General features: G+C 65.9%; 54 protein-coding genes and 1 pseudogene. 33 read left to right on the top strand and 22 right to left on the bottom strand.

Features of this window, described 5'->3' with window-relative positions; all coding sequences use genetic code 11:
- Positions 1–15 precede the first annotated feature (15 nt).
- Entirely contained in the window at positions 16–762 is a 747-nt protein-coding gene (truA, locus tag L286_RS30475) for a tRNA pseudouridine(38-40) synthase TruA (protein WP_020817867.1), read from the bottom strand.
- A 4-nt stretch (positions 763–766) separates the two neighbouring features.
- A complete protein-coding gene (fmt, locus tag L286_RS30470) occupies positions 767–1,675 on the bottom strand; it encodes a methionyl-tRNA formyltransferase (protein ID WP_020817868.1) in 909 nt (302 codons plus the stop codon).
- A gap of 187 nt (positions 1,676–1,862) precedes the next feature.
- Here fmt and recR point away from each other — a divergent pair, with 187 nt between their 5' ends.
- Together recR and def are read left to right on the top strand one after the other, a co-directional pair.
- Positions 1,863–2,459: a recombination mediator RecR gene (gene recR, locus L286_RS30465; RefSeq protein ID WP_020817869.1), complete on the top strand. Its 597-nt coding sequence runs from the start codon at positions 1,863–1,865 to the stop codon at positions 2,457–2,459.
- Positions 2,460–2,507: 48 nt separating this feature from the next.
- Positions 2,508–3,038, top strand: coding sequence for a peptide deformylase (gene def / locus L286_RS30460; RefSeq protein ID WP_007684250.1), 531 nt, complete (start codon positions 2,508–2,510; stop codon positions 3,036–3,038).
- 199 nt (positions 3,039–3,237) lie between these two features.
- Here def and L286_RS30455 read toward each other — a convergent pair whose 3' ends face one another.
- From L286_RS30455 to L286_RS30420, 8 genes are all read right to left on the bottom strand, one after another.
- A complete protein-coding gene (locus L286_RS30455; RefSeq protein WP_020817870.1) occupies positions 3,238–3,669 on the bottom strand; it encodes a DUF2147 domain-containing protein in 432 nt (143 codons plus the stop codon).
- Between the two features lie 135 nt (positions 3,670–3,804).
- The gene (locus tag L286_RS30450; RefSeq protein WP_007684254.1) at positions 3,805–4,797 is read right to left on the bottom strand and encodes a type II secretion system F family protein; all 993 of its coding nucleotides are present in this window, start codon (positions 4,795–4,797) and stop codon (positions 3,805–3,807) included.
- Between the two features lie 13 nt (positions 4,798–4,810).
- Positions 4,811–5,809, bottom strand: a complete 999-nt coding sequence (locus tag L286_RS30445) for a type II secretion system F family protein (RefSeq protein WP_020817871.1) — start codon at positions 5,807–5,809, stop codon at positions 4,811–4,813.
- Positions 5,810–5,880: 71 nt separating this feature from the next.
- Positions 5,881–7,167: a pilus assembly protein CpaE gene (locus tag L286_RS30440; RefSeq protein ID WP_007684258.1), complete on the bottom strand. Its 1,287-nt coding sequence runs from the start codon at positions 7,165–7,167 to the stop codon at positions 5,881–5,883.
- Between the two features lies 1 nt (position 7,168).
- Positions 7,169–7,837, bottom strand: a complete 669-nt coding sequence (locus tag L286_RS30435; protein WP_020817872.1) for a CpaD family pilus assembly protein — start codon at positions 7,835–7,837, stop codon at positions 7,169–7,171.
- A gap of 17 nt (positions 7,838–7,854) precedes the next feature.
- Positions 7,855–9,354, bottom strand: a complete 1,500-nt coding sequence (locus L286_RS30430; protein ID WP_020817873.1) for a type II and III secretion system protein family protein — start codon at positions 9,352–9,354, stop codon at positions 7,855–7,857.
- A gap of 1 nt (position 9,355) precedes the next feature.
- A complete protein-coding gene (gene cpaB / locus L286_RS30425; RefSeq protein ID WP_013040657.1) occupies positions 9,356–10,372 on the bottom strand; it encodes a Flp pilus assembly protein CpaB in 1,017 nt (338 codons plus the stop codon).
- A 51-nt stretch (positions 10,373–10,423) separates the two neighbouring features.
- Entirely contained in the window at positions 10,424–10,897 is a 474-nt protein-coding gene (locus tag L286_RS30420; protein ID WP_013040656.1) for an A24 family peptidase, read from the bottom strand.
- A 42-nt stretch (positions 10,898–10,939) separates the two neighbouring features.
- On the opposite strand from L286_RS30420, the gene L286_RS30415 reads away from it, so the two are divergent.
- Complete coding sequence (locus L286_RS30415) at positions 10,940–11,920, top strand: alpha/beta hydrolase (RefSeq protein WP_020817875.1); 981 nt, start codon at positions 10,940–10,942, stop codon at positions 11,918–11,920.
- Positions 11,917–13,020 (top strand): NAD(P)/FAD-dependent oxidoreductase, encoded by a 1,104-nt coding sequence (locus L286_RS30410; protein WP_020817876.1) that lies wholly within the window; start codon positions 11,917–11,919, stop codon positions 13,018–13,020. The genes L286_RS30415 and L286_RS30410 overlap by 4 nt, the downstream gene beginning before the upstream one ends.
- Before the next feature lie 3 nt (positions 13,021–13,023).
- On the opposite strand, the gene L286_RS30405 is transcribed toward L286_RS30410, so the two are convergent.
- Positions 13,024–14,355, bottom strand: a complete 1,332-nt coding sequence (locus tag L286_RS30405; protein ID WP_020817877.1) for a lipopolysaccharide biosynthesis protein — start codon at positions 14,353–14,355, stop codon at positions 13,024–13,026.
- 119 nt (positions 14,356–14,474) lie between these two features.
- On the opposite strand from L286_RS30405, the gene L286_RS30400 reads away from it, so the two are divergent.
- Complete coding sequence (locus L286_RS30400) at positions 14,475–15,242, top strand: phosphocholine cytidylyltransferase family protein (RefSeq protein ID WP_013040652.1); 768 nt, start codon at positions 14,475–14,477, stop codon at positions 15,240–15,242.
- On the opposite strand, the gene L286_RS30395 is transcribed toward L286_RS30400, so the two are convergent.
- Genes L286_RS30395 through L286_RS30385 form a run of 3 tightly spaced genes read right to left on the bottom strand, consistent with a single transcriptional unit; the run spans position 15,230 to position 17,837 of the window.
- Complete coding sequence (locus L286_RS30395; protein ID WP_020817878.1) at positions 15,230–15,658, bottom strand: HIT family protein; 429 nt, start codon at positions 15,656–15,658, stop codon at positions 15,230–15,232. The genes L286_RS30400 and L286_RS30395 overlap by 13 nt on opposite strands.
- Positions 15,655–16,749 carry a CDP-alcohol phosphatidyltransferase family protein gene (locus L286_RS30390; RefSeq protein WP_020817879.1) on the bottom strand — a complete coding sequence of 365 codons (1,095 nt, stop codon included), beginning with the start codon at positions 16,747–16,749 and terminating at the stop codon, positions 15,655–15,657. Before L286_RS30390 ends, L286_RS30395 begins: the two co-directional genes overlap by 4 nt.
- Positions 16,746–17,837, bottom strand: coding sequence for a hypothetical protein (locus L286_RS30385; protein ID WP_025160538.1), 1,092 nt, complete (start codon positions 17,835–17,837; stop codon positions 16,746–16,748). Before L286_RS30385 ends, L286_RS30390 begins: the two co-directional genes overlap by 4 nt.
- Positions 17,838–17,991: 154 nt before the next feature.
- Here L286_RS30385 and L286_RS30380 point away from each other — a divergent pair, with 154 nt between their 5' ends.
- The 9 genes and pseudogenes from L286_RS30380 (at position 17,992) to lpdA (ending at position 28,557) form a co-directional block, all read left to right on the top strand.
- Positions 17,992–18,780 (top strand): succinate dehydrogenase iron-sulfur subunit, encoded by a 789-nt coding sequence (locus L286_RS30380; RefSeq protein WP_007684273.1) that lies wholly within the window; start codon positions 17,992–17,994, stop codon positions 18,778–18,780.
- Between the two features lie 34 nt (positions 18,781–18,814).
- On the top strand, positions 18,815–19,261 hold the full coding sequence (locus L286_RS30375; RefSeq protein ID WP_025160537.1) for a PaaI family thioesterase: 447 nt from the start codon (positions 18,815–18,817) through the stop codon (positions 19,259–19,261).
- Positions 19,258–20,370, top strand: coding sequence for a cell division protein ZapE (gene zapE / locus L286_RS30370; protein WP_020817882.1), 1,113 nt, complete (start codon positions 19,258–19,260; stop codon positions 20,368–20,370). Before L286_RS30375 ends, zapE begins: the two co-directional genes overlap by 4 nt.
- A 305-nt stretch (positions 20,371–20,675) precedes the next feature.
- Positions 20,676–21,638, top strand: coding sequence for a malate dehydrogenase (gene mdh, locus L286_RS30365; RefSeq protein WP_007684279.1), 963 nt, complete (start codon positions 20,676–20,678; stop codon positions 21,636–21,638).
- Positions 21,639–21,740: 102 nt separating this feature from the next.
- Positions 21,741–22,625, top strand: coding sequence for a succinate--CoA ligase subunit alpha (gene sucD, locus L286_RS30360; protein ID WP_007684281.1), 885 nt, complete (start codon positions 21,741–21,743; stop codon positions 22,623–22,625).
- An 85-nt stretch (positions 22,626–22,710) separates the two neighbouring features.
- The gene (locus L286_RS30355; protein ID WP_020817883.1) at positions 22,711–25,521 is read left to right on the top strand and encodes a 2-oxoglutarate dehydrogenase E1 component; all 2,811 of its coding nucleotides are present in this window, start codon (positions 22,711–22,713) and stop codon (positions 25,519–25,521) included.
- A gap of 8 nt (positions 25,522–25,529) precedes the next feature.
- Positions 25,530–26,768 carry a 2-oxoglutarate dehydrogenase complex dihydrolipoyllysine-residue succinyltransferase gene (gene odhB, locus L286_RS30350; protein WP_021223178.1) on the top strand — a complete coding sequence of 413 codons (1,239 nt, stop codon included), beginning with the start codon at positions 25,530–25,532 and terminating at the stop codon, positions 26,766–26,768.
- A 66-nt stretch (positions 26,769–26,834) separates the two neighbouring features.
- Positions 26,835–27,107, top strand: a pseudogene (locus L286_RS30345) (GIY-YIG nuclease family protein); the annotation flags it as partial.
- Positions 27,108–27,156: 49 nt separating this feature from the next.
- Complete coding sequence (gene lpdA, locus L286_RS30340; protein WP_020821019.1) at positions 27,157–28,557, top strand: dihydrolipoyl dehydrogenase; 1,401 nt, start codon at positions 27,157–27,159, stop codon at positions 28,555–28,557.
- Positions 28,558–28,776: 219 nt separating this feature from the next.
- Here the strand turns inward: lpdA and L286_RS30335 are convergent, their stop codons facing one another.
- From L286_RS30335 to L286_RS30325, 3 genes are all read right to left on the bottom strand, one after another.
- Positions 28,777–29,949, bottom strand: coding sequence for a GGDEF domain-containing protein (locus L286_RS30335; RefSeq protein ID WP_020821020.1), 1,173 nt, complete (start codon positions 29,947–29,949; stop codon positions 28,777–28,779).
- A 140-nt stretch (positions 29,950–30,089) separates the two neighbouring features.
- Entirely contained in the window at positions 30,090–30,851 is a 762-nt protein-coding gene (locus tag L286_RS30330) for an enoyl-CoA hydratase/isomerase family protein (protein WP_025160680.1), read from the bottom strand.
- Positions 30,848–31,516 carry an HAD family hydrolase gene (locus tag L286_RS30325; RefSeq protein WP_020821022.1) on the bottom strand — a complete coding sequence of 223 codons (669 nt, stop codon included), beginning with the start codon at positions 31,514–31,516 and terminating at the stop codon, positions 30,848–30,850. Before L286_RS30325 ends, L286_RS30330 begins: the two co-directional genes overlap by 4 nt.
- Positions 31,517–31,676: 160 nt before the next feature.
- On the opposite strand from L286_RS30325, the gene glmU reads away from it, so the two are divergent.
- The 3 genes from glmU to glmS all read left to right on the top strand — a co-directional run bounded on the left by glmU (position 31,677) and on the right by glmS (position 35,731).
- The gene (gene glmU / locus L286_RS30320) at positions 31,677–32,969 is read left to right on the top strand and encodes a bifunctional UDP-N-acetylglucosamine diphosphorylase/glucosamine-1-phosphate N-acetyltransferase GlmU (RefSeq protein WP_235181664.1); all 1,293 of its coding nucleotides are present in this window, start codon (positions 31,677–31,679) and stop codon (positions 32,967–32,969) included.
- 56 nt (positions 32,970–33,025) lie between these two features.
- Complete coding sequence (locus L286_RS30315) at positions 33,026–33,823, top strand: metallophosphoesterase (protein WP_051146837.1); 798 nt, start codon at positions 33,026–33,028, stop codon at positions 33,821–33,823.
- An 84-nt stretch (positions 33,824–33,907) separates the two neighbouring features.
- A complete protein-coding gene (glmS, locus tag L286_RS30310; protein ID WP_020821025.1) occupies positions 33,908–35,731 on the top strand; it encodes a glutamine--fructose-6-phosphate transaminase (isomerizing) in 1,824 nt (607 codons plus the stop codon).
- A 182-nt stretch (positions 35,732–35,913) separates the two neighbouring features.
- On the opposite strand, the gene L286_RS30305 is transcribed toward glmS, so the two are convergent.
- Complete coding sequence (locus L286_RS30305) at positions 35,914–37,527, bottom strand: carbon-nitrogen hydrolase family protein (protein WP_020821026.1); 1,614 nt, start codon at positions 37,525–37,527, stop codon at positions 35,914–35,916.
- Between the two features lie 214 nt (positions 37,528–37,741).
- Positions 37,742–38,962: an NADP-dependent isocitrate dehydrogenase gene (locus L286_RS30300; RefSeq protein ID WP_020821027.1), complete on the bottom strand. Its 1,221-nt coding sequence runs from the start codon at positions 38,960–38,962 to the stop codon at positions 37,742–37,744.
- A 253-nt stretch (positions 38,963–39,215) separates the two neighbouring features.
- Here L286_RS30300 and L286_RS30295 point away from each other — a divergent pair, with 253 nt between their 5' ends.
- Positions 39,216–39,950 (top strand): phosphatidylserine decarboxylase, encoded by a 735-nt coding sequence (locus tag L286_RS30295; protein WP_020821028.1) that lies wholly within the window; start codon positions 39,216–39,218, stop codon positions 39,948–39,950.
- Positions 39,950–40,729: a CDP-alcohol phosphatidyltransferase family protein gene (locus tag L286_RS30290; protein ID WP_013040632.1), complete on the top strand. Its 780-nt coding sequence runs from the start codon at positions 39,950–39,952 to the stop codon at positions 40,727–40,729. The genes L286_RS30295 and L286_RS30290 overlap by 1 nt, the downstream gene beginning before the upstream one ends.
- A 3-nt stretch (positions 40,730–40,732) precedes the next feature.
- On the opposite strand, the gene L286_RS30285 is transcribed toward L286_RS30290, so the two are convergent.
- The gene (locus L286_RS30285; RefSeq protein ID WP_021223177.1) at positions 40,733–40,957 is read right to left on the bottom strand and encodes a hypothetical protein; all 225 of its coding nucleotides are present in this window, start codon (positions 40,955–40,957) and stop codon (positions 40,733–40,735) included.
- A 248-nt stretch (positions 40,958–41,205) separates the two neighbouring features.
- Between L286_RS30285 and rpsB the strand changes: the two genes are divergently transcribed.
- The 12 genes from rpsB (at position 41,206) to rpmE (ending at position 52,669) form a co-directional block, all read left to right on the top strand.
- Positions 41,206–41,964 carry a 30S ribosomal protein S2 gene (rpsB, locus tag L286_RS30280; protein ID WP_007684303.1) on the top strand — a complete coding sequence of 253 codons (759 nt, stop codon included), beginning with the start codon at positions 41,206–41,208 and terminating at the stop codon, positions 41,962–41,964.
- Positions 41,965–42,152: 188 nt separating this feature from the next.
- Positions 42,153–43,079 carry a translation elongation factor Ts gene (gene tsf, locus L286_RS30275; RefSeq protein ID WP_020821030.1) on the top strand — a complete coding sequence of 309 codons (927 nt, stop codon included), beginning with the start codon at positions 42,153–42,155 and terminating at the stop codon, positions 43,077–43,079.
- A 169-nt stretch (positions 43,080–43,248) separates the two neighbouring features.
- Positions 43,249–43,974 (top strand): UMP kinase, encoded by a 726-nt coding sequence (gene pyrH / locus L286_RS30270; protein ID WP_020821031.1) that lies wholly within the window; start codon positions 43,249–43,251, stop codon positions 43,972–43,974.
- 6 nt (positions 43,975–43,980) lie between these two features.
- Positions 43,981–44,538, top strand: a complete 558-nt coding sequence (gene frr, locus L286_RS30265) for a ribosome recycling factor (RefSeq protein ID WP_007684308.1) — start codon at positions 43,981–43,983, stop codon at positions 44,536–44,538.
- Positions 44,539–44,581: 43 nt separating this feature from the next.
- Entirely contained in the window at positions 44,582–45,322 is a 741-nt protein-coding gene (locus L286_RS30260) for an isoprenyl transferase (RefSeq protein WP_020821032.1), read from the top strand.
- Positions 45,323–45,327: 5 nt separating this feature from the next.
- Positions 45,328–46,107 (top strand): phosphatidate cytidylyltransferase, encoded by a 780-nt coding sequence (locus L286_RS30255; RefSeq protein WP_025160635.1) that lies wholly within the window; start codon positions 45,328–45,330, stop codon positions 46,105–46,107.
- Complete coding sequence (locus tag L286_RS30250) at positions 46,104–47,261, top strand: 1-deoxy-D-xylulose-5-phosphate reductoisomerase (protein WP_021223176.1); 1,158 nt, start codon at positions 46,104–46,106, stop codon at positions 47,259–47,261. The genes L286_RS30255 and L286_RS30250 overlap by 4 nt, the downstream gene beginning before the upstream one ends.
- A complete protein-coding gene (gene rseP / locus L286_RS30245) occupies positions 47,258–48,391 on the top strand; it encodes an RIP metalloprotease RseP (RefSeq protein ID WP_020821035.1) in 1,134 nt (377 codons plus the stop codon). Before L286_RS30250 ends, rseP begins: the two co-directional genes overlap by 4 nt.
- Positions 48,392–48,483: 92 nt before the next feature.
- Complete coding sequence (gene bamA / locus L286_RS30240; protein WP_020821036.1) at positions 48,484–51,120, top strand: outer membrane protein assembly factor BamA; 2,637 nt, start codon at positions 48,484–48,486, stop codon at positions 51,118–51,120.
- Positions 51,120–51,779, top strand: coding sequence for an OmpH family outer membrane protein (locus L286_RS30235; RefSeq protein WP_020821037.1), 660 nt, complete (start codon positions 51,120–51,122; stop codon positions 51,777–51,779). The genes bamA and L286_RS30235 overlap by 1 nt, the downstream gene beginning before the upstream one ends.
- A gap of 7 nt (positions 51,780–51,786) precedes the next feature.
- Positions 51,787–52,266: a 3-hydroxyacyl-ACP dehydratase FabZ gene (gene fabZ, locus L286_RS30230; protein WP_007687042.1), complete on the top strand. Its 480-nt coding sequence runs from the start codon at positions 51,787–51,789 to the stop codon at positions 52,264–52,266.
- Between the two features lie 178 nt (positions 52,267–52,444).
- Positions 52,445–52,669: a 50S ribosomal protein L31 gene (rpmE, locus tag L286_RS30225; RefSeq protein ID WP_007687040.1), complete on the top strand. Its 225-nt coding sequence runs from the start codon at positions 52,445–52,447 to the stop codon at positions 52,667–52,669.
- A gap of 233 nt (positions 52,670–52,902) precedes the next feature.
- Here rpmE and aroB read toward each other — a convergent pair whose 3' ends face one another.
- Together aroB and L286_RS30215 are read right to left on the bottom strand one after the other, a co-directional pair.
- Positions 52,903–54,012, bottom strand: a complete 1,110-nt coding sequence (gene aroB, locus L286_RS30220; RefSeq protein WP_020821038.1) for a 3-dehydroquinate synthase — start codon at positions 54,010–54,012, stop codon at positions 52,903–52,905.
- Positions 54,003–54,551, bottom strand: coding sequence for a shikimate kinase (locus L286_RS30215; protein WP_007687035.1), 549 nt, complete (start codon positions 54,549–54,551; stop codon positions 54,003–54,005). The genes aroB and L286_RS30215 overlap by 10 nt, the downstream gene beginning before the upstream one ends.
- Before the next feature lie 80 nt (positions 54,552–54,631).
- Between L286_RS30215 and L286_RS30210 the strand changes: the two genes are divergently transcribed.
- Positions 54,632–54,820, top strand: a complete 189-nt coding sequence (locus L286_RS30210) for a hypothetical protein (RefSeq protein WP_020821039.1) — start codon at positions 54,632–54,634, stop codon at positions 54,818–54,820.
- 5 nt (positions 54,821–54,825) lie between these two features.
- The coding region (locus L286_RS30205; protein WP_021223175.1) for a hypothetical protein at positions 54,826–56,431 on the top strand (1,606 nt) is incomplete at its 3' end.

Here is a 56,431-nt window from a genome sequence, read left to right as displayed (position 1 = left end):
GCCCGCGCGCGCGTTTCACGCGTTGCGATAATGCGCGCTCACGAAATACAGCCCGTCCGGCGGCGCGTTCAGCCCCAGGGCCGCCCGATCCTTCGCATCCCGCGCCGCTTCCAGATCGCCGACGGACCAGCGCCCCATGCCCACCATGACGAGGCATCCCACCATCGACCGCACCTGATGGTGCAGGAAGGACCGCGCCTCCGCATGGATGGCCAGGCGGTCGCCCGCACGCTCCACGTCCAGCCGGTCGAGCGTCTTCACCGGGCTTTCCGCCTGGCAATGGACCGAGCGGAAGGTCGTGAAGTCGTGCCGACCGACCAGCAGTTGCGCGGCCCGCTGCATCGCCTCCGCATCCAGCGGCTGGATCACCCGCCAGGCCAGTCCGCTTTCCCAGGTCAGCGGGGCGCGGCGGTTGACGATGCGATAGACATAGGAGCGGCCGGTGCAGGAGAAGCGCGCATGCCAGTCGTCCGGCGCGGTCTCGCAAGCGAGGATCGCGACCGGCGCCGGCCGAAGGCGCGCATTCAGCGCCTCCATCAGGCGGAACGGGATCATGTCCTTCGCAATGTCGGCATGGGCGCGCATGCCAAGGCCGTGGACGCCGGCATCGGTGCGGCCCGCCGCATGCACGGCGACCCGTTCGCCGGTGACGGAGAAGATGGCGTCCTCCATCGCCTGCTGCACGCTCGGCCCATGGGCCTGCCGCTGCCAGCCCATGAAGGGGCGGCCATCGAATTCGACGGTGAAGGCGAAACGGGCCATGGGTTCAGGCGTCGACCCGGCTGCCCGCCGGCATCTCATAGCCGCGCAGCAATTCGCCCGCCGACATGGCGCCCTTGCCGGCGCGCTGGATCAGCGTCGGGCGGATGCTGCCATGGCCGCAGCCGATCAGCAGGCTGCTGTCGAGCAATTCGCCCGCCGGGCCTTCATCCCCCTCGACATGGGCGGCAAGGATGCGGAAGCGCTCGCCGCGATATTCGAAGAAGGCGCCGGGCACCGGGTTGAAGGCGCGCACCTGCCGTTCGACCTGATGCGCGTCGCGGCCGAAATCGATCCGCGATTCCGCCTTTTCGATCTTGGAGGCGTAGGTGACGCCTTCCTCCGGCTGGGCGACGGGGGGATGGAGGGCGATGTCGTCCAGCACCTCGACCATCAGTTCCGCGCCCGCATCGGCCAGTTCCCGCGTCAATGCCCCGGCGGTCTTGTCCTCTATGGGCGTCACATGCTTGGCGCGCATCGGGCCGGTGTCCAGCCCTGCCTCCATGTCCATGATGGTGACGCCCGTGACATTGTCGCCGGCGAGGATGGCGCGCTGGATCGGCGCAGCGCCGCGCCAGCGGGGCAGGAGGGAGGCGTGGATGTTCATGCAGCCCAGGCGCGGCGCATCCAGGATCGGGCGGGGCAGGATCAGCCCATAGGCGGCGACCACCGCGACATCGGCGTTCAGCGCGGCGAAGGCGGCCTGCACGTCCGCATCCTTCAGCGAAACCGGCGTGCGCACCTCTATGCCCATCTCTTCCGCCTTCGCATGCACGGGGGAGGGGCGCAGCGCCTTGCCGCGTCCGGCGGGGCGAGGCGGCTGGCTGTAGGCGGCGACGATCCCATGCCCCGCCTTGGCCAGCGCGACCAGGGCCGGAACGGCGAAATCGGGGGTTCCCATATAGACGATACGCATGGCGGGCCTTTTGTTGGGTCTCGGCGCCGGCCCGCTCCCCCACCCGGCCACCCAAATGATATTGCCGTTGGGTGGCCGGGTGGGGGAGCGGGCCCGCGCCGCCTCCGAAAAGCGCTGAGAGGCGCATTTTCAAAGACGCACCTCAAACCCCTTGTGTACACGACTTGCAAGCCCTTATTCCGGTTCCATGGCTTCTCCAGAGATCGAAGCGCTGACGCAGGCGCTCTCCCGCCTGCCCGGCCTTGGCCCGCGTTCGGCGCGGCGCGCCGTGCTGCACCTGCTCAAGAAGCGGGAATCCGCGCTGGAGCCGCTGCTGCGCGCCCTGGACGCGGTGAACGAGCGGCTGGTGACGTGCAGCCTGTGCGGCAATGTCGACACCGTCGATCCCTGCGGCATCTGCGCCGATCCGCGCCGGGATGCGCGGGCGCTCTGCGTCGTGGAGGATGTGGCGGACCTCTGGGCGCTCGACAAGTCGCGGCTGTTTCCGGGCCGCTTCCATGTGCTGGGCGGCCGGCTGTCGGCGCTGGAGGGCGTGCGGCCGGAGGATCTGTCCATCGATGCGCTGGTGGCGCGGGTGGAGGCGGGCGGCATCGACGAGGTGGTGCTGGCGATGAACGCGACGCTGGAGGGACAGACCACCGCCCATTATCTGGCCGAACGGCTGGAGCGCTTTCCCGTGCGCCTGACGCAACTGGCGCATGGCGTGCCCGTGGGCGGCGAACTGGACTATCTGGACGAGGGCACGTTGGCGCAGGCGCTTCGGGCGCGGCGGCCGCTGGGGTGACTGTGGCGGTCGCTTGAAATTTTCCGGCCGCCCGATTATTTTGACGCCATGGCCATTCTTCCCATCCTGGAGGCGCCCGATCCGCGCCTGCGCACCATCTCGTCTCCGGTGGAGGCGATCGATGACGATTTGCAGCGCCTGATCGACGACATGTTCGAAACCATGTACGACGCGCCGGGCATCGGTCTGGCCGCGATCCAGGTGGGCGTGCCCAAGCGGGTGCTGGTGATCGACCTGCAGGAACCCGAATCCGATGAGGAAGGCGCGCCGCCGGTCAAGAAGCCGATGGTGTTCATCAATCCGGAAATCCTGGATGGGTCGGAGGATCTGTCGGTCTATAATGAAGGCTGCCTGTCCGTCCCCGACCAGTTCGCGGAAGTGGAGCGGCCAGCGAGCATCCGGGCAAGCTGGATGGACAGGGACGGACGCATCCATGAGGAGCGGCTGGAAGGGCTGCTGGCCACCTGTCTCCAGCATGAGATGGACCATCTGCAGGGCGTGCTGTTCATCGACCATCTGTCCCGGTTGAAGCGGGACATGCTGATGAAGAAGCTGACCAAGGCGCGCAAGGCGGCCTGAACCGGGCGACAGAGATGAAAAGAAATGCCCCGGCCGTCGCCGGGGCATTTCTTTTTTGGGCCGGAGGCTGAGGGCGAGCGCGGCCAGCTTCCGGCCTGGCCGCCGGGAATCGCCGCTGATGTCGTGCTGGCCCACCCCCTGAACCCCTGCCGTCTGCGGGAGGGGGGATGGCTGGATTCATCCAAAAGGGGTCATTCGATCAGTGCGCGGGCGTCCATGTCTGGGTCTTGCAGAACATCATGATGCAGCCCTGCACCTTCAACGTGCCGTCGCCGTTGCGGCTGACCTTGCTGTTATAGGTCTTGCCGCTTTCGGGGTCGTAGATCGACCCTTTCCACAGATCGCCCGCATCGGCAAAGCCGGTGAGCAGCGCCAGCCCGGTGAGCGGCTTGCCGCGCTGGGCCGGATCGGGGTTCTTGATGTCGGTCGGGGGGCGGCCGGGGGTGGGCTTCACGATCTTCTCTATCCGCCCGCAGAGCGTCTTGCCGCAAGGGGCGATCTGGACGATGGCCTTGCCGTCGACCGTGGCCCAGCGGCCGGTGATGGGCTGCGCGGCCTGCGCGGGCAGGGCGGCGAGCAGGGGCGGGATGAGCAGCGCGGCGCGGGCGGCGATGCGGGTGAAGGCGACCATGGACCTCTCCGGATTTGCGTCTTTGCAAAAGGGGATAGGGCAGGATCGGCCGCTTCGCCAAGGCGGAAAATCAGCGGCCTTAAGGGGCGCAGCAAGGGACGCTACGGCAGCGCCCCTTGCTGCGTCCTCCAGAATTTAGAAGGCCTGGCTGATCGAGCAGGCGGCCGGACCCAGAATGACGACGAACAGGGTCGGCAGGATGAAGAGAATCAGCGGCACGGTCATGATCGCGGGCAGGCGCGCGGCCTTTTCCTCGGCGCGCATCATGCGTTCGTGGCGGAACTCGGCGGACAGGACGCGCAGGGCCGAAGCCAGCGGCGTGCCGTATTTTTCCGTCTGGATCATGGTCGTGACCACGCCCTTGATCGCGTCCAGCTTGACGCGGGTGGCCAGATTCTCGAACGCCATGCGCCGCTCGGTAAGGAAGCTGAGTTCGATGGCGGTCAGGTGGAATTCGTCGCCCAGTTCCGGATAGGCCTTGCCGAGTTCGCGGGCGACGCGGCTGAAGGCGGCGTCGACGGTCAACCCGGCCTCCGCGCAGATCACCAGCAGGTCGAGCGCGTCGGGCAGCCCCTTGCGGATCGCGGCGGAACGCTTCTGAATCTTGTTGTCGATGAAGATGTCGGGCGCCTTGTAGGAGAGCAGCAGCGCGCCGGCGAACGCCATGAAGCGCTTGGCGCCGCCCCATTCCGGGTAGATGCCCACGGCATAGAGCAGCAGCGCCGCCATGCCGCCGATGACGATGGGCAGGATCAGCCGGCCGAAGATCACCGCGACCGCCCAGTCCTTCGAACGGATGCCCGCCTGCGCCAGCTTGATCTGCGCTTCCTTGAGCTGATCGTCCTGCAGAACCTTCAGGTTGGAAAGAAACGACCGCATCTGGTCGGTCGCCTGGTTCTTCTTCACCAGCTTGGCGCGGCGGCGGGCGGTGGAGGCGGTGATGCCCGCCTTCAACTGCTCGCGCCGTTCGTTCAGCGCCTTGACGCGCTTGGCCATCGGATCGCGCACGGTCATGACCGCATAGAGGGCGAACAGCGTCGCAAGCGTCGCCAGGGCGGCGAGCAGCGTGCCGAAATCCGTGGCGGTCAGGCCGAAAAGGGTGCCGGCGGGGACGGGTGTGCTTTCCATCTTGTCGGCTTCCTCAAATCTCGAAGTTGATCATCTGCGCCATGATGAAGGCGCCGATGCTCATCCAGCACATGCCGCCTATGCCGATCACCTGCATGGTCGAAAGGCCGAACAACCCCGCCGGATCGGGCGTGAAGAAGGGCGACATGTAATCATAGTTGATGTAGCAGATCAGGCCGAAGACCGTGAACGGCAGCACGCCGATGATATAGGCCGACGCCTTGGATTCGGAGGACATGGCGCGGATCTTGAGCTTCATCTGGGCGCGCTGGCGCAGCACGGTGGCAAGGTTGGACAGGGTTTCCGCCAGGTTGCCGCCGGTTTCCCGCTGGATCGCCAGGCTGATCACGAAGAACTGGAATTCGGGCGTGCCCAGCCGGTCGGCGGTTTCCTGCAACGCCTGGTCCATGGTCTTGCCGATCTTGATGCGTTCGGTGATCAGCTTGAATTCCTCCCCCACCGGACCGGGAACCTCGTTCGACACGACGTTCAGCGTCTCTGCGATGGGAAGGCCGGAGCGCAGGCCGCGGGTCAGCAGTTCCAGCGCGTCGGGGAATTTGGCGTTGAACTTCAGCACGCGGCCCTTGATCAGACGGCTGACCCACATATGCGGCAGGCCCAGGCCCGCGGCCAGGCCCAGCATCACCGCGAACAGCGGCGGGAATCCGCGCAGCATCAGCAGTGCGCACAGAACCAAGAATATGACCGCGCAGGCCGTCATATACTGGCTGACCGTCCATTTCTTGCCGGTCATGCGGATGCGCTTGGCAAGGTTTTCCGGGTTGGGCACCAGGGACACCAGCATCGACGCTTCATTGCCGGCGGGGCGGTTCGAAATCGCCTTGCGCATGCGCGCTTCCAATATGGCGTCGGTGGAATCGCTGTGCCGGCCGCGGATCAGTTCCATGCGGCGCTTCTGCGCCTTTTCGGGCGACGGGCCGCTGAAGGCCATGACGACCAGGCCCAGCATGGTTGCGAGCAGCACCGCCATCAGGATGATATTGCCGTTCATGTGCCTGCCCGTTCCCCGTCCGGTTCCATCAAAGCGGACGCGCCGCCCTCAGGCGGCACGCCCCGTCCTGTTCAGGCCGAAGCCTTGTCCTTGCGGCGCGAAGGGATCATGCTCTTGAGATCGCTGATCTTGCCCAGCAGGGAATCGCCCTTCTTCGACGCGGTCGGGCGACCTTCATCGGCCTCCGCATCCTCCGCCGCGCCCACCACCGCATCCATCAGGGTGTTGCAGGCGGCGCCGACCTTGCTGCCCTTGGCCGTTTCCGCCAGAGTCTTGCCCAGTTTCGCCGCCTGCGAAGCGACCTTGAGGTCGAAGGGGATCAGCACGTCGACCTTGCGCTCGATCGACTGTTCGAAATCCTTGCGGCTGATTTCCGGGGCGCCGGGGTGGACGCGATTGGCGACCACCAGCACGCGCGATTGCGGGGCATTGGTCTTGAGCCAGGACAGGATGCGGATCGAATCCCGCGCCGCCGCCAGGGTCAGTTCGGTGACCACGACGGTGACGTTCACGTCGCTCATCAGGTGCGGATGCTGGATCAGCATGGCGCGCGGCAGGTCGATGACGCTGCATTCGAAGGCGGCGCGGAACTCCTCCAGCAACTGGTAGAAGGCGCCGCCGTCGGTCAGCAACGGCTGGCTGATCGGCGCTTCGGCCGACAATATGGCCAGCGTGTCGCTTGCGCGCACCATGGCGCGTTCGATGAACAGCCCGTCGATGCGGCTGGGATTTTCGATGGCGTCGGTCAGGCCGCGGCCCGGCTCCAGGTCCATCGCCAGCGCATTGGTGCCGAAATGGACGTCCAGGTCCAGCAGGGCGGTCGGGCGCTTCTGCTTGTCGCTGAGCAGCCAGGCGAGCGAAGTGGCGATGCTGGACGCGCCCACGCCGCCGCGCGTGCCGATCACCGCCGCCGTCATATGCGGACGTTCCGGCCCCGCGTCGCGGGGCGCGAAGAACACCGCCTGCGCCTGGGCCAGCGCATCGCGCAACTGGTCGGCGCCGAAGGGTTTGAGCAGATAGTCCTGGATGCCGCTGGCCAGCAGGTCGCGATAGAGGCGCACGTCATTGACCTGGCCCGCCGCGATGACGACGGTGCCGGGTTCGCACACTTCGGCCAGGCTGTTGATGTCATTCAGCGGATCGCCGCTTTCCGACATGTCGATGAACAGGATCTGGGGCGAGGCGGTGATCGACAGGGACTGCACGGCGTTGCGCATGCCGCCCTTGTTCACCTTTTCCGGCGCCCAGCCCATTTCCGCCGCGACGACGCGCAGCAGGTCGAAACTGTGATCGTCGCAGACGAAGGCATGGAAGGGGTCACGCTGGCCGGATGCGCCGGGTTTCCAGGGTGCGTTCATGTCAATTGCCTCCCGACAGGGTCTTAAGGTCGCCGGAGCCGGTCGGCGCCTTTTCGCGATAGGTCGAAATCGCCCGGTTGGACGTGGCGGTGCGCAGGTCGCTGTCGGTGGTCTGGCCGCGCACCAGATCCTCCGGATTGGCGATCATCGCCGCCAGATTGCCGTTCACGCCGCAGCCGAAATTGGTCGACGTGCCCAATTGCTGGTCGGTTTCCGGCTTGTCGGACCAGTCGGGGCAGCCCGGCACGCTGGCGGTGGCGCGGCGCACGATCAGGCGCACGGCCCCCTGCGGCGCGGCGCCGGCGACGGCGGTGCCGTCTTCGCCCACCAGCATGCCGTGGCGCGCCACCACATCGGCTATGCCTTCGCGCAGCGCCGGGCTGTAATAGCCCGCGTCCGTCGCGATGGCGACCTGGTCGCCATAGCCAAGCCCGATGGAAACGAACCAGTCGTCCAGCCGGCGGGCCTCCGATGCGGTGAGGCCGCCATCGGCGCCTGCCTGCACGTCGTAGGTGAAGGCAGCGTTGCTGACGACCGGCTGATGGACCGACTGCACGCCGCGATTGGCGGCCTGGTCGGTCTGGCAGGCGGAGAGCGGCAACGCCATCAGGGCGAGGGTGCCGAGGCGGACGCCAAAGAGCAAGAGGGTCTTGCGAGACTGGAAAGTCATGTCTTTCGTCCTTCGGATCAGAAGCTGAAGCCCGGCGCGGCGTCCTTCGAACGCTTGCCGATGTCACGGGAGGCGACGGGCGGCAGAGCGGCCGATGCCTGCGGGCCGGGCGTGGGCGCCGGGGCGCCGGGCGCGCGGCTCGGCATGGGCGCGCGCGCGCCGCTGATGCCGTCATGGCCCTGTTGCAGGAACAGGCCCTGGCCCTCATTGGCGTTGCGGAAGCCGTCGGTCGGCAGGCGCACGTCGGATGCGTTCATCGGCTTCACCAGATAGGGCGTGACGACGATGACCAGTTCCGTCTCATGACGCTGGAAGTTGCGCGACTTGAACAGGCTGCCCAGGATCGGCAGGTTGCCGATGCCCGGAACCTTGCTGATGCTGTTCGCGGTGTCGTTGTTGAGCAGGCCGGCGATCATGAAGGCCTGGCCCGAACCCAGTTCCACCGTGGTTTCGGCCGTGCGGCTCCTGAGCGCGGGCACGCTGGAGTCGACGGAGAAGTCGAGGCTCGACACCGTCGGGCGGACGCGCAGCGAAATGCGGCCATCGGCCAGCACGGTCGGGGTGAAGGCCAGTTGCACGCCATATTGCTTGAATTCGATGCTGTTGCCCTGCGTGCCGTTGCTGACAGTATAGGGATATTCGCCGCCCGCCAGGAAGCTGGCGGTTTCGCCGGACAGCGAGGTCAGGTTGGGCTGGGCGAGGGTGGTGGCAAGGCCGCTCGATTCCGCCAGGTCCAGCACCGCGCCGATGTCGAGGCCCAGCACGCGTGCCACGCCGCCAAGGCTGTAGCCGCCATCCGCTGTGAAGTTGAACGTTCCCCCGCCGCCGCTGTTGAAGGTGATGGCGTCTCGGGTGCCGCCGCCGATGCCGCCGGCCCATTTGCCGCCGGTCAGATCCTGCGATTTCCAGTTCATGCCGATCTTGTGCCCGACATCGCGGGACACTTCGGCAATCTTGACCTGCAGGTTGACCTGAAGCGGCGTCGCGGTGCGCAGGCGGCTGACCACGGTCACTTCCTTGCCGACGAAGGCCTGGGTCAGCCTTTCGGCCTCCGCCGCGTCTTCCGGCGCGGCGATGGTGCCGGTCAGCAGGACCATGCCGTTCATCTTGTTGACCGCGATGTCCGCGTTCGGCATCGCCAGCTTCAGCATGTCGTCGATGCTGGTCAGGTTGTTGCCGACGCGCACCGTGCCGGAAAACAGCACCTTGCCGTTGGTCGCCGTCGCGAAGACGGTGGTTTCCCCGGCCTTCTTCGCGATCAGGTAAAGCTGGTTCTGCGACCGGACATGAACGTCGACCACGTCCGGATCGCCGATCACCACGTCCGACATCTTGGCGGGCAGGTTGATGACCTTGCTGCCGCCCACGGAGAGCAGGATCGCATTGTCCTGCATGGAGGCGGGCGCGGCGTTGAGCGCGCTCGTCGGAGCGGCAGCCACGGCGACCGCCAGGCCGAGCGCGATGGCCGGGCCGAGCAGCGGCTTGGCCGCCGCTGTGTGAACTGTAAACCCCTTCATCTTACTTCCCCCCGACCGGAACGACGGTCACACTGGTTCCGCGGGCGACGCGGATCACCGGCCCCTGGCCGGCGATGGCTCCGCCGACCGGCACGCCCATGGCCGGGCCGCCAGCGCCCATGCTCTGCAAGGGCTTGGCTGGGACGCTGCTGCGCTGATAGCGCGAGACGTCGGCGCCGGTGGAATAGGTGCTGCCCTTGTCGACCGGACGCGCGGCGATGCTGGCCAGCAGCTTCTTTTCCGCGCTGGGATTGCTGCCGTCGGGCAGGTCCACGTCGCTGCCGGCGATGGCGGCGTCCAGTTCGGAACTGTTGTCCGCCAGAGAGCGCAGCGAGAGCGAGAGCGAGCCGATGGTCTGCGCCACCGCGATCTTCTCCGCGATCTTGGGCGTCACTTCGATGGTGACGTTGGAATAGGTCTGGACGACCGGCTTGCCGTCATCGCCCAGCGCGTCCATGCGCTGGTCGGTGGCGAGCACGCGCAGGTTGCGCAGGATGGTTTCGGAAACCTTGAGCGGTTCGCCCTCGCCGCCGCCGCTGACGCTCTGCGTCAGCACCAGGTCGACGCGGTCGCCCGGAAAGACGAAGCCCGCGACGCTGTTCTGCGCCGACACCGGCACGGTCACGGCGCGCATGCCCGGCCCCAGTGCGGCGGCCAGGAAGCCGCGCTCACCCGGCTTGATCACCGAACCCAGCGTCATCGGCTGGCCGGCGGAAATGGCGGTTCGGATGACGCTGCCCACCAGCTTCTGCGGATCGGCCTGGCCCTTGATATAATAGGCCTGCTCGACCAGATCCTTGGGCCAGGGCTGGAAGCGGAAGCTCTCCGCGTCCAAAATGGTGCCCACCGGCAGGGCCTTGGTCGCGACCAGCACATGGGGCTGGTCAGCCTCGACCGGCATGGACGACGCGCCCGCCGGGGGAGCGCTCGACGAACTCAGCATGTTGCGTGCAAGCAAGGCTGTAGTGACCGCTATGATCAGCGCCCCCACCAGCAGCACGATCTTCTTGGCATCCATGATGAAATTCGCCTCCCTCAATCGGACGAGTTGCGCCCGAGCCCCGTTTATTCACGCAAATTGGTTAATATATCGTTCGCCAAGCAGCCAAAGCGCCGCGAACGAGATGGCTATGCCATAGGGGATTTGCGGCTGGCCCAGCCGCCGAGTCATGCGATGGTGCACGACGGTCACGATGGTGACGATGCCCCCCAGCACCGCCATCAGCATCAGCATCGACAGGGTCGCCTGCCAGGGGAACCAGAGCGCGAGCGCGCCCAGCAGCTTCACGTCGCCGCCGCCCATGCAGCCGAGCGCGAACAGGACGGCGAACGCCATGAACACGATCAGCCCCGCCAGCAACTGCACCGCCATGCCCGGCCAGAGCGGCAGGCCGCAGGCCAGCCACCAGAGCGGCGCCAGCCCGGCCACCGTCAGGTTCAGCCGGTTGGAGATGATGCGAGACCGCAGATCTGTGACGGACGCCACGATCAGCAGCAATGCCAGGGCGCCGATCAGCGCCATTCGGAAAATATCCCCCATCATGGGTTCGAAACTATAGACCGCATGGCTTACCAAAGCGTAACCATGCGGCGCATGGATTCGCCCCGCTTCGTTCCCGCCCCCTTCGACCGGCGCGCCTGGCCGATGGACGGGCGGCTCGATTACTGGACCGCGCCCGACGGCTGGGGCCTGCGCCGCTACCGGCTGGGCGAGGGCGGTCGCGGCAGGATGCTGGTGCTGGGCGGACGCGGCGACATGATCGAGAAATATCTTGAGGTCATCCGCCACTGGGCTGACCGGGGATGGGCGGTCACCGGCTTCGACTGGCGCGGTCAGGGCGGATCGGGCCGCACGACCGCCGATCCGCTGTGCGGGCATATCGACGATTTCGGGCAATGGATCGCCGACCTGGATGCCTTCGCCGCCGATTGGCGCGGTCAGGGGGAGGGGCCGAGCGCCATCGTCGCGCACAGCATGGGCGGCCACCTGCTGCTGCGCGCGCTGGCGGAGGGGATGGCGCCGCCCGACGCGGCCGTGACCGTCGCGCCGATGATGGGCCTGCGCACCGCGCCGCTGCCCCGCTGGCTGGCGGTGGCCATTGCCGAAGCGATGTGCGCGCTGGGCTTTGCCGAAAAACAGGCCTGGACGCAGAAGGAGGAGTCGGAACGGCAGCGCCGCATGCGGCAGAAGCGGCTGACCCACGATCCCGAACGCTATGCCGATGAACTGTGGTGGCGCGACCATGGGCGGGAGGTGGCGCTGGGGCCGCCTAGCTGGAAATGGGTGGCGCAGGCGCTGCATTCGACCCGCGCGCTGGAAAAGGGAGAGGCGATCGAGCGGATCGCGGTGCCCTTGCTCATACTCGCGGCGCGGACGGACCGGCTGGTCTCCACGCCCGCCATCGAGCGGATCGCGGCGCGGATCGTCGGCGCGCGGCTGCATGTCTACGGGCGCGAGGCGGCGCATGAGATATTGCGGGAGCTGGACCCGGTGCGGCTGGACGCGCTGGCGCGCATCGACCGCTTCCTGGATGAGGTCGCCCCGAACCGGATCGGCGCGGGATGAACCGGCACGACATCGTGATCGTGGGCGGCGGGATCGCCGGGGCGAGCCTTGGCGCGGTGCTGGCGGACCGTGCCAGCGTGCTGATGCTGGAGATGGAGCCGAGCGCCGGCTATCACGCGACGGGGCGGGCAGTCTCCTTCTGGGAGGAGACTTATGGCGGGCTGGCCGTCCAGCCGCTGACCACGGCGTCGGGTCCGATGCTGGCCGCGCCCGATCCGGACTTTTGCGAAAGCCCCTTTCTGACGCCGCGCCGGACGCTGCATGTCGGGCGGGCGGGAGACGCGGCGGCGCGCGACCGCCTGCTGGAGCAGTTCGGCGCCAAGGTGGACCTGGTTCCGGTCGATCCCGCCGCGCTGGTCCCCGGACTAAGGCCGGAATGGTCGCTGGGCGTTCTGGAGCCGGGGGTGTGCGACATCGACGTGGCGGCGCTGCATCAGGCCTGGTTGCGGCGGTTCCGGCGCCTGGGCGGCGAGGTGCGGCTGGCCACGGCGTTGCGGCGCGCCGAAGCGCGGGACGGCGGTTGGCGGATCGAAACCGATGCGGGCGCGATCGATTGCGGCGTGATCGTCGACGCGGCGGGGGCATGGGCCGACGATGTGGCCAGGGCCTGCGGCGTGGCGCCCATCGGCATTGCGCCGCTGCGCAGGACAGTGGTGCAATTGCGCGTGCCGGCCATGCCCTCGGCCGATCTGCCGCTGGTCATGGACCTTGGATCGCAATTCTATTTCAAGCCGGAAGGGGAGGGCCGCGTCTGGCTGACCCCGCATGACGAGGAACCATCGCCCCCCTGCGACGCCGCGCCGGAGGAAATGGCGGTGGCGGAAGCGATTGCCCGCTTCGAGGCGGTGGTCGACTGGCCGGTCGAGGCGGTGGAGCGCAAATGGGCCGGGCTGCGCAGCTTCTCCCGCGACCGCGCGCCGGTCTATGGCTTCGATCCGGCGGCGCGGGGATTTTTCTGGTTCGCCGGGCAGGGCGGGTTCGGCATCCAGACCTCGCCCGCGGCGGCTCTGCTGGGCGCTGCCCTTCTCAGGGGAGAGGCTTTGCCGCCGCAGATCGCGGGGATCGATCCGGCGCCTTATTCTCCGGCGCGGTTCCGTTAAGTTTCAGCCCGCTTCCTTCATGTCGGACCGGGTCAAGACCCGTCGGCTCGCCAGGCCCATCATGGCAAAGCCGGCGATCGAGGCGACGATATTCGCGCTGGCCGCCCCGACCGTTCCGTATATCGGCAGCAAGGCCGCCTGCATCCCCAGCAGCAGCACAGTCGAAACCAGCGTGATGCGCAGCGAAAGGCTGGCCCGGTCGGTCGCCATCAGCAGCGGACGATAGCTGACCCCGACCAGGTCGATGCAGGCTGCGATCCCCAGCAGCAGCAGCAGCGGATAGGCCGGCAGAAACGCCTTGCCGGCGATCAGGCCCAACAAGGGATGGCCGACGGCTAGGATCAGGGCAATGATCACCGCCCCTGCGACCAGCGCCAGCCGGTTGGTCCGCCGGAACAACGTGCCCAGCGCCTCATGGCCATGGCTGGAATGGGTGCGGCTCAATTCCACGAAGATGCTGCGGGAGAGCAGGCCGGAAATCTTGGTCAGGGAATTGGCGAGCTGGTTGGCCAGCCGATAGAGGCCGGCCCCCGCCGGTCCCGCGAACAGGCCGACCACCAGCACGGCCACCTGCTGGCCGACGGAGGACAGGGTCGTCTGCAAATTGGTGGCGGTGAGGAAGCCGACGATGCCGGGATTTTCCCTGCGCGCGTCCAGCGCCCGGCCAGCCCGCCAGCTTCCGAGCCTGTCGCCCCCGACGCGCAGCGCAAGCCACCAGTAGCTGATCGCGCAGAGCAGTTCGGCAGCGCCCCAGGCAATCAGGAAGCCGGTGACATTGGGCATCAGCATCCAGGCGAGCGCCGCGCCGATCATGCGCCCGACCGGAATCATGGTTTCGGCGAAGGCGCCGGTATCGAATCGGTCGAACAGCCGCAGCACGCCGGTCGGGCTGGAGCGGATGGTGATCATCATCACCATGCAGAAGATCCATGCCTGCCAACCCATGCCAGCCGACAATTGCATCAGCGGCCCGAAGGCGAGGATGATGAACGCCGCGATCAGCCCGCCCGCGACGGCCGAACCCAGGTCGATCAGGATGCAGAAGCGCAGCACCCGGTTCAGCGCGTCGCCGTTGCCGGACGCCAGATGCGGCTGGCCGTAGCGCACCACGATCTGCCAGCTGTCGAAATTGACCAGCGTCTGGATGAGGCCGGTGGCGCTCAGCACCAGCGCGAAGCGGCCGAAATCGGCCACGCCCAGGGTCCGCGTGACGATGGCGAGATAGGCAAGGCTCAGCACCGCGCCCACGCCCTTGCCGCCCAGCAGCCAGCCGGTGTTCGCCAGGATGCGGGCGAAGCCTTCCTGAGCGCCACCCGATCCGCGCTTGATCGTCACTTGGGTTCCGGCCTTTCGATGCAACGCCGTCGCTGGGGCGCGCGCCTATCTAGGATTGGGCCGGCTGCGATGCAACACACCCTGTCCATCGGCCGGTCTTTGCTTTAATGCCCCGCCCCATGACTATTTCGAAAGCCATCATCCTTTCCGCGGGCCAGGGATCGCGCCTGCTGCCGCTGACCCGCGACGTGCCCAAATGCATGATCGATTTCAACGGCCGCACCCTCATAAGCTGGCAGGTCGCCGCGCTGGTGGCGAACGGAGTGACCGACATCGTGGTCGTCACAGGCTTTCGCACCGAACGGGTGGAGGACCATGCGCTGCAACTCTATCGCGAAACCGGCGCGCGCATCCGCACCGTATTCAACCCCTTCTTCCAGGTGGCGGATAACCTTGGCACCTGCTGGATCGTGCGGGAGGAGATGGACCGGGACTTCATCATCCTGAACGGCGATACCATCGTTTCGGACGAGATCGTGGCGAAGCTGATCGCGGGGGCGCAGGACGCCATCACCGTGACCGTGGACGTCAAGCCCGGCGACTATGACGATGACGACATGAAGGTGAACCGGGACGAGACGGGGCGCCTGCTCGCCATCGGCAAGCGGTTGCTGCCGCACGACACCAATGCCGAATCCATCGGCATGCTGGCCTTCAAGGGAGAGGGGGCCGCGATCTTCCGCAACCAGATCGACCAGATGATGCGCACGCCCGAAGGGGTGGAGCGCTGGTATCTGCGCGCCATCGACATCATCGCCAAGGGCAACCGGGTCGGCACCGTCTCCATCGAGGGGCTGGACTGGCAGGAAGTCGACTTTCCGCAGGATGTGGAGGCGGCGAATGCGCTCACCGCCCGCTGGCTGGCCGAAGGGCGCTACGCGAAGTAGAGTTTGAGCCAGCCGGTCAGCGCGGCGATCTGGTCCGGCGAAAGTTTCGCCGCGCTGCCTAGGTCGGGCTGTCCCGGCCATCCGGCATCGGGGACCGCAACGCCTGCATGTTCGCGGCTGCCCTCATAGCGGGGCAGCACATGGAAATGGACATGCGGGTCCACCATCATCAGCATCAGATAGTTGATCTTGCCGTAGCCGACCGCCTGGCCGAGCGCGCTTTCGACCGCCTTGGTCACGCTCGCCAGTTCGGCATGGGCTGCCGGCGGCAGGTCGCCAAAGGCCTCCGCGTCGGATTTCGCCGCCAGCACCAGCGACCCCAGCGTCGGTTGGGCCGGGCGCAGCAGCACCAGCCAGTGCGCGAACTCCGCGATCAGTGTGGCGGGATAACCGAATTTCTTGATGGTCGCGTTCATGCGCCTGCCTCCATCCAACTGACGACGGGCCGCCCGGCGCGCTTCGCGCCATAGGCCTGCACCAGCCGGACGGCATGGACGGCCAGCGAGATGATCGTCCACCAGGCCAATGCGATCAGGCCGATGTCCGGCCGTCCAGCCAGCAGCGCGACGAACAGGATCACCATGTTCGGATTGCGCCGCGCGGTGATCAGGCGGAACCGGCTGTCGAACCGCTGCCAGACATGGATGTCCATCCCGAAATCCTTGATGAACATTCCCTCGATCACCCTTTGGAGAACATAGCCCGCGATCACCGCCGCCATCACCAGCGCGAAGTCCCGCGCCGACAGCGCCAGCCCCCAGGCCGAAAGCCCCACGCCCCAGAAATACCACCAGAAGGGCGGGTGGATCAGGTCCACGCCATGGTCCGCGACATTGCCCCATTTGGACGATGTGATGGTGCAGCGCGCCAGCTTCCCGTCCACCGTGTCCAGCACCATGAAGACGAAGCCGGCGAGCATGCCCGTCCAATAAAGTCCCTGCGCGAAGAACCAGGTTGCGGCCACGCAGAGCGTCGCGCCGATGGCCGTCACCATATTGGGCGTCATGCCGATGGAGGCGGCCAGCCGAGTCAGCCAAAGCGCCAGTTCGGGCCAGAGATATTTGGTGAGCAGGTCGGTGACGCCCTTATAGGCGCCGAAATAGCTTTGCCGCTCTATGTCGCGCCGGGTGGCGGGGGTGAGTTCCCGGACGAAGGGTTGCTCCAGCTTGCGGAGTTGCCGGTTGTAGAGCTTCCGCCCGTCCGAAAGATCGATGACATGCGCCGCGCCCAGCGGATCGCTGCCCGCCGGCACCTGTCCGACGATGGGCGCCGCGCCCCAGGCGAAGACCGTTCCCGGCTCCTCCAGCGCCAGCCGCAGCAGCATCGGATCGAAGGCGTAGGCCAGGTTGAACAGCAGTTCATGGCCGTCCGCCAACGTGCTGCCGTTCTTCGCGGAGCTTTCGGCCATGCGGCGGCATCGTTCGGCATTGGACATGCCCCAGATGCGGGTGGTGTTATCGCCCAGTAGCCGCACCGGGCCGAGCGCGGTCATGATCGTCTGCGTCATGCTGCGGCGTTCCTTTCGGATTTCCGCGCGAAATCGAGGATAAGGTCGGCCTGTCGTTCGGAGGCGGGGGTGGGCGATGGCTCGATGGAATCGGACATGGCCGCCTCCTGAGCATCAACGAACCCGGCTTGCAAGTCCGCCGCGCAATCAAGCGCCTGTGGCAGGGTGCCCATATCCTCGATCACCTGCCCCAGCCGCCAGTGGGAAAAGGCCTCATCGCCACGCCAGTCACGCCGGTCGAGATTGAGGAAGATGCAGGGGCGGGGATGGAGCAGATATTCATAGACCTGACTCGACACGTCGCCCAGATAGACGTCCGCGCTCATCGTGTAGCTCATGTCGATGGAATGGCGGCTGCCCATGTCGATGCGGATATGGGGCGCCGTCGTTCGGATCGGCGCGGCGCGGCCGGCCAGCTTGGTATGGGGGGCGATGATGACGTTCCATCCCTCCAATGCTTCCAGCGCCGCCAGCACCTCCGGCTCATGGCGGGTCCATGACGACAATTCGGCATCGAAATGCGGATTGTAGAGCAGCACCGGCCAGTCATTGTCGAAAAAGCGTTGCCGCGCGGCCTTCAGCTCGAACTTCGCATAGCCGCCGACCACGCAATCCTGTGCCGTGCAGAGCCCGCGGTCGATCAGCCGCCGCCGGTCCTTCTCGCCCGCGACCAGCGTCAGGTCGAAGGCGGAATGGCGCGCCTTGTACCCGCCTTCCCGGTCGCCCGCGCCATGCTTGATCTGGATCATCCGCGCGGAAAAACCCGGCATCGTGCGCAGCCAGCCGCTCGAAATCTCCGTCGTCACCAGCAGAGGAAAGCGGCGGATGACCGCATAGTTCAGCATCAGCGTCAGGAACCGCGAAGGCTGGCGGAACAGCGAGTCGGGTCGGGTGGGCGGTCGGCGCAGCCGGATGAGGTTCAGCGCGCCTTCTTCATCATAGCTGGCGACCAGGTCCAGGATCAGCCGGGACGGGGAAAGAACATGCACCTTCGTCTCCGCCCGACGCGACAGGGCAAGCGCCGCCGGCAGCCAGTGATAGACCTGATGGGCTTCGGCAATGGCAAGGAAGGCGATCTCTGTCGGCAAAGAACTGGTCTCCGGGGTGTGCCGCGCCGTAGCGGCCAGGATCGCCACAAATCAAGCAAACCCGTTTTTTGAATTGCGTCAGTGCTGGACCTTTGCAGATTTTTTGTTATGCGCAACGCCGACTGAAGGATTATCCGAAGAGGCTTGACGAACAATGGCCGAATTTTCGTTGCCCAAGAACAGCAAGATCAGCGCCAAGGGCGCAACCCACAAGGCGCCGGACGGCGCGACGAACGTCAAGAGCTTCAAGGTCTATCGCTACGATCCCGACTCCGGGCAGAATCCCCGCTACGACACGTTCGAGATCGATCTCGACAATTGCGGGCCGATGGTCCTGGACGCGTTGCTGAAGATCAAGAACGAATATGATCCGACGCTGACCTTCCGCCGTTCCTGCCGCGAGGGTATTTGCGGCTCCTGCTCGATGAACATGAACGGCCGCAACGGCCTGGCCTGCACCACCTCGATCGAGGAATGCGCGGGCAAGGAAGTGCGCGTCACGCCGCTGCCGCACATGGACGTGATCAAGGATCTGGTCCCCGACTTCACCCATTTCTACGCGCAGTACAACAGCATCAAGCCCTGGCTGCAAACCGTCAGCCCGGCGCCCAGCGGCAAGGAACGGCTCCAGTCGCCCGCCGACCGCGAGAAGCTGGACGGCCTCTACGAGTGCATCCTGTGCGCCTGCTGCTCGACCTCCTGCCCCAGCTACTGGTGGAACAGCGACAAGTTCCTGGGTCCGGCGATCCTGCTCCAGGCCTATCGCTGGCTGGCCGACAGCCGCGACGAATATACCGGGGAGCGCCTGGACGAACTGGAAGATCCCTTCCGTCTCTATCGCTGCCACACCATCATGAACTGCGCAAATGTCTGCCCCAAGGGACTGAGCCCGGCGAAGGCGATCGCGGAAACCAAGAAGATGATGGTCGAACGGCAGCTCTGACGCGGTGAGCGGCGGAACGGGTCGTCTGAGCCCGGTGGCCGAAGGGCCCTGGGCGGGCTGGTCATGCTGGACCGATACGGCGCCGGGAACCTTCCTCGATTCGGCCATCGGCACCAGCTATTCGCGCAGCGACGCGGCGGACAGGGCGACGGTCATGCTGGAAAGCAGGCCGTCGCACGCCAACCGCCTGGGCCTGCTGCACGGCGGCTTGCTGGCGGCCTTTGCCGACCATGCCTATTTCGCCGCCCTGGCGGCGATGGGCCGTCCGGAACAGGCGGCGGCGGTGACCGTTGACCTTGGCATGCAATATTGTGGTTCCGGAAAGATCGGTCCCGTCCTGCGCGCGGAGGTGGAGTTGCTGCGCGAAACAGGACGGCTGATGTTCCTGCGCCTGACCATTTTCCAGGATGACGATCTGATCGCGGCATCGAACGCGACCGTGCGCAAGGCGCCCGAAGCCAGGAAGCCGCTTTCCAAGTGAGCAGCGTCATCGCCCGTTACGACGCGCTCGTGGCCGCGGGCGAATTGCGGTCCGACCCCGACCAGCGGGCGGCGGCAGTGCGACTCGACGGGCTGCAACAGGAGCTGGAGGCGTCGCCGCCGCGCGGTTCGACCCTGTGGAAGCTGCTGCGCAAGGCGCCCGAGCCGCCGCGCGGCCTTTACATGTGGGGCGGCGTGGGTCGCGGCAAATCGATGCTGATGGACCTGTTCTTCGACACGGTGCATATCCAGCGCAAGAAGCGCGCCCATTTCCACGAATTCATGCTCGACGTCCACGCCCGGCTGGCCGAGGCGCGCAAGTCGGAGACGGGCGACCCGATCCCGCCGGTGGTCGATTCGCTGGCGGAGGAGGCGCGGCTGCTCTGCTTCGACGAGATGGTCGTCAACAACATGGCCGACGCCGCCATCATGTCGCGGCTGTTCACCGGCCTGATGGAAAGGCGGGTGACGATCGTCACCACATCCAACCGCGAGCCGGACGAACTCTACAAGAACGGCCTCAATCGCCAGCTTTTCCTGCCCTTCATCGACCTTATCAAGGCGAAGCTGGACGTCATGACCCTGAACGGGCCGACCGACTATCGGCTCGACCGCCTGGGCGATGCGCAGCTATGGCATGCGCCCAACGGGCCGGAGGCGACGAGGGCGCTGTCGGAGGCCTTTTTCCGCCTGACCGACTATCCGGTGGAGGACCGGGCCAAGGTGCCGGTCGAGGAGATCAAGGTCCAGGGCGGCCGCACGCTCCATGTGCCCAAGAGCCTGAAGGGCGTGGCGGTCTTTTCCTTCAAGCGCCTCTGCGCCGAGGCGCGGGGCGCGCCCGACTATCTGGCGATCGCGCGCAAATATCATACCGTCATCATCGTCGGCATTCCGGTGCTGGGGCCGGAGAAGCGCAACGAGGCGGCCCGGTTCGTGACGCTGATCGACGCGCTCTACGAATATAAGGTGAAGCTGCTCGCCTCCGCCGATGCGGAGCCGGCGCGCCTCTATCCCGAAGGGGATGGCGCGTTCGAGTTCGAGCGCACCGTGTCGCGCCTGATGGAAATGCAGTCCGACGATTATCTGGCGCTGGGCCACGGCGAGAAATAGCCCCGGCACGCGATGGATTGGGTCCAGGATGACGGGACCAAAGCGCTTGTTCCCCTGCAATCCGGTTTCGCGAAAAGGGTCCGCACGCCCCCGTCAAGGGAGGCGTGCGGCAGGTGGCCGCTGCGGGGAAGGGCCATGCGCCAGGGTAGGAGCGCTTGGGCAACAGAGGCGGCGGCTCCATTAATGCAACTGCGAATGAATTGCAAAGATAAATTGGCCTGAGGGCTTTTGCGCGGTTGAAACCTCGGCCGGATAGGCCTAAGCGCACATGCGGTTCCGGTTTACGGCTTGGAGGATGATTGCATATGGCCCGTAAGAAGATCGCGCTCATCGGCGCTGGTAATATCGGTGGCACCCTCGCGCATCTCGCGGCTCTCAAGGGCCTGGGCGATATCGTGCTGTTCGACGTCGTCGAAGGCGTGCCGCAGGGCAAGGCGCTCGACCTGTCGCAGTGCGGCCCGGTCGAAGGCTTCGACGCCAAGATCACCGGCACCAACGATTATGCCGACATCAAGGACGCGGACGTCATCATCGTCACCGCCGGCGTCGCCCGCAAGCCGGGCATGAGCCGCGACGACCTGCTGGGCATCAACCTCAAGGTCATGAAGGCCGTGGGCGAGGGCATCAAGAACAACGCCCCCAACGCCTTCGTCATCTGCATCACCAACCCGCTGGACGCGATGGTTTGGGCGCTGCGCGAATTTTCCGGCCTGCCGCACAACAAGGTCGTCGGCATGGCGGGCGTTCTCGACTCCGCCCGCTTCAGCCACTTCCTGGCCGAGGAATTCCAGGTTTCGGTCAAGGAAGTGAACAGCTTCGTGCTGGGCGGCCATGGCGACACCATGGTTCCGGTCGTGGAATATTCGACCGTCGCGGGCATCCCCATCCCCGACCTCATCAAGCAGGGCCGTTCGACCAAGGAACGCATCGACGCCATCGTGCAGCGCACCCGTTCGGGCGGCGGCGAGATCGTCGCCCTGCTGAAGACCGGATCGGCCTTCTACGCGCCCGCCACCAGCGGCATCGCCATGGCGGAGGCCTATCTGTTCGACCAGAAGCGCCTGCTGCCCTGCGCCGCGAACCTGACCGGCCAATATGGCGTCGATAACCTCTATGTCGGCGTGCCCGTGATCATCGGCAAGGACGGCGTCGAGCAGGTCGTTGAGATCGAGCTGGACGACGAGGCCAAGGCCAACCTTCAGGTGTCGGTCGACGCCGTGAAGGAGCTTCTGGAAGCCTGCAAGGGCATCGATCCTTCGCTGGCCTGATCCGCACGAGCTTGCACCGGGCCGTCCCAGGTGAGTGCGCAGCCTGGGTCGGTCCGCCTTTAGACCCAAAGTGCCACGTCCACAGACAATGAAGGGACGCTCATGTCCATTCTGGTGAACAAGAACACCAAGGTCATCACCCAGGGGATGACCGGCGCCACCGGCACCTTCCACACCGAAACCGCTTTGGCCTATGGCACGCAGATGGTCGGCGGCGTCACGCCCGGCAAGGGCGGCACGACGCATATCGGCCTGCCGATGTTCGACACCGTCGCCGAGGCGAAGGCGAAGACCGGCGCCGACGCATCGGTCATCTACGTCCCGCCGCCGTTCGCGGCCGACTCGATCCTGGAGGCGATCGATGCGGAAATCCCGCTGATCGTCTGCATCACCGAGGGCATTCCGGTGCTGGACATGGTGAAGGTGAAGCGCGCCCTGTCGGGCAGCAAGTCGCGCCTGATCGGCCCCAACTGCCCCGGCCTGCTGACGCCGGGCGAATGCAAGATCGGCATCATGCCCGGCAACATCTTTTCCAAGGGCAGCGTCGGCGTCGTGTCGCGCTCCGGCACGCTGACCTATGAGGCGGTTTTCCAGACCAGCAATGCGGGCCTGGGTCAGACCACCGCGGTCGGCATCGGCGGCGATCCGGTCAACGGCACCAATTTCATCGACGTGCTGGAACTGTTCCTGGCCGACGACGCCACCGAATCGATCATCATGATCGGCGAAATCGGCGGCGACGCGGAAGAACAGGCCGCCCAGTTCCTGATCGACGAAGCAAAGAAGGGCCGCAAGAAGCCGATGGCCGGCTTCATCGCGGGCCGCACGGCGCCTCCGGGCCGCCGCATGGGCCATGCCGGCGCGATCGTGTCGGGCGGCAAGGGCGATGCGGAAAGCAAGATCGCCGCGATGGAAGCGGCCGGCATCAAGGTAGCCGCCAGCCCGTCCGAACTGGGCACGACCCTGCTGGAAGTGCTGAAGGGCTGATCGGCCGAAAGCGATGGCCGGGCTGCACCCCGGCCATCGGTTACCCCGCTCCGCGACTGCACGCGGTTGGCATGGGACGAGAGAAATGGGTTACGAGAACCAGGAAGTTTTTGACGGCGTTGGGGAGATCGAGCACGGACCGAGCTGGGCGCGCACCAACTGGCCGCCGATCGATACCGACGACCTGACCGGGGCGCTGGACCCCACGCAGATGCAGGTGGCCGTGAAGGCCGCCGCCAAGGCCAATGGCAAGGCGGTTTCCGACGCCGACGCCGTCAGCGCCGCCGACGACGCGATCCGCGCCCAGATGCTGATCCGCACCTATCGCGTGCGCGGTCATCTGGCCGCCAATCTCGACCCGCTGGGGCTGACCCAGCGCGACCTGCCGGCCGACCTGACGCCGGAATATCATGGCCTGAACGACCTCGACAAGAAGGTCTATCTGGGCGGCACGCTGGGCCTGCAATATGCCACCGTGCGCGAGATCGTGGCGATCCTGCGCGCCAATTATTGCGGCAATGTCGGCCTGGAATATATGCACATTGCGGACGTGGAGGAACGCCGTTTCCTCCAGGAGCGCCTGGAGGGCAAGGACAAGGAAATCCACTTCACGCCGGAAGGCAAGAGGGCGATCCTGGCCAAGGTGATCCACGCCGAGCAATATGAGAAGTTCCTGGGCCGCAAATATGTCGGCACCAAGCGCTTCGGCCTGGACGGCGGCGAATCGATGATCCCCGCGCTGGAAGCCATCATCAAATATGGCGGCGCGCAGGGCGTTCGGGAGATCGTCTACGGCATGGCCCATCGCGGCCGCCTGAACGTGCTGGCCAATGTGATGGCCAAGGGCTTCCGCGTCATCTTCCACGAATTTTCCGGCGGCACCGCCAATCCGGAGGATGTCGGCGGTTCGGGCGACGTCAAATATCACCTCGGCACCTCGACCGACCGCGAGTTCGACGGCGTCAAGGTCCACATGTCGCTGGTCCCCAACCCGTCGCACCTCGAAACCGTCGATCCGGTGGTGCTGGGCAAGGTCCGCGCGCAGCAGACCTTCCGCGACGACCTGACCAGGCATGAGCAGGTGCTGCCCGTGCTGATCCACGGCGACGCGGCCTTCGCGGGGCAGGGCATCGTCTGGGAATGCCTCGGCTTCTCCGGCGTCAGCGGCTACAATACCGGCGGCTGCATCCACTTCATCGTCAACAACCAGATCGGCTTCACCACCAGCCCGCAATTCTCCCGCGGCTCGCCCTATCCCAGCGACGTGGCGAAGGGCGTGCAGGCGCCGATCCTGCACATCAACGGCGACGATCCGGAAGCCGTCACCTTCGCGTGCAAGCTGGCGATGGAATATCGCCAGACCTTCCATCGCGACATCGTGATCGACATGTGGTGCTATCGCCGCTTCGGCCATAATGAAGGCGACGAGCCGTCCTTCACCCAGCCGCAAATGTACGCGAAGATCCGCCAGCATCCGCCGGTCAGCGACGTCTATTCGGCGCGATTGAAGGCCGAAGGCGTGGTCGACGACGATTTCGTCAATCAGGTGACGGGCGATTTCGTCAATCATCTGGAGGAGGAGTTCGAGGCGGCGAAGAGCTACAAGCCCAACAAGGCCGACTGGTTCGCCGGTCGCTGGTCGGGCCTGCACAAGCCCGCCGACGCCGAGACCACCCGCCAGAGCGTGGAGTCCGCGATCAGCCAGAAGCTGTTTGACAGCCTGGGCAAGACGCTGACCGCGATTCCGGAGGGCCTCAACGTCCACAAGACGCTCAAGCGCGTGATCGACGCCAAGGCGGAGATGTTCAAGTCCGGCGAGAATTTCGACTGGGCGACCGGCGAGGCGCTGGCCTTCGGTTCGCTGCTGTCGGAAGGCTATGGCGTCCGCCTGTCGGGCCAGGACTCCGGACGCGGCACCTTCAGCCAGCGTCACGCCGTCTGGACCGACCAGGATACGGAATCGAAATATATCCCGCTCTCCACCGTGCCGCACGGCCGGTTCGAGGTGCTGGACTCGCCGCTCTCCGAATATGGCGTGCTGGGCTTCGAATATGGCTTCGCGCTGGCCGATCCCAAGAGCCTCGTGCTCTGGGAAGCGCAGTTCGGCGACTTCGCCAATGGCGCGCAGATCATCTTCGACCAGTATATCGCTTCGTCGGAGACCAAGTGGCTGCGTTCCAACGGCCTCGTCTGCCTGCTGCCGCACGGCTATGAAGGGCAGGGTCCGGAGCATAGTTCGGCGCGTCTGGAGCGGTATCTCCAGCTTTGCGCGGAAGGGAATATCCAGGTCGCGAACATCACGACCCCGGCCAATTACTTCCACGTCCTGCGCCGCCAGATGCTGCGGCCCTTCCGCAAGCCGCTGATCATCATGGCCCCCAAGTCGCTGCTGCGCCACAAGCTGGCGGTCAGCAAGGCGGAGGACTTCCTGGGCGAAACGCACTTCAAGCGCATCCTGTCGGACCCCAACGGGTCGGCCGACAAGGATACTCGCCGCCTGGTGCTCTGCTCCGGCAAGGTCTTCTACGACCTGATGGAGGCCCGCGACGCCGCTGGCGACACGGACGTGCAGATCGTTCGCATCGAACAGATCTACCCGTTCGCGACCGACGCCCTCGCCAAGCGCATCGAGCGCATGACGCATCTGGAAGAGGTCGTCTGGTGTCAGGAGGAACCGCGCAACAACGGCGCCTGGTTCTTCGTGGAGCCCTATATCGAGGAAGCGCTGGCCACCGCCGGCAAGGCGCCGATGCGCGCCCGCTATGCGGGCCGCAAGGCGTCGGCGTCGCCCGCCACGGGCCTCGCCAAGCGCCATGTCGCCGAACAGGGCGCCCTCGTCGCCGATGCGCTGGGTCACAGCGTCCGTGAAGAAATCCGTCGCCAGAAGAAAGGCTGAACAAGCTCATGGCTACCGAAGTCAAAGTCCCTACTCTGGGCGAATCCGTTACCGAAGCAACCGTTGGCCAGTGGCTGAAGAAGCCCGGCGAGGCGGTGAAGGCCGACGAGCCCATCGTCTCCCTTGAAACCGACAAGGTCGCGGTCGACGTGCCCGCGCCTGTCGCCGGCGTGCTGGGCGACATCGTTGCCAAGGAAGGCGACACGGTCGAGGTCGGCGCGCTGCTGGCCTATGTGAACGAAGGCGCGGCCGCCGCGGCCGCTCCCGCCGCTGCTCCCGCCCCCGCCGCCAAGGCGGAGGCGGCCGCCCCGGCTCCCGCCGCTTCGGTTCCGGCCGATGACGAGGAAGGCGGCAACCTGACCCTGTCGCCGGCGGTCCGCCGCCTGGTGCTGGAACATGGCCTGGACCCCAGCAAGATCAAGGGCACGGGCAAGGACGGCCGCCTGACCAAGGACGATGTCGTCGCCGCCGCCGCCGCGGGCACCGCCAAGGCCGCCGCTTCGGCCCCGGCCGCCGCTCCCGCCGCCGCTCCGGCCGCCGCTCCCAGCCGCGCGCAGGAACGCGTCAAGATGACCCGCCTGCGCCAGACGGTCGCCAAGCGGCTCAAGGAAGCGCAGAACAACGCGGCGCTGCTCACCACCTATAATGACGTGGACATGACCAACGTCATCGAGGCGCGGGCGAAGTACAAGGACCTGTTCGAGAAGAAGCATGGCGTCCGCCTGGGCTTCATGGGCTTCTTCACCAAGGCCGTCTGCATGGCGCTGCGCGACATTCCGGGCGTCAACGCGCAGATCGAGGGCGACGAGATCGTCTATAACGATTTCGCCGACATTTCGGTCGCGGTGTCGGCCCCGAACGGCCTGGTCGTGCCGGTCATCCGCAACGCGGAATCGCTGAGCGTAGCCGAGATCGAAAAGACCATCGGCAATTTCGGCAAGAAGGCCAAGGAAGGCACGCTGACCATGGAGGATATGAAGGGCGGCACCTTCACCATCTCCAATGGCGGCGTCTTCGGCTCGCTGCTGTCCAGCCCGATCATCAACCCGCCGCAGTCGGCGGTGCTGGGCCTGCACCGGATCGAGGACCGTCCGGTCGTCCGCAACGGCCAGATCGTCATCCGCCCGATGATGTATCTCGCCCTCAGCTACGACCATCGCCTGATCGACGGTCGCGAGGCGGTGACCTTCCTGGTTGCGGTGAAGAACGCGATCGAGGATCCGACCCGCCTGCTGATCGACCTGTAAAGATGTGACCAGTGCTCCTGCGGAAGCAGGAGCCCAGGGTGGAGACGCGCTACGCGAGCCGGCTATGTCTATCTTATGGCGAACAGGCGCAACGGCACCTTATATCTGGGTGTCACCAGCGATCTGGCGGCCAGGGCATATCAACATCGCAACGGCTTGATTGACGGTTTCACCAAGGACCATGATTGTAAATTGCTGGTCTGGTTTGAGGCATATGAGGATCTGCAGGAAGCACGGCATCGCGAACTGCGGATGAAGAAATGGAAACGCGCCTGGAAGATCGAGCTGATCGAACGCGATAATCCACAATGGCGGGATTTGTTCGAAACGCTGTTCTGACGACGCCCTGGGCTCCCGCTTTCGCGGGAGCACGGCAATGGAGTGAGAAATGGCAGACTTCGATTATGACGTTCTGGTAATCGGCGCCGGTCCGGGCGGCTATGTCGCGGCGATCCGCGCCGCGCAGCTTGGCCTCAAGACCGCCTGCGCCGAAAGCCGGGAGACGCTGGGCGGCACCTGCCTCAATGTCGGCTGCATCCCGTCCAAGGCGCTGCTGCACGCCTCGGAACTCTATGAGGAAGCCGCGAACGGCGCGCTCGCCAAGCTGGGCGTGAAGATCGACAAGATGAGCCTGGACCTCGACACCATGCAGGGCCAGCGCAAGGATGCGGTGAAGGGCCTGACCGGCGGCGTCGAATTCCTGTTCAAGAAGAACAAGGTCGACTGGCTGAAGGGGCTGGCGACATTCACCGGCGCCAATACCGTGCAGGTCGCGGGCAAGACCGTCACCGCGAAGAATATCGTCATCGCCACCGGATCGTCGGTGACGCCGCTGTCGGGCGTGCAGGTCGACAATGAAGGCGGCAGGATCGTCGATTCGACCGGCGCGCTGGAACTGGACAAGGTGCCGGGCCATCTGGTGGTCGTCGGCGGTGGCGTCATCGGCCTGGAACTGGGCTCGGTATGGCGGCGCGTGGGCGCCAAGGTCACGGTGGTCGAATATCTCGACCAGATCCTGCCCGGCATGGACGGCGAAGTCCGCAAGGAAGCGAACAAGATCTTCAAGAAGCAGGGCTTCGAGTACAAGCTCGGCACCAAGGTCACGGGCGCGGAAGTCGGCAAGAAGGGCGTGACCCTGACCGTCGAACCCGCCGCCGGCGGCGCGGCCGAGAAGATCGAGGCCGATGTCGTGCTGGTGTCCATCGGCCGCCGTCCGAACACGGAAGGGCTGGGTCTCGACAAGATCGGCCTGGAACTCAACGCCCGCGGCCAGATCGAGACCGATCATGACTTCGCGACCAAGGTTCCGGGCGTCTGGGCCATTGGCGACGTCATCCCCGGCCCGATGCTGGCGCACAAGGCCGAAGATGAGGGCATCGCCGTCGCGGAGAATATCGCGGGCCTGACCGGCATCGTGAACCATGACGTGATCCCGTCGGTGGTCTACACCAAGCCGGAAATCGCGGGCGTCGGCCTGACCGAAGAGGCCGCCAAGGAAAAGGGCGCGATCAAGGTCGGCAAATTCCCGATGCTGGCGAACAGCCGCGCCAAGACCAATCATGAGCCGGACGGCTTCGTGAAGATCATCGCCGATGCGGAGACCGACAAGGTGCTGGGCGTCTGGATCATCGCCACGGTCGCGGGCACTATGATCGCCCAGGCGGCGCAGGCGATGGAGTTCGGCGCTTCGAGCGAGGACATTGCCTATACCTGCCACGCCCATCCGACGCACAGCGAGGCGATCAAGGAAGCGGCCATGGCCGTGACCGGCAAGCCCATCCATATATGATCCCTTCCCGCCCTGCGCGGGAATGAGATCGCGACAATGAAGAGGCCGTCCTTCGGGGCGGCCTTTTTCATGACGTTATGGATGATTGGAGCGTTGCCTGGAGGTTATGCCGGTTAATTGAAGCACAGCTTATTCCTGCGAAGGCGGGAATCCAGTTCCGGCGTCTGGACTGGGTTCCTGCCTTCGCAGGAACACGTTTCGGCCTGAACGGGGGAAGCGCTATCCGCTCCGGGCGCGGGACTTCAGGATGGCGGCGGGCGCATCCGGCACGGCGAGCGCCCGCCTTACGCAAACCCGATTGCGGCCATGCATCTTGGCTTCATAGAGGGCCGCATCCGCTCGCGCGATGGCGTCGTGGATCGCGGCATCGCCGGGCTGGACGGCCGACAATCCGAAACTGGCGGTAAGGGGACGCGAAAGGCCGAGTTGGCTGGCGACCTCCCGCGCGACGCTCTCCCGAATGTCGTTGGCGGTCGTGGCGGCCCGGGCCGCATCGGCGTCGGGCAGGAACATTATGAATTCCTCCCCGCCGAAGCGCGCCGTGATGGCGTCGGCGGGCGCGAACTCCATCAATATCCGCGCCAGCGCGACGATCACGCGGTCGCCCAGCGCATGGCCGTGGGCATCGTTGATCGTCTTGAAATGATCGATGTCGCAGACGATCAGGCTGCCCTGCGTCGGCAGCTTGCGCGTTCTTTGGCCGATGGCGTCGTCAAAGCCGCGGCGGTTGAGCAGGCCGGAAAGGGGATCGTGCAGCGCGTCGCGCCGATAGTGGGCGAGCAGGTCGAGCATGTTCGCCGCAAGCGCCGCCAAGGCCAGGAACAGGCCAAGCACGCAGGCCAGCGCCTGCATCAGAAAGGCATAGTCGCTGTTCAGGAAACTATCGCTCGACAGCGTCAGCGGCACGGTGCTGCCGCGCATCAGATTGTCCAGCGCGACCAAAGCCGCCGCGCCGAACAGGGTGCCGTCCGACCAGTTGTCCAGGCGATCCCTGCCGGCGATCAGCGGCAGGCCGATCAGCAGGAAGCAGCCGAAATCGGACGACACCAGTTCGAAGGGCAGGTTGTCCAGCAGGAGGGACATGGCGCACAGCAGCACGGACAGCGCCCAGATCGCGATCCGCGCCCGCAGCAGCCAGTTGGGTCGCCAGCGTTCCAGAAGGGCCTGGCTGAACAGCAGGAATCCGCTGGCGAACAGCAAATCCGCCACAAAGCCCCAAAGGGGCGTCGGCAGCAGCGCGAATCCCGCCGGCACCGCAAAGCCGCCCGCTACGCAGAGATAGGCGGCGCTCCAATATCCGGCCGCCCTTATGCCCAGGGTCCAGACGAAGGCGAAAACCACGCCGAAACTTGCCATCATGACGGGCAGGAAGAAGGCGAAATTTTCTCCCACGCTTATTGTGCCTGTTCCTCTTTTCGGGGGCGATCCGGCGCGGCGTCCCTATGGGGCGACGGGTAAAAGCCGATCCTTAACAAATACTTCCATATCGGGTGAGATGTTCATCCGATATGGATGAAGCTGCGGCGAGCGGGTCAGAAGCAGGGACGACGCTTGTCGCGGAAGGCCTGCACGCCCTCCCGGAAGTCGGGCAGGGTGAAGGCGTCCCGGAACATGGCCAGCGTTTCCTCGTCGTCGTCCGCCTGCCCATCCAGGATGCGGCGGATGATCGCCTTCGACGAACGGATCGAATGCTGGGCATTGGCCGCCATCGCATGGGCCAGTTCCTTTGCCGCCTCCAGCGGAGCAGGCGAGATCTGGTCGATCAGGCCGATGGCCAGCGCGTCCCGCGCATCGTGCAGCGCGGCGGTGAACAATATGCGCTTGGCTCGCGCCGGTCCGACCAGGTCGACCAGCAGCTTGGTGTCGAACAGCCCATAGACGATCCCCAGCTTGGCCGGCGTGATGCCCAGCCGGGCGGCGGGGGAGGCGATGCGCAGGTCGCAGGCGATGGCCAGCCCGCATCCGCCGCCCACCGCGTCCCCCTCTATCGCCGCGATCACCGGCTTTTCGGCATGGGCCAGGGCATATTGGGTGGCGCGGATCGCGGCCTGGTTGGCGACGCGCCATTCCTCATCCCCCGAACAGCGCGCAAATTCGTGGATGTCCGCCCCCGCGCAGAACAGGCCGGGCGTCGCCGACGTCAGGATCAGCACGCGGATCGCCTCGTCCGCTATCGCCTCCTGCACCAGACGCGGCAATTGCTCCCACATCGCTTGGTTCATGGCATTATGCTGCCGGGGCCGGTCGATCAGCAGCGTGGCGACCGCGCCCTCCCGTTCCAGCCGCAACGTCATGCCGCCCAACGTCCCAGCAATGGCACCAGATCGTCATAATGGTGAATGACGGCGTCCGCCTCCAGTTCCTCCACCGGCCCGTCGAGGAAGCCGAAGCTGACGGCGATGCTGGGGATGCCCGCATTGCGCGCCCCGGCGATGTCGTTGATCGTGTCCCCCAGGAAGATCGTCCGCCCGCCGCCCGCCCGCTCGATCATGGCGTGGATCGGCGCGGGATCGGGCTTGGCGATGCCCACCGTGTCGCCGCCGACGACGCTGGCGAAACGGTCGGACAGGCCGATCTGGTGCAGCAGCGGAATGGTGAAACGCTCCGCCTTGTTGGTGCAGATGGCCAGCTTCACGCCCGCCGCCGCCAGCGCGTCCATCGCCGCGATCAGGCCGGGATAGGGCAGGGAATGGATCGCCAGATTCTGCTCATAATAGTCCAGCAGGATCGGCAGCATCCTTTCCAGCATCGCCTCGTCATAGCCGCCCGAAGCGTCCAGCGCCCGCTGGAGCATCACCTTCGCTCCCTTGCCGACGAAGGGACGGATCGCCTCGACCGGAAAGGGCGGCCGCCCGTCAGTGGCGATGGCGTAATTGACCGCCGCCGCCAGATCGCCGCTGGTGTCGAGCAGGGTGCCGTCAAGGTCGAAGCCGACAATGTCGAAGGGAATGGAAACCATGCCCGGCTCATGCCGCCTGGGTAGTGGCAAAGGCAAGTCAAACATGGCAGAGAGCGCTCAGATTCTTGGCCCTTTCGTGAAAGATGCCCCCGTGACCTCCAGCCGCTCCCCCGCTCGCCCCGTGGCCGTGATCATCCTTGCCGCCGGGCAGGGCACGCGCATGAAGTCGGCCAGACACAAGGTTCTGCACCCGATTGCGGGGCGGCCGATGCTGCTCCACCTGCTCGCCAGCGTGGCGGAGCTGCAGCCCGAACGGCAGGTCGTGGTGGTCGGCGCCGGGCGCGAACAGGTGGAAAGGGCGGTGGAGGGCAGCGGCGCCGTCATCGCCGTGCAGGAACAGCAATTGGGCACCGGCCATGCCGTGGCGCAGGCGCATGACGCGCTGGCCGGTTTTGCGGGCGACATATTGATCCTCTATGGCGACGTGCCGCTGGTGCGCGCCGAAACGCTGCGGAGCATGCTGGACCGCCTGAACTGGGGCGACGAGCCGCGCGCCGTGGTGCTGGGCTTCCGGCCGGAAGATGCCGCCGCCTATGGCCGGATCATCGCCCGCGACCAGGGCGTGATCGAAAAGATGGTCGAATATAAGGACGCCAATGCGGAGGAGCGGGCGGTGACGCTCTGCAATTCCGGGCTGATGGCGGTGCGCTCCACCGACCTGTTCGTGCTGCTCGACCGGATCGGCAACGACAATGCGGCGGGCGAATATTATCTGCCCGACATCGTCATGCTGCCCGGCGCGCAGAGCGCGGTGATAGAGGCGGAGGCGTGGGAAGTGGCGGGCGTCAACAGCCGCGCCGAACTGGCGGGGGTGGAGGCCGTCTGGCAGGACCGCCGCCGGGCGGAAGCGATGCGCGATGGCGCAACGCTGATCGCGCCGGAAACCGTGTTCTTCGCGCATGACACGCTGCTGGGCCGCGACGTGACGATAGAACCCCATGTCGTCTTCGGCCCCGGCGTCAGCGTGGCGGACGACGCGACCATCCACGCCTTCTCCCATCTGGAGGGCGCGACCGTGGGCAAGGGCGCGGACATCGGCCCCTATGCCCGGCTGCGCCCCGGCGCGAAGATCGGCGCCAAGGCCAAGGTCGGCAATTTCGTCGAGGTGAAGAAGGCCGAACTGGGCGAGGGCGCCAAGGCCAACCACCTGTCCTATATCGGCGACGCCAGCATAGGGGCGGGGGCCAATATCGGCGCGGGCACCATCACCTGCAATTATGACGGCTTCTTCAAATATCGGACGGAGATCGGCGCGGGCGCCTTCATCGGCTCCAACAGCGCGCTGGTCGCGCCGGTGAAGATCGGCGACGGCGCCATCGTCGCGGCGGGCAGCGTAGTGACGCAGGCGGTGGAGGCCGACGCGCTCTGCCTCGTCCGGCCGAAGCAGGAGGCGAAACCCGGCTGGGCGGCCCGCTTCCGGGCGCGGATGCAGGCGCGCAAAGCCGCCAAGTGACGGCCTTCTTCCGAAGGCGGCGCTGGTTGACCGCGCTGCTGGTCCTTTCGCTCCTCATGGTGGGAACGGCCGCCTGGCTCTTCGCCAATGCGCGGGCGATGCCGGTCGTGCGGCGGCTGGACGTCGCGCTGCCCTTTCCGGCGGATGCGCCGCGCCGCCCGGTGACGGTGGCGCTGCTGACCGACAGCCATTTGTCCGGTCCCGACAACAGCCCGGAGCGAATGGCGCGCATCGTCGCCTTGGTGAACGGCCTCCGGCCCGACCTGATCCTGCTGGGCGGCGACTATATCGGCGACGACAAGGGCGGCGCGACCTATGACCCGGCGCAGAGCATCGCCCCCTTCGCCGCCCTGCGCGCCCCGCTGGGCGTGGTGGCGGTGCTGGGCAATCATGACGCGCGCAAGCATACGGGGATCAGCCGCCGCCAATGGGGCACTCTGTTCGCCCGGATCGGCATCCGCCTGCTCGACAATCGGGCGGTGCGGCGGGGACCGCTGGCCATCGGCGGACTGCGCGACATCTACACCGGGCAACCCGACATCCCCAAAACGCTGGACGCGATGCAGGCGCTGGGCGGCGCGCCGCTGATGCTGTCCCATGGGCCGGACGCTTTTCCGCTGCTGCCCGACCGGCCGATGCTGACGCTGGTGGGGCACACCCATTGCGGGCAGGTGGCCTTGCCCTTCGCGGGCATCGTCTATGTGCCCTCGCGCTACGGCACCCGCTATGCCTGCGGCGCATATCGGGAAGGGCAGCGGACCCTGGTCGTGTCGGCGGGGCTTGGCACCAGCGGCCTGCCGATCCGCATGCTTGCGCCCCCGGATGTGTGGCTGGTTAATATTCGTCCACGTTGATGCGGTACCCCTGTCGCCTGCCGCATGATCGTGGCATAGGCGGCATAAGCATAGAGTTTTCACGGGCTTTGGGACTGACTATCCATGTGCGGCATCATCGGAATCATCGGCAAGGACGACGTGGCGGAGCGGCTGGTCGAGGGCCTGAAGCGCCTCGAATATCGCGGCTATGACAGCGCGGGCGTCGCCACCGTCCATGACGGCCGGATCGACCGACGCCGGGCGGAGGGGAAGCTCGCCAATCTGGTGAAGGAACTGGAGGCCGCGCCCCTGCCCGGCACCACCGGCATCGCCCATACCCGCTGGGCCACCCATGGCGCGCCGACGACCAGCAACGCCCACCCCCACGCCACGAAGGAAGTGGCGCTGGTCCACAACGGCATCATAGAGAATTTCAAGCCGCTGCGCGAGGAACTGACGGCGCGGGGCCGCGTATTCGACAGCCAGACCGATACGGAGGTCGTCGCCCATCTGGTGAGCGAACTGGTGGAGCAGGGCGCATCCCCGAAGGACGCGGTGGCGCAGGTGCTGCCCCGCCTGCACGGCGCCTTCGCGCTGGCGATCCTGTTCCGCAGCCATCCGGAAATCCTCATCGGCGCGCGCCTGGGTTCGCCGCTGGTGGTCGGCTATGGCGAGGGGGAGACCTATCTCGGCTCGGATGCACTTGCTCTAGCCCCGCTGACCCAGCGCATCGCCTATCTGGAGGAAGGCGACTGGGTCGTCATCACTCGCGACGGCGCGGAGATTTTCGACCGGGACAACAACCCGGTCGAACGCCCCGTCACCATCAGCGGCGTGACCGGCGAGCTGATCTCCAAGGGCAATCACCGCCACTATATGCTCAAGGAAATCTACGAGCAGCCGGTGGTCGTGGCCCAGACCCTGCGTTCCTATCTGCGCCGGATGGAGGATCAGGTGTCGCTGCCGATCCCGGATTTCGACCTGGGGTCGATCCGCCGCGTCACCATCGTCGCCTGCGGCACCAGCTATTATGCGGGCATGGTCGCCAAATATTGGTTCGAACAGTTCGCCCGCGTCCCCGTCGACATCGATGTGGCCAGCGAATTCCGCTACCGCGCCCCGGTGATGGAGGAGGGCGGCCTGATGATCGTCATCAGCCAGTCGGGCGAGACCGCCGACACGCTGGCCGCGCTGCGCCATGCCCGCGCCGAGGGGCAGAAGATCGCCGCCGTCGTCAACGTCCCCACCAGCACCATGGCGCGGGAGGCGGATCTGCTGCTGCCGACCAATGCCGGGCCGGAAATCGGCGTCGCCTCGACCAAGGCCTTCACCTGCCAGCTAGCGGTGCTGGCGGCCTTCGCGGCGAACCTGGCGCGGGCCAAGGGGCGGCTGGACGCGAAGGCGGAGAAGGAACTGGTCCGCCACCTGTCCGAAGCGCCCGCCGCGCTCAACGGCGCGCTGGCCTATGACGAATCCATCGAGGGGATGGCGCACCTGATCGCGGGGGCGCGGGACGTGCTCTATCTGGGGCGCGGGCCGGACTATCCGCTGGCGCTGGAAGGGGCGCTGAAACTCAAGGAAATCAGCTATATCCATGCTGAGGGCTATGCCGCGGGCGAGATGAAGCACGGCCCCATCGCGCTGATCGACGACAAGGTGCCGGTGATCGTGCTGGCGCCCAGCGGGCCGCTGTTCGAAAAGACGGTCAGCAACATGCAGGAAGTGCAGGCGCGCGGCGGCAAGGTGGTGCTGATCTCCGACTATGACGGCGTGCAGGCGGCGGGGGAGGGCTGCATGGCGACGATCACCATGCCCAAGGTCCACCCGCTGATCGCGCCGATGGTCTACGCCGTGCCGGTGCAGTTGCTGGCCTATCATGTGGCGGTGGCCAAGGGCACCGACGTCGACCAACCAAGAAACCTCGCCAAGTCCGTCACGGTAGAGTGAGGGGGTTGGCTTAAATCCTCCCTACGCGAAGCGTGGGGAGGGGGACCGCTCGCGGAGCGAGTGGTGGAGGGGAGCGCCCGCAGGGCGCCGGAGGTCACGCCCCATTCCCCTCCACCACGCTTCGCGCGGTCCCCCTCCCCATCTACCGATGGGGAGGATTAGAAAAGTCGGCAATCCACCCATCACCCGCCCCCAGGCGCATTATGCCCACCCGCCGGCACCGGCCCCCCGCTCGGCGCATGGGCATGGTCGGGATTGCTGTCCCAGTCGATATGATAGAGGTCGAACCGCCGGTCGCGCAGGTTGCGCACCGTGCCCTCCGCCCGTGCCCAGCTCAGGTCGGCCAGGTTCACGTCCGCCATGGTCAGCGTCTCGACATTCTCCGTCGATTCCGCGGCGATCCCGTCCCGCGCGAAGGGCAGGTCGCAGGGCGTCAATATCGCGCTCTGGGCATATTGAATGTCCATATTGTCGACGTTCGGCAGGTTGCCGACATTGCCCGACATCACGACATAGCATTGATTCTCGATCGCCCGCGCCTGCGCGCAATAGCGCACGCGCATATAACCCAGCCGCGAGTCGGTGCAGAAGGGCACGAAGATGATCCGCGCCCCCTGATCCACCAGCCGCCGCGCCAGTTCCGGAAACTCGCTGTCATAGCAGATCAGCACGCCGATCGGCCCGCAGTCCGTCTGGATCACGTCCAGCGAATCCCCGCCCTTGATGTTCCACCAGAAGGCCTCGTTGGGCGTCGGGTGGATCTTCTCCTGCGTGTGCAGCGATCCGTCGCGCAGGGCGACATAGGCGATGTTCTGAATGTCGCCATCCTCGGCCCGCGTCGGGTGGGAACCGCCGATGATGTTGATATTATATTCCAGCGCCATCCGCTCCAGTTCGCGGGTCAGGCGCGGGGTATAGCCGGTCAGCCTGTCGATGGCCTCCGCCGGTGAAAGCTTCTTCGTTTCGTAGGAAAGCAGCGGCAGGGTGAAGAGTTCGGGAAAGACGATGAAGTCCGACCGATAATCCGCCGCGACGTCGACGAAATATTCGATGTTGCGGATGAATTCGTCGAAATCCTGCACGGCGCGGGCCTGCAACTGGCAGGTGGCGAGGCGGACGCTCTCCACCCCGCGCGGCACCCGCATTTCCGGCGCTTCGTCGGGATCGACATAGGGATTGCGCCAGACCAGATGGGCCGCGTGCCCGTCGGACTGCCTGTCCTCCGGCAGGTAATTTTCCAGCACCCCCAGCGGCTCAAACTGGTTCTTGAGCTGGAAGCTGATCACCTGGTCGCGCAGCTTGCCGTGCACCACCTTGTCCAGATAATCGGCCGGGCCGTCGACGCGCCGCCGGGCGCGGGCATAGCCGGGCATGCGCCCCGCGATGACGATGCCGTGCAGGTCCAGTTCCTCGGCCAACTCCTTGCGCTCGTCATAGAGGCGCTGTCCGATCCGCAGCCCGCGCAGCTTCGGGTCTACGGCCATCTCATAGCCATAGAGCCACTCGCCCGCCGCGCTGTGCCGCGTGCCGAAGCCGTTGGCGGTGATCTCCTCCCAGTCATGGGCGGAAAAGGCCATGCTCTTGCTGACCCGCATGGTCGCGCAATAGCCCACGATTTTGTTGTCATAGAGGGCGACGAAGCAGCCGGTCGGGAAATTGTTGATCTGGCCGCGCAGCGTCGCCAGCGAATAATTGGGCATTCCGGGATAGACGCGGGCGATCAGCCGCTGGATGCCGCGCACGTCTGCCGGGACCGCCGCCCGAACCTCCAGGCGCTTCTTGGCCGTCGTCGTCATCTGGTCGCCTCCTGCTGCATATCCATATAATCGCCTGATCGCCGTTCGTTTCGAGCGAAGTCGAGAAACGTCATACGCAAAACGTTTCTCGACTTCGCTCGAAACGAACGGGAGGGCGGTTTGCCCGGATATGAAAAAGGCGGCGCCGGGATGCGGCGCCGCCTCGTTCCGTTACCGAATTGAACCGCACAACAGCGGATCGGTTCCGATCAAATCAGTTCCACTTGCCCATGGCTTCTTCCAGGTTCACGCGGATTGCCTCGAAGAACTGCTCGGTGGTCATCCACGCCTGTTCCGGACCGATCAGCAGGGCCAGATCCTTGGTCATCGCGCCGCTTTCGACGGTTTCGACGCAGACCTTCTCCAGCGTTTCGGCGAATTTGGTGACTTCCGGCGTCTCGTCGAACTTGCCGCGATAGGAAAGGCCCTGTGTCCAGGCGAAGATCGAGGCGATCGGGTTGGTCGAGGTCGCCTTGCCCTGCTGGTGCTGGCGGTAGTGGCGGGTGACGGTGCCGTGCGCGGCTTCGGCCTCGACCGTCTTGCCGTCGGGCGAGAGCAAGACGGAGGTCATGAGGCCCAGCGAGCCGAAGCCCTGCGCCACCGTGTCCGACTGGACGTCGCCATCGTAATTCTTGCAGGCCCAGACGAACTTGCCGCTCCACTTCAGGGCGGACGCGACCATGTCGTCGATCAGGCGATGTTCGTACACCGCGCCCACCGCCTTGAACTGGTCGGCGAATTCATTGTCGAACACTTCCTGGAACAGATCCTTGAAGCGGCCGTCATAGGCCTTGAGGATGGTGTTCTTGGTCGAAAGATACAGCGGCCAGCCCCGGCCCAGCGCATAGTTCATGCTGGCGCGGGCGAAATCCCGGATCGAATCGTCCAGATTGTACATGCCCATGGCGACGCCGGAGCTGGGGAAGTTGAAGACGTCCTTCTCGATCTTCTCGCCATTGGCGCCGTCCCACACCATGCGCAGCTTGCCGGGGCCGGGGACCAGGAAGTCGGTGGCGCGATATTGGTCGCCGAAGGCGTGGCGGCCGATGACGATCGGGTCGGTCCAGCCGGGGACCAAGCGGGGCACGTTGCGGATCACGATGGGTTCGCGGAACACCACGCCGCCCAGGATGTTGCGGATGGTGCCGTTGGGCGACTTCCACATTTCCTTCAGGCCGAATTCCTCGACGCGGGCTTCGTCCGGGGTGATGGTGGCGCACTTCACGCCGACGCCATGCTCCTTGATCGCGTTGGCGGAATCGATGGTGATCTGGTCGTTGGTCTCGTCGCGCTTCTCGACGCCCAGGTCATAATATTTGAGGTCGATGTCGAGATAGGGGAGGATGAGGCGCTCGCGAATCCACTGCCAGATGATCCGCGTCATTTCGTCGCCGTCGATCTCCACGACGGGGTTCTTCACCTTGATCTTAGCCATAGCGCCTGTTCCGCTTTCTTCGTTCGGGTGGAATTTGGGTCCGCACTAGGCAAAGCGGCGGCAATGTTCAACCGGCTGTGTGCGGATTCGACCGGAAATGAGCAGTCTTGGCCCCAACTTCCCTGCTCTTGCGAAGCAGGAGCAACTATAGGTCTCGACCGGATGCCCCCTCGCTTGGGTCAGGATCATTTCATGACCCTCCCGCCAGCATCGGACGTTGTCACTCCAACCGACTGTGCCTAAAGACGATGCCATGGAAAATGACGAACTGACCGTCGCGCTGGGCGGCAATGTGAAATGGCGCTTCCCTTCGGTGCATCCGGAGGGGGTGAAATTCGGCCTGATCGCGGCCGCCATCACGGCGCTGCTGTTCCTGGTCGGCTGGGAAGTGCTCGGCTGGCTGATGGTGATGGTGACGATCTGGGTGCTGGCCTTCTTCCGCGATCCGGTCCGCGCCGTGCCGCAGGACGAGCGCGCCATCGTCGCGCCCGCAGACGGGCTGGTGACGCTGATCCAGCGGGTGCCGCCGCCGCGCGAGATGGCGGGGCCGGACGGCCTGGGCGACCAGCCGATGATCCGGGTGTCGATCTTCATGAGCGTGTTCGACGTGCACATCAACCGCACGCCCATCGGCGGGACGGTGAAGTCGGTCGTCTATATTTCCGGCAAGTTCCTGAACGCCGACCTCGACAAGGCGAGCGAGGATAATGAGCGGCAGCATATCCTGGTCGAACGGCATGACGGCGTGCGCATTGGCTTCACCCAGATCGCGGGCCTTGTGGCGCGGCGGATCGTGCCCTTCGTGAAGCCGGGCGACATGGTCGCCGCCGGGCAGCGCATCGGCCTGATCCGCTTCGGCAGCCGGGTCGACGTCTATCTGCCCGCCGGAACCGCGCCCCGCGTCGTTCTGGGCCAGCGCACCGTCGCGGGCGAGACGATCCTGGGCCAGATGGGCGACATGCGGGTGATTTCGGGGATTCAGCAATAATGCGACGGCGGCGCGCCATTCCGCGAGGCCTGCGCCGGGGGATCACCCTGCGGATGGTGGCGCCCAACGCCGTGACGGCGATGGCGCTGTGCTTCGGCCTGACGGGCGTGCGCTACGGCATTTCAGGGGAGTGGGAGAGGGCCGTGCTCTCCATCCTGATCGCCGGGGTGCTGGACGGGCTGGACGGCCGCATCGCCCGGCTGCTGCGGGGCGAGAGCCGCTTCGGCGCGGAACTGGATTCGCTGTCGGACTCCATCGCTTTCGGCGTGGCGCCTGCATTGGTGCTCTATCTCTGGTCGCTCCACGCCATGCCGAAATTCGGCTGGATCTTCGCGCTGGCCCATGCCCTGTCCTGCGCGCTGCGGCTGGCGCGGTTCAACGCCAATATCGATGCGGACGTACAGCCGCATAAATCGGCCGGCTTCCTGACCGGCGTTCCCGCGCCCGCCGGGGCCGGGCTGGCCTTCGTGCCGCTCTATCTCTGGCTGGTGACGGGCGAGCCGCTGTTCCGCGCATGGTATGTGGTGGCGCCCTGGGCCGGTTTCACCGCCTTCCTGATGATCTCCAACATCGCGACCTATAGCTGGTCGGCGCTGCGCCTGCGCAAGCGCATCAGGCTGGAGGCGATTGCCCTCGCCGGATTGCTGGCCGCGCTGCTGATCACCGATCCCTGGCTGACGCTGCTGGCCCTGTGCGCCTTCTACCTCGCCCTCATCCCCTTCGGCATGCTCTCCTACGCCAGGGTGCGGCGGCAGCGGGCAGGCGAGGGGACGGCCTGATCTTCAGGCAGCCAGGGCGGCGGCCAGCACCGGAACCTCCCGCCGCGTCGAAGGGGCGGCGCGCCGGCGGCTGATCCGCAGGCGATAGACCGGCGCCTCCCGCGGGATGGGTTCGAACGTCAGCGCCGCGACCATCTTGTCATGATAGAGCATCAGCATGCCGACGATGGTTCCCGCCGCCAGCAGGAACGATCCGATGAAAACAAATGCTGCGACCAGTGCGAACATAAGCAGATCACTTTCTGTCTTGCCATTTTCACGGCATGGTTCACTATACCCAGCGCAAACCGCGTGAATCCGCTGTTTGTTCCCGATGTTCTCCTTATGTTCCATCCGGAACGGCAAGTCAACCCCTTGCATTGCTTTTCCCGGCCCGCTAAAGGCGCGCCCATTCCACATGGGAATCGACATATCCGGTGCTGCGGCGTGACGCCCAGTTCCTGATTCCCAGAGGTCAAACCGGAAGGAGAAATATTATGGCGGCACCTGTCGTCACCATGCACCAATTGATCGAGGCTGGCGCCCATTTCGGCCACCAGACCCACCGCTGGAACCCGCGCATGAAGCCGTACATCTTCGGCGAGCGCAACGGCATCCACATCCTTGACCTGTCGCAGACCGTGCCGCTGTTCGGCCGCGCGCTGGACTTCGTCTCCGCGACCGTCGCCGCCGGCGGCAAGGTGCTGTTCGTCGGCACCAAGCGCCAGGCGCAGGATCCCATCGCCGAAGCCGCCCGCAAGTCGGGCCAGCATTTCGTCAACCATCGCTGGCTGGGCGGCATGCTCACCAACTGGAAGACCATTTCCGGTTCGATCAAGCGCCTGAAGACCCTGGAAGAGAAGCTGTCGGGCGACACCCACGGCTTCACGAAGAAGGAAGTGCTCCAGATGACTCGCGAGCGCGAGAAGCTGGAACTGTCGCTGGGCGGCATCCGCGACATGAACGGCATTCCCGACGTCATGTTCGTGATCGACGCCAACAAGGAAGAACTGGCGATCAAGGAAGCCAACACGCTGGGCATTCCGGTCGTCGCAATCCTCGATTCGAACGTCTCGCCCGACGGCATCGCCTTCCCGGTTCCGGCGAACGATGACGCCAGCCGCGCCATCCGCCTCTATTGCGACGCCATCGCCGCCGCCGCCACCAAGGGCAACCGCGGCGCGCAGCAGGCTTCGGGCGTCGACCTCGGCGCTCTGGACGAGCCCGCCGCTGAAGAGGTCGTTGTCGAAGCCTGATATTTCCTTTTCCGTTTGGGCTGAGCCTGTCGAAGCCCTCCTCTTCTTTTGAAGAGGCGCGGCCCCCAGGGCGGACGGAGACGGGAAACGGAGACTTCGAACTGAAAGATTGACGGCGTAGGGCGCACTCTTCCGGAGATGCGCCCTCCCGCATATTTGAACCATCCGAAACATTTAGGAGCCGAAACATGGCCGAAATTACCGCTGCCGCCGTCAAGGAACTGCGCGACCGTTCGGGCGCGGGCATGATGGATTGCAAGAAGGCGCTCACCGAAGCCAATGGCGATATCGAGGCCGCGACCGACTGGCTGCGCGCCAAGGGCCTGGCCGCCGCGCAGAAGAAGTCCAGCCGCACCGCAGCCGAGGGCCTGGTCGGCGTGGCCGTCGCCGGGACCAAGGGCGTCGCCGTCGAGGTGAACAGCGAAACCGACTTCGTCGCCAAGAACGACCAGTTCCAGGATTTCGTCCGCACCGTGTCGGCCATCGCGCTGGAACAGGGCGTGGCCGATGCCGAAGCGCTGTCGAGCGCCGCCTATCCGTCGGGCGGCACCGTCGCTGAAAAGCTGGTCGCCAACATCGCCACCATCGGCGAGAACCAGACCCTGCGCCGCGTCGGCCAGGTCGAGGTGAGCCAGGGCGTGGTCGTTCCCTATGTCCACAACGCCGCCGCTCCGGGCCTGGGCAAGATCGGCGTTCTGGTCGCGCTGGAGGGCGACGCCCCGGCCGACGTTCTGGAGCCGCTGGGCAAGCAGATCGCGATGCATATCGCCGCCGCCTTCCCGCTGGCCCTGTCGGCCGCCGACATCGATCCCGCCCTGCTGGAGCGCGAGCGCGCCATCGCCGCCGAAAAGGCCGCCGAATCGGGCAAGCCCGCCGAGATCGTCGCCAAGATGGTCGACGGCGCGGTCGCCAAGTTCGCCAAGGAGCAGGCCCTGCTCAGCCAGCTCTTCGTGATGGACAACAAGACCCCGGTCGCCGATGTCGTCGCCAAGGCGGCGAAGGAAGCCGGCGCGTCGATCACGCTGAAAAACTATGTCCGCTTCCAGCTCGGCGAAGGCATCGAGAAGGAAACGAGCGACTTCGCCGCCGAAGTGGCTGCGGCCGCGGGCGTCTGATCCGATAGACGGTTCGCTTCGGGCGGTGTCGGGAGGCTGAGGCCGCTCGACAAGCCGGAAGCGAACGCTAAGGAAGTTCAGGACTTAAAACCCCGCTTCCCATAATGGCGCGCGCTGCTTAAGGTGCGCGCCATTTCCTTGCCCGAATATAAAAGGAATATTGCCCCGCATGTCTCGCCCAGCCTTCAAGCGCATCCTGCTGAAACTTTCGGGCGAAGTGCTGATGGGGCAGGGGCAGTTCGGCATAGAGCCGGAGACGGTGAACCGCGTCGCGGGCGAGATCGCGGCGGCCAAGGATGCGGGCTTCGAACTGTGCGTCGTCGTCGGCGGCGGCAATATCTTCCGGGGTCTGGCGGGCGCCGCCAAGGGCTTCGACCGGGCGAGCGCCGACTATATGGGCATGCTCGCCACCGTCATGAACGCGCTGGCGGTGCAGAATGCGCTGGAAAAGCTGGGCTACGACACGCGCGTCCAGTCCGCCATTCCGATGGCGTCGGTCTGCGAACCCTATATCCGGCGCAAGGCGGTGCGGCATATGGAGAAGGGACGGATCGTCATCTTCGCGGCGGGCACCGGCAGCCCCTTCTTCACCACGGACACCACGGCGGCGCTGCGGGCGGCCGAAATGGATTGCGACGCCCTGTTCAAGGGGACCAGCGTCGACGGCATCTACAATGCCGATCCCAAGAAGGTGCCGGATGCGGCCCGCTATGAAGCGATCAGCTTCGACCAGGTGCTGAACGACAATCTGAAGGTCATGGACGCGAGCGCCATTGCCCTTTGCCGCGAAAACAATATTCCCATCGTCGTGTTCAACATCCGCGAAACCGGCAATCTGGCGAAGGTGCTGGCCGGCGACGGTGTGGCGACGATCGTGCAAAATCAGGAGCGCTGAAAGAAAATGGCTCAATATGACAAGGCCGACCTCGAACGCCGCATGGCGGGCGCCGTCGAATCGCTGAAGGGCGATCTGTCGGGCCTGCGCACCGGCCGGGCGAATATCCAGCTTCTCGATCCGGTGACGGTCGAGGTTTATGGCGCGCATATGCCGCTCAATCAGGTCGCGACCGTTTCCGCGCCCGAACCGCGCATGCTGTCGGTCCAGGTGTGGGACAAGAGCAATGTCGGCCCCGTCGACAAGGCGATCCGTTCGGCGGGCCTGGGCCTCAACCCCATTGTCGACGGCCAGACGCTGCGCCTGCCCATCCCCGACCTGACGGAGGAACGCCGCAAGGAACTGGCCAAGCTCGCCAGCAAATATGCGGAGGGCGCCCGCATCGCCGTCCGCAATGTCCGCCGCGACGGCATGGACAGCCTGAAGACCGACGAGAAGAAGGGCGAGATCAGCGAGGACGAGCGCAAGCGCAAGGAAACCGAGGTTCAGAAGCTGACCGACAGCACCATAGCGGACATCGACGCGGCGACTGCGGCGAAGGAGAAGGAAATTCTCGGTCAGTGATCCGGGGCTTTCCTTTCGCGGCCAAAGCACGCATTCCTGTCTGATGGCCACCCAAGCCAAACCCGATCTGACCAGCGGCGCGCCGGACCATGGCGCTCGTCACGTTGCTATTATCATGGACGGCAACGGACGCTGGGCGAAAAAGCGCTTCCTGCCGCGCATCGCCGGGCATCGCGCCGGGGTGGAGGCGGTGCGCCGCGTCGCCCGCGCCGCGCGGGAGCTGGGCCTGGAATGCCTGACGCTCTACGCCTTTTCCTCGGAAAACTGGAAACGTCCGGCCAGCGAGGTCACGGACCTGATGGGCCTTTTGCGCCATTTCATCCAGTCCGACCTCGATGAATTCCATGCCAATGGCGTGCGGCTGCGCATCATCGGCAATTATCGGGCGCTCGACCCTTCGCTCGTCGATCTGATCGACAATGCGGTGGCGCGGACCGCCGGGAACAGCGGGCCGATCCTTGCCATAGCGCTGAACTATGGCGCGCAGGACGAGCTGGTGCGCATGGCGCAGACGCTGGCGCGCCGGGTGGCCGCCGGCGAGATCGCGGCGGAGGAGATCGGCCTCGCGGATGTCGATGCGGCGCTCTACACCGCCGACCTGCCGCCGCTGGACCTGATGATCCGGACGTCGGGGGAACAGCGGCTCAGCAACTTCATGCTGTGGCAAGCCGCCTATGCGGAGCTTTACTTCACGGACATTCTGTGGCCGGATTTCGATGGGCGGGCGCTGGCCGCCGCACTGGACGCCTTCCGCCTGAGGGACCGCCGTTTCGGCGGACTGTGACCGGCATGTCGAGCGAGCTTCGCACCCGCGCGATCGTCAGCGTCGTGCTCATCCTCGTAGCGTTGGCAGCCCTGTTTTCGGGCGGTTTCCTGTTCTGGATGCTGCTGTCCGTGGCGGGCGTGCTGATGCAGGGGGAATGGGGCGACCTGACCGGAGCCACGCCGGAGAACCGCAAGCTGGCGATGTTCGCCGTCTCGGTGCCGCTGGCGATCCTTTGCCCCGTGGCGGCCGGCGTGTCCTGGCTTGCCTTCACGCTGATGGCGGCGGCCTTCTTCTTCGTCGCGCTGGTCGGTCGGTCGATCAGGCTGGCGCTGGGCGTTCCCTATATCGTCGTGCCGGTGATGGCGCTGCTGTTCCTGCGCGAACAGGCGCCCAATCTTCAGGGGCTGCTGCTGACCCTGTGGGCGCTGGGCCTTGTCTGGGCGACGGACATCGGCGCTTATTTCGCCGGCCGGTCGATCGGCGGGCCGAAGCTGGCGCCGCGCGTCAGCCCGTCCAAGACCTGGGCGGGCCTGGGCGGCGGCGTGCTGGCGGCGCTGACGGTGGGTTTCCTGCTCCATCGGTTCGCCGACCTGCCGGTTCAGCTCGCGGCGGCGAGCGGCCTGCTGGCGGTGGCGGCGCAATTGGGCGACCTGCTGGAAAGCTGGATGAAGCGCCGGGCAGGCGTCAAGGACAGCGGGACGCTGCTGCCCGGCCATGGCGGCGTGATGGACCGGCTGGACGGCGTGGTCGCCGCCGCGCCGCTGGCCGCGATCTGCTATATGATCCTGGTGCAACTGCCATGAGGAAGGTGTCGATCTTCGGCGCGACCGGATCGGTCGGCATGTCCACGCTGGACCTGATTCAGCGCGATCCGGACAGTTATCAGGTCGTCGCCCTGACCGCGCACAGCGATGTGGCGGGCCTGGCCGCCGCAGCCCGGCAGAGCAATGCCGCCGTCGCGGTGATCGGGGACGAGGCGCATTATGAGGCGTTGAAGGACGCGCTGCGCGGTTCCGGGACGGAGGCGGCGGCGGGCGAAGGCGCGCTGGTCGACGCGGCGGGCGCCGGCGCCGACTGGAGCATGGCCGCCATCGTCGGTTGCGCCGGGCTGCGCCCGACCATGGCGGCGTTGAAGGCGGGCGGCACGGTGGCGCTGGCCAACAAGGAATCGCTGGTGTCGGCGGGCGCGCTGATGATGGACGCCGTCGGCGCATCGGGCGCGACGCTGCTGCCGGTCGACAGCGAGCATAACGCCATATTCCAATGCCTTGCGGGCAGCCGCTTGGAGGATGTGGCAAGGATCACGCTGACGGCCAGCGGCGGCCCCTTCCGCACCCGCAGCCGGGAGGAGATGCGCGGCATCACGCCCGCGCAGGCTGTCGCCCATCCCAACTGGTCGATGGGCGCGAAGATCAGCGTCGACAGCGCGACGATGATGAACAAGGGGCTGGAACTGATCGAGGCGGCGCACCTCTTCCCGGTCGGGCTGGACCGGATCGAGATACTCGTCCATCCGCAATCCGTCATCCATTCCATGGTCGAATATCGCGACCGATCCACGCTGGCGCAGCTCGGTTCGCCCGACATGCGCATTCCCATCGCCCATGCGCTGGCCTGGCCGGACCGGATCGCCACGCCCTGCCAGCCGCTGGACCTCGCCCGGATCGGCCGCCTGGACTTCGAGGCGCCGGATGAGGATCGCTTCCCCGCGCTGCGGCTGACCCGGCAGGCGGCGGAGGCGGCGGGCGCCGCGCCGGCCATATTGAACGCGGCCAATGAGGTCGCCGTCGCCGCCTTCCTGAAAGGGGCCATAGGCTTCCTTGATATCGCCATGATTGTGGAGGATGTCCTGAACCGCTATAGCGCGCCTGTGCCCCGCCGGATCGACGATGTGCTGGAAGCGGATGCGCAGGCGCGTAATATGGCTGCACAAGTGATGGAAAGATTGACCGCTTGATCCAGAATCCCGGTTTTCTGTTGACCGTAGTCGCATTCGTGGCGGTCATCGGACCGCTCGTCTTCGTGCATGAGCTGGGCCATTATCTGGTGGGCCGCTGGTGCGGCGTGAAGGCGGAAGCCTTTTCCATCGGATTCGGCCCGGAAATCGCCGCATGGACCGACAGGCGCGGCACGCGCTGGCGCCTGGGGGCGCTGCCGCTGGGCGGCTATGTGCGGTTCAAGGGCGACATGAACGCGGCGAGCCAGGCCGATCCGCGCTGGTTGGAAATGCCCGCCGCAGAACGGGCCGAGAGCTTCCCGGCCAAGCCATTGTGGCAGCGGGCGGCCATCGTCGCGGCTGGCCCCGCGATCAATTTCCTCTTCGCCATCCTGATCCTGGCCGCCTTCGCCTTCGTCCATGGCGAGAGCCGCACGCCTGCGGTCGCCGGGCAGGTGCAGCCGGGCAGCGCGGCCGCCGCGGCGGGGATCGTCGCCGGGGACCGCATCGTCTCGCTCAACGGCCGGGAAATGGCGACCTTCGACGATATCCGCCTGTTCGCGCAGATCCGCCCCGGCGAACCCGTCACCGTCCTGATCGACCGGCAGGGCAAGCTGTTCGAAAAACAGGGCAGGGTCGGCGCGGTCGAGGAAGATGACGGCTTCGGCAACAAGTTCCGCATCGGCCGTCTCGGCATCGCGCCGGGCGAGCCGGTGATAGAGCCGGTCAGCCTGATCCGCGCCCCCGTCGTCGCCATCGAACGCACCGGCCAGATCATCCGCACCATGGTGGAGACGCTGGGCCAGATCGTAGGCGGCGGCCGGTCGGTCAAGGAACTGGGCGGCCCGCTCAAGATCGCGGAGGTTTCGGGTCAGGCGGCGACTTTGGGGATGGAAAGCTTCGTCTTCTTCATGGCGCTCATCTCGATTAACTTGGGGTTCATCAACCTCTTGCCAATCCCCATGCTGGATGGCGGCCATCTGCTGTTCTACGGGGTGGAGGCGATACAGCGGCGGCCGGTCAGCCCGCAGGTGCAGGAATGGGCCTATCGGTCGGGACTGGCGGTCCTGCTGGCGATGATGGTGCTGGTAACGTTCAACGATTTATCCTCTTTCGGTCTTTGGGATCGTCTGTCCGGCTTGATCGGCTGAGCCGTATCGGGCAGGAGGACGCGATTTCACGCCTTTTTTCCCGACGTGAACGATATGTTGCTTTTTTGTAGAAGGTGGAGCGGGTGACAGCGATGATGAGCAGCAACAGGCAGCGCCCGGTCGTCGTGGCCCTGTTGGCGACCACGATGATCGCGGGCATGTCTGCCGTGCCTGCGATGGCGCAAAATGCCCCGCCGGCTGCCGCGCCCGCGCCTGTTCCCGCCGTCGCGCCCGCGGGCACGATCCGCGCCATCTCCGTCACCGGCCAGCAGCGGCTGGAGCCGGACACGGTGCTGTCCTACACCAAGCTGCGCATCGGCCAGTCCTTCACCCAGGAATCGCTCGACCAGGCGCTACGCGACCTTTACGAGACGGAACTGTTCGCCGACGTCCAGATCCGCAACGACAATGGCGCGCTGACCGTCGAGGTGAAGGAAAACCCGGTCATCAACCGCATCGTCCTTGAAGGTAATAAGCGCCTCAAGGAAGACAAGATACGTCCTGAAATAAAACTGGCTCCGCGCCAGATCTATACTCGGTCGAAGGTGCGCGCCGACGTCGCCCGCATCATCGAACTCTATCGCCGCCAGGGCCGCTTCGCCGCCACGGTCGAACCGAAGATGGTGCAGCTCGACCAGAACCGCGTCGACATCGTCTTCGAAATCTCCGAAGGGCCGAAATCCAAGGTCCGCCAGATCAACATCATCGGCAATGAGAAGTTCAAGGACGGCGAACTGCGCAGCCAGATGGTGACGAAGCAGTCGCGCTGGTTCCGCATCTTCTCCTCCGGCACCAGCTACGATCCCGACCGGCTGGCTTATGACCAGCAGAAGCTGCGCCAATTCTACCTGACCGAAGGCTATGCCGATTTCCGCGTGATCTCCGCCGTGGCGGAACTGACGCCGGACAAGCAGGACTTCATCATCACCTATGTGGTGGAGGAAGGGCAGCGCTACAAATTCGGCGACGTGAAGGTCAACAGCGACATTCGCGACCTGTCCGGCGATTCGCTGACCAGGATGCTGCCGATGAAGAAGGGCGACTGGTACAACGCCAAGCAGGTCGAGGACACGGTCGACACGCTGAGCGAGACGGCGGGCCTGTTCGGCTACGCCTTCGCGGACGTCCAGCCGGACTTCCAGCGCGACAAGGACACGCTGACGATGGGGATCGATTTCCGCATCGCCAACGCGCCCCGCGTCTATGTCGAGCGGGTCGACATCAACGGCAACACGCTGACCCAGGACAAGGTCGTGCGCCGCGAATTCCGCCTGGCGGAGGGCGACGCCTTCAACAGCTTCCTCGTCAAGCGGTCGAAGGACCGCATCAATTCGCTCGGCTTCTTCCAGGAAAAGCTGGACATCGAGCAGAAGCCCGGCTCCGCGCCCGACCGCATCGTCCTGGAAACCAATGTGCAGGAAAAATCGACCGGCGAACTGTCGCTGTCGGCCGGTTTCTCCTCTCTGGAGCGCTTCATAGTATCGGCGTCGATCACCCAGCGCAACTTCCGCGGCAAGGGGCAGGAACTGCGCACCAGCGTCAACTATTCGGCTTATTCCAAGTCGGTGGAAGTGGGCTTCACCGAGCCTTATTTCATGGACAGGAACATCGCGCTGGGCGGCGACATCTACCGCCGCGACCTCAACAGCTTCCGTTATCTGAACAATAACGACCGCGACACCACCTATGAGCAGACGACGACCGGCTTCCAGCTTCGCGCTGGCGTGCCGATTACGGAATATATGTCGCTGGCGCTGCGTTACACGCTGAACCTGGACGATGTTACGCTCGACAAGGACAGTTACTACTCCGATCCCGACGGCGCGGGTCCGCTGGGGCTTCAGTGCGATCCGCTGCTCGCCGGCCGCTATCTTTGCGACGCCATCGGCAAGCGGACGACGTCGTCCCTTGGCTATTCGCTGATCTACGATACCCGCGACAACCGCATTCGCCCGACGCGAGGCCATAATGTGGTTCTGAGCCAGGACTTCGCCGGTCTGGGCGGCAGCGTCAAATATGTGCGCACGCGGTTGAATGGCTCCAAATATTGGCCGGTCGGCGGCGGGTTCATCTTCTCCGTCTCGGCGGAGGGCGGCTATATCCACAGCCTTGAGGGCGACCGTCGCGACGCTTCGAACGAACTGGTCGACAAGGTTCGCCTGACCGACCGATTCTTCCTGGGCAATCCGCAGATTCGCGGTTTCGACATTCGCGGCATCGGGCCTCGCGTGAAGCGCTATTACCTGCAGTCGCAAACCAACCCGGACGGCAGCATCACCTATGTTCGGGGCGAGGGGAACAATAATGTTTCCGACGACGCGCTGGGCGGCAAGGCCTATTATCTGGCGCGGGCGGAAATGGAAATTCCGCTGGGATCGGGCGCTCGCGAAATGGGCCTGCGCCCGTCGATCTTCGCCGACGTCGGCGCGGTCGCGGGATTGCGCAATCCCCGCACGACGAATTCGAACGGCATCTGCGCCGACAACACGACCGGCTCGCGCAGCGAAGCGGGCACTCCGGGCACATGCGGAACCGGCCAGACCCTCCTGATCGGGCCGTTCGAGGAAGAATATCTGGGCGATACGCTGAAACCGCGCGTCGCCGTGGGCTTCGGCGTCAACTGGAACTCGCCCTTCGGGCCGTTCCGCATCGACATCGCCAAGGCCCTGCTCAAGGAACCAGGGGACGACACTCAGCTAATCAGCTTCAACGTAGGGACTCAATTCTGATGAAGACCATTTTCAAGGCCGCCGCGCTGGTTCTGGCGCCGATGACCGCCATGGCGCTGACCAGCGTCCCGGCCGCAGCCCAGTCGAAGACCGGCATCGCCGTCGTCGACCTGCAACGCGCCGTCGCCACCAGCTCGGCCTATTCGACCGCGCGCACGCAGATCCAGACGACCTACAAGGCGCAGATCGACGGCTTCACCGCGCGCAAGAACGCCATCGACGCCGACCTAAAGGCCAAGGGCACGGCCCTGGAAGCCGCGATGAAGGCCGCCGGCGGCAAGCCGACCCCGGCGATCCAGACGCAATATGAGGCTTATCAGAAGGCCGGTCAGGACGGCCAGGCCGAATTGCAGCGCCTGGGCCAACCGATCGCGCTCGCCAACGCCTATGTCGAGGAGCAGATTTCGGCCAAGCTGTCGGACGCGCTGAAATCCGCCATGACCAAGGCCAAGGTCGACCTGATCCTGTCGCCCGACGCGACCGTGTCCTATCAGCCGACCGTCGACATCACCCAATCGGTGGTGGCCGAACTCAACGCGCTGGTGCCCAGCGTCGGCATCACGCCGCCGGCCGGCTGGCAGCCGGGCCGTCAGGGCCAGGCCGCTGCCGCCCCTGCCGCTGCGCCCGCCAATCCGTCGCAGCAGCCGGCCTCGCGCTGATCGCCGGATGACGGATCAGGTTGACAATGCCGCCGCCGTCGGCCCCATCGATATTCGTGGGGTGATGGCGGCGCTGCCGCACCGTTATCCGATGCTGCTCGTCGACCGCGTGATTTCGCTCGTGCCGAACAGCACGATCCACGCGGTCAAGGCGGTGTCGATCAACGAGGGTTTCTTCCAGGGGCATTTCCCCGGCCGGCCGATCATGCCCGGCGTGCTGATCGTGGAAGCGATGGCGCAGGCCGCCGGCGTGCTGACGGTCGAGACGATGGACCTGCGCGGTTCGGGCAAGCTCGTCTATTTCATGAGCATCGATGGGGCGAAGTTCCGCAACCCGGTGGAGCCGGGCTGCCTGCTCGACCTGCATGTCGACCTGGTCCAGATTCGCGGCCGCGTCTGCAAGTTCACGGGCAAGGCGATGGTGGAGGGCAAGCTCTGCGCCGAGGCCAGCTTCGTCGCGATGATCGCCGACCCGCCGGTGGATTGAGACGCCGCGGCGCTCGGAATATCCCGTCATTCCCGCGCAGGCGGGAAGACGGATCGCTGTGGTCGGGAAAGGCCACTCCACCCCTTGCTTTTGCGCGCATTCCCATGTAACGGCGCGCCTTCGCTAGTTTTACGCATCCATGGCCGGTCGGAAACCGGCCCATAGACGGAGCAGACCCATGAAGGCCGATACGCATCCCGATTACCACTTCATCACCGTCCAGATGACCGACGGCACGACCTTCCGCACCCGCTCCACCTGGGGCAAGGAAGGCGACACGCTGGCGCTCGACATCGACCCCAAGTCGCACCCGGCCTGGACCGGCGGCACCCGCCAGCTTGAGCAGGGCGGCCAGGTGGCTCGCTTCAACAAGCGCTTCGGCGGCCTGACGCTGAAGAAGTAATCGGCCTTCCAAAGGCAGGACAGAAAAGGGCGCCTCTAGGGGCGCCCTTTTTGTTGTGCGTGGGAGTGGGTTTGGGTCAATTCCCGTCATCAGTTTCCCGTCACCCCGGGCTTGACCCTGGGTCCCGCTGCCTTTTCCAGACGTGCACCCGAAAGAAAGCGGGACCCCGGATCAAGTCCGGGGTGACGAATAGGGGAGTGCCCGCTTCCCACCCCCATCAGCCATCCCAGGCATCAAGCCGCCGCCCGGTCCTCGTCCAGAAACGCGGCGACATCGTCCAGCACGACATCCTTCGACAGGAAGGTCCGCCCGATTCCCCGCGCCAGCAGGAAGGGCAGGGTGCCCGCCGCCATCTTCTTGTCGTGCAGCATATGCGCGACCAGCGCCGCGCCGTCCGCCTTCACATGCGCGCCCGCAAGGTCGTGCGGCAGGCCGACGGCCTTCAGATGCGCCGTCACCCGCTCCGCATCCTCCGCCGGGCACAGGCCGAGCCGCGCCGAATAGCGGAAGGCAAGAGCCATGCCCGCCGCGACGCCTTCGCCATGGAGCAGAAGGTCGGAAAAGCCGGTGTCGGCCTCCAGCGCATGGCCGAAAGTATGGCCAAGGTTCAGCAAGGCCCGCCGTCCGGAGGTTTCCCGCTCGTCATCGGCGACAATCGCCGCCTTGGCGGCCACGCTGCGCTCGATGGCATATTCGCGTGCCTGGACGTCGCCGGCCAGCAGGTCGTGCCCCTTCGCCTCGCACCAGGCGAAGAAATCCGGGTCATCGATCAACCCATATTTCACGACCTCGGCATAGCCCGCCCGCGTCTCTCGCGCCGGCAGCGTGTCGAGCGTCGAGGGATCGATCAGAACCAGCGACGGCTGGTAGAAGCTGCCGACCAGATTCTTGCCCGCCTTGCTATTGATCGCGGTCTTGCCGCCGACAGAACTGTCCACCTGCGCCAGCAGGGTCGTCGGCACCTGGATGAAATGGCAGCCGCGCTTCAGGATCGAGGCGGCGAAGCCCACCAGGTCGCCGATCACGCCGCCGCCCAGCGCCACCACATGGTCGCCGCGCTCGATCTCCAGCGCCAGCAGCGCGTCGAGCAGTTCCTCCAAGTGGCGCCAGCTCTTGGTCTGCTCGCCCGGCGGCAGGATCACCGGCTCCACCGCCACGCCCGCGTCGCGCAGGCTGGCCTCCAGCCGGGGAAGCTGCGCGGCGGCGACATGCAGGTCGGTCACGACCACCAGCCGTCCTTTTCGCGCATGGCGCGCCAGATGGGAACCCGCCCGGTCCAGCACGCCCTGTTCGATCACGATGTCGTAACTGCGCGAATCCAGCGCGACGCGGACTATGGCCATTGGGAAAGCTGCTCCATGATGCTGTCGACCGCGACGTCATGCGGCGCGGCAGCGCTTTTCACGTGAATGGGGCAGAGCGCGTAGACCGGGTTGCGGATCGCCGCCAGTTCGGTCAGCACGGCGCGCGGATCTTTGCCCTTCAGCAGCGGCCGCCCCTCGCGGCGCGACACCCGGTCGACCAGCGTGTCGATGTCGGCGTTCAGCCAGATCGCCAGCGCATGATCCAGGATCAGCGCCCGCGTCTCCTCCTGCATGAAGGCGCCGCCGCCGGTGGCGATGACCTTGGGCTCGCCGTCCATCAGCCGGGCGATCACGCGCCGTTCGCCGTCGCGGAAATAGGCCTCGCCATAGCGCTCGAACATCTCGCTGATCGTCATGCCTGCGGCTTTTTCGATCTCCTCGTCCGCATCGACGAAATCCACGTCCAGCCGTGCCGCCAGCCGCCGCCCGACGGTCGATTTGCCCACGCCCATCATGCCCACCAGGACGATGGGGCCGCGCTTCGCTCGCGCATCGGCGGATTTGCTGTTTCGCTGCATGGCGAGCGGGGCTATACATCCCCGCGCCGACAAGGCAAATCGCAACTTTCCTTATGCCCAGCCCGGCCAGAACAGGACTCATGAAGCGCAATCGTTCCTACAGCAGCTTTGAAGGCAGCTCGCGCCGCCGCAAGGCATCCCTGCCGATCCTTCCCATCATCGCGGTCGCCGTGCTGGTCGCGATCCTCGCCCTGCTCTGGTCGCGCGGCGGCGAAAAGCCGCAGGCCCGCGTGGAAAAGGTCATTCCCGCCGAAAAGCTGGGCCAGTAAAGGGCATGCAGCGGCGGCGGGTGAATGCGAAATGGGCGCTGGGCACGCTCGCGCTCGCGCTGGCGCTGCCGGTGGTCGCGCAGGAGACGCCCGAATCGCTACTGCCGCCCGGCTTCGGCGATGCGCCCGAAGCGCCGCAACCCGGCGCGCAGCCGCCGCGTCCCGCCCCCGGCACGCCTGCGCCGCCCGTCGGCCCCGCGCCCGCGACGCCGATCCTGCCGCCCAGCTTCGCCGTCACGGAAGAAGCGGGGGACAATGCAGCGGAAGCGATGAGCGAGGAGGAACTCGCCGCCGAAAAGCAGAAATATGACCTGCCCGAAAATGCGCGCCGCTCGCTCGACCGCATAGGGCCGCTGACGCCGGAGCGGCAGGGCATGGCGCCCAACGCCTTCGGCGCGCAATCGGGCCGGTTCCTCGCCACCCTGATGAAGGAGACGCGGGCGCCGATCACCTCGCGCTGGGCGTCGATCCTGCTGCGCCGGGCGCTGCTGTCCGCGACCGATACGCCCCGCGACATCGACGGCGCCGATTGGGTCGCCGAACGCGCCTGGCTGCTGCTGCGCATGGGGGAGGCGGACAGCGCCCGCCTGCTGGTGCAGAGCGTCGATTCCGACCGTTTCACCCCGCGCCTCTATGCCATCGCCATGCAGACCTATCTGGCGACGGCCGATCCGGCGGGCCTGTGTCCGCTGTCTGCGGGCGCGCTGCGGTTCAGCAAGGAACCGGGTTGGGACATGACGCGGGCCATCTGCCCGGCGCTTTCGGGGGATCAGGGTTCGGCCAGCGGCGCGCTCAACCAGGCGCAGCGGCGCGGCGTGGTGCGCGGCATCGACTATCGCCTGGCGGAAAAGGTGGTCGGCACCGGCTTCAACGCCCGCCGCTCGGTCAAGATCGAATGGGATGCGGTGGACCGGCTGACGGCCTGGCGCTTCGGCCTGGCGACAGCGCTCAATGTCGAGATTCCGGACGATCTCTATGCCACGGTCGGCCCGCATGTCCGCGCCTGGGAAGCGCGCGCGCCTGCCCTGTCGGCGGTTCGTCGCCTGCCGGGCGCCGAAGTGGCGGCTCGGCTCGGCGTCTTTTCCTCAAGGGCGCTGGTCGGTTTCTACAGCCAGTTGCAGTCCGACGGCGACCTGCCCGCCAATGCGGCCGACCGGGTGGATGCGCTGCGCACCGCCTATGCGGGGACGGGGACGGACGAGCGGCTCCAGGCGATGCGGACGCTCTGGCAGAATGAGGCGCGGCCGGATTTCGTCGGCTTGATCGCGACGGCGCGGGCTGCGGCGGCTCTGCCGGTTTCGCAGCTCAGCGCGCGCGATGCGGCCAATCTGGTCGCGGCCATGTTCACCGCAGGTTATGACCGCAGCGCGGCGCAATGGTCGCGCCTTGCGGCGCAGGCGGATGGGGACGGCGCGGCGGACCTTTGGGCCTTGCTGGCGGTCGGCGCGCCCAGCGCGGTCGTGGAGATCGGTTCGGGCCGGGTCTCCTCGTTCGCCAGGGATGCCGACCCGCGCAAGACGCAGATGCTGATCGCCGCGCTGGCGGGCCTCGCCCGGATCGATGCGCAGGACGGCGCGTCGCTGGCGCAGGATCATGGCTTCGATCTGGGGG

This window comes from Sphingobium sp. HDIP04, assembly GCF_000445085.1.
Classification (GTDB): Bacteria; Pseudomonadota; Alphaproteobacteria; order Sphingomonadales; family Sphingomonadaceae; genus Sphingobium; species Sphingobium indicum.
This window is presented reverse-complemented; position numbering and strand designations above follow the sequence as displayed.

Excerpts from the sequence above, each read along its gene's own strand:
- L286_RS30215 (WP_007687035.1), bottom strand. The coding sequence starts at position 54,551 with ATGCAGCGAAACAGCAAATCCGCCGATGCGCGAGCGAAGCGCGGCCCC.
- truA (WP_020817867.1), bottom strand. The coding sequence starts at position 762 with ATGGCCCGTTTCGCCTTCACCGTCGAATTCGATGGCCGCCCCTTCATG.
- L286_RS30300 (WP_020821027.1), bottom strand. The coding sequence starts at position 38,962 with ATGGCTAAGATCAAGGTGAAGAACCCCGTCGTGGAGATCGACGGCGAC.
- L286_RS30250 (WP_021223176.1), top strand. The coding sequence starts at position 46,104 with ATGAGGAAGGTGTCGATCTTCGGCGCGACCGGATCGGTCGGCATGTCC.
- L286_RS30330 (WP_025160680.1), bottom strand. The coding sequence starts at position 30,851 with ATGACGTTGCGGCTGGAACGGGAGGGCGCGGTCGCCACGCTGCTGATC.
- recR (WP_020817869.1), top strand. The coding sequence starts at position 1,863 with ATGGCTTCTCCAGAGATCGAAGCGCTGACGCAGGCGCTCTCCCGCCTG.
- L286_RS30290 (WP_013040632.1), top strand. The coding sequence starts at position 39,950 with ATGCGACGGCGGCGCGCCATTCCGCGAGGCCTGCGCCGGGGGATCACC.
- cpaB (WP_013040657.1), bottom strand. The coding sequence starts at position 10,372 with ATGGATGCCAAGAAGATCGTGCTGCTGGTGGGGGCGCTGATCATAGCG.
- def (WP_007684250.1), top strand. The coding sequence starts at position 2,508 with ATGGCCATTCTTCCCATCCTGGAGGCGCCCGATCCGCGCCTGCGCACC.
- L286_RS30455 (WP_020817870.1), bottom strand. The coding sequence starts at position 3,669 with ATGGTCGCCTTCACCCGCATCGCCGCCCGCGCCGCGCTGCTCATCCCG.
- L286_RS30255 (WP_025160635.1), top strand. The coding sequence starts at position 45,328 with ATGTCGAGCGAGCTTCGCACCCGCGCGATCGTCAGCGTCGTGCTCATC.
- L286_RS30295 (WP_020821028.1), top strand. The coding sequence starts at position 39,216 with ATGGAAAATGACGAACTGACCGTCGCGCTGGGCGGCAATGTGAAATGG.
- L286_RS30315 (WP_051146837.1), top strand. The coding sequence starts at position 33,026 with ATGGTGGGAACGGCCGCCTGGCTCTTCGCCAATGCGCGGGCGATGCCG.
- L286_RS30445 (WP_020817871.1), bottom strand. The coding sequence starts at position 5,809 with ATGAACGGCAATATCATCCTGATGGCGGTGCTGCTCGCAACCATGCTG.
- L286_RS30450 (WP_007684254.1), bottom strand. The coding sequence starts at position 4,797 with ATGGAAAGCACACCCGTCCCCGCCGGCACCCTTTTCGGCCTGACCGCC.
- L286_RS30305 (WP_020821026.1), bottom strand. The coding sequence starts at position 37,527 with ATGACGACGACGGCCAAGAAGCGCCTGGAGGTTCGGGCGGCGGTCCCG.
- L286_RS30260 (WP_020821032.1), top strand. The coding sequence starts at position 44,582 with ATGGCCACCCAAGCCAAACCCGATCTGACCAGCGGCGCGCCGGACCAT.
- fabZ (WP_007687042.1), top strand. The coding sequence starts at position 51,787 with ATGACGGATCAGGTTGACAATGCCGCCGCCGTCGGCCCCATCGATATT.
- L286_RS30235 (WP_020821037.1), top strand. The coding sequence starts at position 51,120 with ATGAAGACCATTTTCAAGGCCGCCGCGCTGGTTCTGGCGCCGATGACC.
- sucD (WP_007684281.1), top strand. The coding sequence starts at position 21,741 with ATGTCCATTCTGGTGAACAAGAACACCAAGGTCATCACCCAGGGGATG.
- frr (WP_007684308.1), top strand. The coding sequence starts at position 43,981 with ATGGCTCAATATGACAAGGCCGACCTCGAACGCCGCATGGCGGGCGCC.
- lpdA (WP_020821019.1), top strand. The coding sequence starts at position 27,157 with ATGGCAGACTTCGATTATGACGTTCTGGTAATCGGCGCCGGTCCGGGC.
- L286_RS30355 (WP_020817883.1), top strand. The coding sequence starts at position 22,711 with ATGGGTTACGAGAACCAGGAAGTTTTTGACGGCGTTGGGGAGATCGAG.
- L286_RS30410 (WP_020817876.1), top strand. The coding sequence starts at position 11,917 with ATGAACCGGCACGACATCGTGATCGTGGGCGGCGGGATCGCCGGGGCG.
- rpmE (WP_007687040.1), top strand. The coding sequence starts at position 52,445 with ATGAAGGCCGATACGCATCCCGATTACCACTTCATCACCGTCCAGATG.
- L286_RS30285 (WP_021223177.1), bottom strand. The coding sequence starts at position 40,957 with ATGTTCGCACTGGTCGCAGCATTTGTTTTCATCGGATCGTTCCTGCTG.
- L286_RS30210 (WP_020821039.1), top strand. The coding sequence starts at position 54,632 with ATGAAGCGCAATCGTTCCTACAGCAGCTTTGAAGGCAGCTCGCGCCGC.
- pyrH (WP_020821031.1), top strand. The coding sequence starts at position 43,249 with ATGTCTCGCCCAGCCTTCAAGCGCATCCTGCTGAAACTTTCGGGCGAA.
- rpsB (WP_007684303.1), top strand. The coding sequence starts at position 41,206 with ATGGCGGCACCTGTCGTCACCATGCACCAATTGATCGAGGCTGGCGCC.
- L286_RS30400 (WP_013040652.1), top strand. The coding sequence starts at position 14,475 with ATGACTATTTCGAAAGCCATCATCCTTTCCGCGGGCCAGGGATCGCGC.
- L286_RS30380 (WP_007684273.1), top strand. The coding sequence starts at position 17,992 with ATGGCCGAATTTTCGTTGCCCAAGAACAGCAAGATCAGCGCCAAGGGC.
- fmt (WP_020817868.1), bottom strand. The coding sequence starts at position 1,675 with ATGCGTATCGTCTATATGGGAACCCCCGATTTCGCCGTTCCGGCCCTG.
- glmU (WP_235181664.1), top strand. The coding sequence starts at position 31,677 with ATGAAGTCGGCCAGACACAAGGTTCTGCACCCGATTGCGGGGCGGCCG.
- odhB (WP_021223178.1), top strand. The coding sequence starts at position 25,530 with ATGGCTACCGAAGTCAAAGTCCCTACTCTGGGCGAATCCGTTACCGAA.
- L286_RS30440 (WP_007684258.1), bottom strand. The coding sequence starts at position 7,167 with ATGAACGCACCCTGGAAACCCGGCGCATCCGGCCAGCGTGACCCCTTC.
- L286_RS30395 (WP_020817878.1), bottom strand. The coding sequence starts at position 15,658 with ATGAACGCGACCATCAAGAAATTCGGTTATCCCGCCACACTGATCGCG.
- L286_RS30435 (WP_020817872.1), bottom strand. The coding sequence starts at position 7,837 with ATGACTTTCCAGTCTCGCAAGACCCTCTTGCTCTTTGGCGTCCGCCTC.
- L286_RS30415 (WP_020817875.1), top strand. The coding sequence starts at position 10,940 with ATGCGGCGCATGGATTCGCCCCGCTTCGTTCCCGCCCCCTTCGACCGG.
- tsf (WP_020821030.1), top strand. The coding sequence starts at position 42,153 with ATGGCCGAAATTACCGCTGCCGCCGTCAAGGAACTGCGCGACCGTTCG.
- L286_RS30390 (WP_020817879.1), bottom strand. The coding sequence starts at position 16,749 with ATGACGCAGACGATCATGACCGCGCTCGGCCCGGTGCGGCTACTGGGC.
- L286_RS30420 (WP_013040656.1), bottom strand. The coding sequence starts at position 10,897 with ATGATGGGGGATATTTTCCGAATGGCGCTGATCGGCGCCCTGGCATTG.
- L286_RS30325 (WP_020821022.1), bottom strand. The coding sequence starts at position 31,516 with ATGGTTTCCATTCCCTTCGACATTGTCGGCTTCGACCTTGACGGCACC.
- bamA (WP_020821036.1), top strand. The coding sequence starts at position 48,484 with ATGATGAGCAGCAACAGGCAGCGCCCGGTCGTCGTGGCCCTGTTGGCG.
- mdh (WP_007684279.1), top strand. The coding sequence starts at position 20,676 with ATGGCCCGTAAGAAGATCGCGCTCATCGGCGCTGGTAATATCGGTGGC.
- L286_RS30430 (WP_020817873.1), bottom strand. The coding sequence starts at position 9,354 with ATGAAGGGGTTTACAGTTCACACAGCGGCGGCCAAGCCGCTGCTCGGC.
- aroB (WP_020821038.1), bottom strand. The coding sequence starts at position 54,012 with ATGGCCATAGTCCGCGTCGCGCTGGATTCGCGCAGTTACGACATCGTG.
- glmS (WP_020821025.1), top strand. The coding sequence starts at position 33,908 with ATGTGCGGCATCATCGGAATCATCGGCAAGGACGACGTGGCGGAGCGG.